This window comes from Micromonospora sp. NPDC049662, assembly GCF_040675055.1.
GTDB lineage: Bacteria > Actinomycetota > Actinomycetes > Mycobacteriales > Micromonosporaceae > Micromonospora.
This window is the reverse complement of record NZ_JBFAOC010000022.1, coordinates 37,956-95,035: the sequence shown is the minus strand read 5'-3', so window position 1 is coordinate 95,035 and position 57,080 is coordinate 37,956. Positions and strand designations below refer to the sequence as shown.

The 57,080-nt window shown below is 72.3% G+C and carries 50 protein-coding genes and 1 pseudogene (1 of these 51 only partly in view); 28 read left to right on the top strand and 23 right to left on the bottom strand.

Annotation, left to right across the window (positions count from 1 at the left end):
* Both AB0J36_RS18470 and AB0J36_RS18465 read left to right on the top strand, forming a co-directional pair.
* Positions 1-813 carry the 3' portion of a pirin family protein gene (locus tag AB0J36_RS18470; RefSeq protein ID WP_357173398.1) on the top strand. The gene continues 174 nt to the left of window position 1, outside the view, so 813 of the gene's 987 nt are visible here — the last part of the coding sequence; the start codon falls outside the window, past its left edge; its stop codon occupies positions 811-813.
* A 220-nt stretch (positions 814-1,033) separates the two neighbouring features.
* The gene (locus AB0J36_RS18465; RefSeq protein ID WP_357119819.1) at positions 1,034-1,414 is read left to right on the top strand and encodes a hypothetical protein; all 381 of its coding nucleotides are present in this window, start codon (positions 1,034-1,036) and stop codon (positions 1,412-1,414) included.
* 220 nt (positions 1,415-1,634) lie between these two features.
* Here the strand turns inward: AB0J36_RS18465 and AB0J36_RS18460 are convergent, their stop codons facing one another.
* Both AB0J36_RS18460 and AB0J36_RS18455 read right to left on the bottom strand, forming a co-directional pair.
* A complete protein-coding gene (locus AB0J36_RS18460) occupies positions 1,635-2,144 on the bottom strand; it encodes a MarR family winged helix-turn-helix transcriptional regulator (RefSeq protein WP_357173395.1) in 510 nt (169 codons plus the stop codon).
* Between the two features lie 2 nt (positions 2,145-2,146).
* Positions 2,147-3,004 (bottom strand): MBL fold metallo-hydrolase, encoded by an 858-nt coding sequence (locus AB0J36_RS18455; protein ID WP_357173392.1) that lies wholly within the window; start codon positions 3,002-3,004, stop codon positions 2,147-2,149.
* Positions 3,005-3,332: 328 nt separating this feature from the next.
* Here AB0J36_RS18455 and AB0J36_RS18450 point away from each other — a divergent pair, with 328 nt between their 5' ends.
* Positions 3,333-4,922, top strand: coding sequence for a phospholipase D-like domain-containing protein (locus AB0J36_RS18450; protein ID WP_357173861.1), 1,590 nt, complete (start codon positions 3,333-3,335; stop codon positions 4,920-4,922).
* On the opposite strand, the gene AB0J36_RS18445 is transcribed toward AB0J36_RS18450, so the two are convergent.
* Positions 4,871-5,626: a hypothetical protein gene (locus tag AB0J36_RS18445; protein ID WP_357119828.1), complete on the bottom strand. Its 756-nt coding sequence runs from the start codon at positions 5,624-5,626 to the stop codon at positions 4,871-4,873. The two genes, AB0J36_RS18450 and AB0J36_RS18445, sit on opposite strands and share 52 nt — an antisense overlap.
* Positions 5,627-6,005: 379 nt before the next feature.
* Here AB0J36_RS18445 and AB0J36_RS18440 point away from each other — a divergent pair, with 379 nt between their 5' ends.
* Both AB0J36_RS18440 and AB0J36_RS18435 read left to right on the top strand, forming a co-directional pair.
* A complete protein-coding gene (locus tag AB0J36_RS18440; RefSeq protein ID WP_357119831.1) occupies positions 6,006-6,839 on the top strand; it encodes a SigB/SigF/SigG family RNA polymerase sigma factor in 834 nt (277 codons plus the stop codon).
* A gap of 150 nt (positions 6,840-6,989) precedes the next feature.
* Positions 6,990-9,623 (top strand): ATP-dependent helicase C-terminal domain-containing protein, encoded by a 2,634-nt coding sequence (locus AB0J36_RS18435; RefSeq protein WP_357173858.1) that lies wholly within the window; start codon positions 6,990-6,992, stop codon positions 9,621-9,623.
* A gap of 7 nt (positions 9,624-9,630) precedes the next feature.
* Here AB0J36_RS18435 and AB0J36_RS18430 read toward each other — a convergent pair whose 3' ends face one another.
* Complete coding sequence (locus tag AB0J36_RS18430; RefSeq protein ID WP_357119833.1) at positions 9,631-10,356, bottom strand: protein phosphatase 2C domain-containing protein; 726 nt, start codon at positions 10,354-10,356, stop codon at positions 9,631-9,633.
* 249 nt (positions 10,357-10,605) lie between these two features.
* Between AB0J36_RS18430 and AB0J36_RS18425 the strand changes: the two genes are divergently transcribed.
* Positions 10,606-13,215, top strand: a complete 2,610-nt coding sequence (locus AB0J36_RS18425; RefSeq protein ID WP_357173389.1) for a glycoside hydrolase family 9 protein — start codon at positions 10,606-10,608, stop codon at positions 13,213-13,215.
* 61 nt (positions 13,216-13,276) lie between these two features.
* Here AB0J36_RS18425 and AB0J36_RS18420 read toward each other — a convergent pair whose 3' ends face one another.
* Together AB0J36_RS18420 and AB0J36_RS18415 are read right to left on the bottom strand one after the other, a co-directional pair.
* Positions 13,277-14,158, bottom strand: a complete 882-nt coding sequence (locus tag AB0J36_RS18420) for an aminoglycoside phosphotransferase family protein (protein WP_363660903.1) — start codon at positions 14,156-14,158, stop codon at positions 13,277-13,279.
* A 279-nt stretch (positions 14,159-14,437) separates the two neighbouring features.
* Complete coding sequence (locus tag AB0J36_RS18415; RefSeq protein ID WP_357393142.1) at positions 14,438-15,094, bottom strand: HAD family hydrolase; 657 nt, start codon at positions 15,092-15,094, stop codon at positions 14,438-14,440.
* Between the two features lie 98 nt (positions 15,095-15,192).
* On the opposite strand from AB0J36_RS18415, the gene AB0J36_RS18410 reads away from it, so the two are divergent.
* From AB0J36_RS18410 to AB0J36_RS18400, 3 genes are all read left to right on the top strand, one after another.
* Positions 15,193-15,759 (top strand): DUF222 domain-containing protein, encoded by a 567-nt coding sequence (locus tag AB0J36_RS18410; protein WP_357393144.1) that lies wholly within the window; start codon positions 15,193-15,195, stop codon positions 15,757-15,759.
* Between the two features lie 83 nt (positions 15,760-15,842).
* Positions 15,843-17,072, top strand: coding sequence for an MFS transporter (locus tag AB0J36_RS18405; protein ID WP_357393146.1), 1,230 nt, complete (start codon positions 15,843-15,845; stop codon positions 17,070-17,072).
* 13 nt (positions 17,073-17,085) lie between these two features.
* The gene (locus tag AB0J36_RS18400) at positions 17,086-17,619 is read left to right on the top strand and encodes a GNAT family N-acetyltransferase (RefSeq protein ID WP_357393148.1); all 534 of its coding nucleotides are present in this window, start codon (positions 17,086-17,088) and stop codon (positions 17,617-17,619) included.
* A 3-nt stretch (positions 17,620-17,622) separates the two neighbouring features.
* Here AB0J36_RS18400 and AB0J36_RS18395 read toward each other — a convergent pair whose 3' ends face one another.
* From AB0J36_RS18395 to AB0J36_RS18375, 5 genes are all read right to left on the bottom strand, one after another.
* Positions 17,623-17,880: a UBP-type zinc finger domain-containing protein gene (locus AB0J36_RS18395; protein WP_357119854.1), complete on the bottom strand. Its 258-nt coding sequence runs from the start codon at positions 17,878-17,880 to the stop codon at positions 17,623-17,625.
* Positions 17,877-19,451, bottom strand: coding sequence for a Na+/H+ antiporter (locus tag AB0J36_RS18390; protein ID WP_357119857.1), 1,575 nt, complete (start codon positions 19,449-19,451; stop codon positions 17,877-17,879). Before AB0J36_RS18390 ends, AB0J36_RS18395 begins: the two co-directional genes overlap by 4 nt.
* A gap of 37 nt (positions 19,452-19,488) precedes the next feature.
* The gene (locus AB0J36_RS18385; RefSeq protein ID WP_357119860.1) at positions 19,489-20,454 is read right to left on the bottom strand and encodes a TIGR03885 family FMN-dependent LLM class oxidoreductase; all 966 of its coding nucleotides are present in this window, start codon (positions 20,452-20,454) and stop codon (positions 19,489-19,491) included.
* A gap of 104 nt (positions 20,455-20,558) precedes the next feature.
* The gene (locus AB0J36_RS18380; RefSeq protein ID WP_357393150.1) at positions 20,559-21,974 is read right to left on the bottom strand and encodes an NADP-dependent succinic semialdehyde dehydrogenase; all 1,416 of its coding nucleotides are present in this window, start codon (positions 21,972-21,974) and stop codon (positions 20,559-20,561) included.
* A 13-nt stretch (positions 21,975-21,987) separates the two neighbouring features.
* Positions 21,988-22,251, bottom strand: coding sequence for a DUF6343 family protein (locus AB0J36_RS18375; protein WP_357119866.1), 264 nt, complete (start codon positions 22,249-22,251; stop codon positions 21,988-21,990).
* Positions 22,252-22,441: 190 nt separating this feature from the next.
* Between AB0J36_RS18375 and AB0J36_RS18370 the strand changes: the two genes are divergently transcribed.
* Complete coding sequence (locus tag AB0J36_RS18370; protein WP_357393152.1) at positions 22,442-23,293, top strand: GDSL-type esterase/lipase family protein; 852 nt, start codon at positions 22,442-22,444, stop codon at positions 23,291-23,293.
* A gap of 24 nt (positions 23,294-23,317) precedes the next feature.
* On the opposite strand, the gene AB0J36_RS18365 is transcribed toward AB0J36_RS18370, so the two are convergent.
* From AB0J36_RS18365 to AB0J36_RS18355, 3 genes are all read right to left on the bottom strand, one after another.
* Positions 23,318-24,073: an EcsC family protein gene (locus AB0J36_RS18365; protein ID WP_357119872.1), complete on the bottom strand. Its 756-nt coding sequence runs from the start codon at positions 24,071-24,073 to the stop codon at positions 23,318-23,320.
* Positions 24,074-24,119: 46 nt separating this feature from the next.
* Positions 24,120-24,266 carry a hypothetical protein gene (locus AB0J36_RS18360; RefSeq protein WP_355237852.1) on the bottom strand — a complete coding sequence of 49 codons (147 nt, stop codon included), beginning with the start codon at positions 24,264-24,266 and terminating at the stop codon, positions 24,120-24,122.
* 106 nt (positions 24,267-24,372) lie between these two features.
* Positions 24,373-25,221 (bottom strand): peptidase M23, encoded by an 849-nt coding sequence (locus tag AB0J36_RS18355; RefSeq protein WP_357119875.1) that lies wholly within the window; start codon positions 25,219-25,221, stop codon positions 24,373-24,375.
* Positions 25,222-25,622: 401 nt separating this feature from the next.
* On the opposite strand from AB0J36_RS18355, the gene AB0J36_RS18350 reads away from it, so the two are divergent.
* The 4 genes from AB0J36_RS18350 to AB0J36_RS18335 all read left to right on the top strand — a co-directional run bounded on the left by AB0J36_RS18350 (position 25,623) and on the right by AB0J36_RS18335 (position 28,725).
* The gene (locus tag AB0J36_RS18350) at positions 25,623-26,543 is read left to right on the top strand and encodes a PAC2 family protein (RefSeq protein ID WP_355050254.1); all 921 of its coding nucleotides are present in this window, start codon (positions 25,623-25,625) and stop codon (positions 26,541-26,543) included.
* A gap of 72 nt (positions 26,544-26,615) precedes the next feature.
* On the top strand, positions 26,616-27,413 hold the full coding sequence (locus AB0J36_RS18345) for an exodeoxyribonuclease III (RefSeq protein WP_357119878.1): 798 nt from the start codon (positions 26,616-26,618) through the stop codon (positions 27,411-27,413).
* A gap of 49 nt (positions 27,414-27,462) precedes the next feature.
* Complete coding sequence (locus AB0J36_RS18340) at positions 27,463-27,780, top strand: antibiotic biosynthesis monooxygenase (protein ID WP_355050256.1); 318 nt, start codon at positions 27,463-27,465, stop codon at positions 27,778-27,780.
* A gap of 69 nt (positions 27,781-27,849) precedes the next feature.
* A complete protein-coding gene (locus AB0J36_RS18335) occupies positions 27,850-28,725 on the top strand; it encodes an alpha/beta hydrolase (RefSeq protein WP_357119881.1) in 876 nt (291 codons plus the stop codon).
* Positions 28,726-28,927: 202 nt separating this feature from the next.
* Here AB0J36_RS18335 and AB0J36_RS18330 read toward each other — a convergent pair whose 3' ends face one another.
* Positions 28,928-29,593, bottom strand: coding sequence for a class F sortase (locus tag AB0J36_RS18330; RefSeq protein ID WP_357120771.1), 666 nt, complete (start codon positions 29,591-29,593; stop codon positions 28,928-28,930).
* A gap of 241 nt (positions 29,594-29,834) precedes the next feature.
* Entirely contained in the window at positions 29,835-30,581 is a 747-nt protein-coding gene (locus AB0J36_RS18325; RefSeq protein WP_357120774.1) for a hypothetical protein, read from the bottom strand.
* A 214-nt stretch (positions 30,582-30,795) separates the two neighbouring features.
* Here AB0J36_RS18325 and trmB point away from each other — a divergent pair, with 214 nt between their 5' ends.
* The 5 genes from trmB to AB0J36_RS18300 all read left to right on the top strand — a co-directional run bounded on the left by trmB (position 30,796) and on the right by AB0J36_RS18300 (position 35,988).
* Positions 30,796-31,416 (top strand): tRNA (guanosine(46)-N7)-methyltransferase TrmB, encoded by a 621-nt coding sequence (gene trmB / locus AB0J36_RS18320; RefSeq protein WP_357120777.1) that lies wholly within the window; start codon positions 30,796-30,798, stop codon positions 31,414-31,416.
* Positions 31,417-31,534: 118 nt separating this feature from the next.
* Complete coding sequence (locus AB0J36_RS18315; RefSeq protein ID WP_357393160.1) at positions 31,535-34,048, top strand: DUF3516 domain-containing protein; 2,514 nt, start codon at positions 31,535-31,537, stop codon at positions 34,046-34,048.
* Positions 34,049-34,188: 140 nt separating this feature from the next.
* Positions 34,189-34,833: a hypothetical protein gene (locus AB0J36_RS18310; protein ID WP_357393162.1), complete on the top strand. Its 645-nt coding sequence runs from the start codon at positions 34,189-34,191 to the stop codon at positions 34,831-34,833.
* A 262-nt stretch (positions 34,834-35,095) separates the two neighbouring features.
* Positions 35,096-35,629, top strand: coding sequence for a hypothetical protein (locus AB0J36_RS18305; RefSeq protein ID WP_357393164.1), 534 nt, complete (start codon positions 35,096-35,098; stop codon positions 35,627-35,629).
* 5 nt (positions 35,630-35,634) lie between these two features.
* Positions 35,635-35,988 (top strand): hypothetical protein, encoded by a 354-nt coding sequence (locus tag AB0J36_RS18300; protein ID WP_357393166.1) that lies wholly within the window; start codon positions 35,635-35,637, stop codon positions 35,986-35,988.
* Between the two features lie 186 nt (positions 35,989-36,174).
* On the opposite strand, the gene AB0J36_RS18295 is transcribed toward AB0J36_RS18300, so the two are convergent.
* The 5 genes and pseudogenes from AB0J36_RS18295 to AB0J36_RS18275 form a co-directional block, all read right to left on the bottom strand.
* Positions 36,175-37,122: an iron-siderophore ABC transporter substrate-binding protein gene (locus tag AB0J36_RS18295; RefSeq protein WP_357173365.1), complete on the bottom strand. Its 948-nt coding sequence runs from the start codon at positions 37,120-37,122 to the stop codon at positions 36,175-36,177.
* A 368-nt stretch (positions 37,123-37,490) separates the two neighbouring features.
* Positions 37,491-38,255, bottom strand: a pseudogene (locus AB0J36_RS18290) (ABC transporter ATP-binding protein); the annotation flags it as partial.
* Between the two features lie 20 nt (positions 38,256-38,275).
* Positions 38,276-39,625, bottom strand: a complete 1,350-nt coding sequence (locus AB0J36_RS18285) for an iron ABC transporter permease (protein WP_357119897.1) — start codon at positions 39,623-39,625, stop codon at positions 38,276-38,278.
* Positions 39,622-40,668 (bottom strand): iron ABC transporter permease, encoded by a 1,047-nt coding sequence (locus tag AB0J36_RS18280; RefSeq protein WP_355050266.1) that lies wholly within the window; start codon positions 40,666-40,668, stop codon positions 39,622-39,624. Before AB0J36_RS18280 ends, AB0J36_RS18285 begins: the two co-directional genes overlap by 4 nt.
* 60 nt (positions 40,669-40,728) lie before the next feature.
* A complete protein-coding gene (locus AB0J36_RS18275; RefSeq protein ID WP_363660902.1) occupies positions 40,729-42,672 on the bottom strand; it encodes a multicopper oxidase domain-containing protein in 1,944 nt (647 codons plus the stop codon).
* Positions 42,673-42,791: 119 nt separating this feature from the next.
* Here AB0J36_RS18275 and AB0J36_RS18270 point away from each other — a divergent pair, with 119 nt between their 5' ends.
* On the top strand, positions 42,792-43,151 hold the full coding sequence (locus AB0J36_RS18270) for a YciI family protein (protein ID WP_357119903.1): 360 nt from the start codon (positions 42,792-42,794) through the stop codon (positions 43,149-43,151).
* Between the two features lie 5 nt (positions 43,152-43,156).
* Here AB0J36_RS18270 and AB0J36_RS18265 read toward each other — a convergent pair whose 3' ends face one another.
* Complete coding sequence (locus AB0J36_RS18265) at positions 43,157-43,525, bottom strand: cytidine deaminase (protein ID WP_355050269.1); 369 nt, start codon at positions 43,523-43,525, stop codon at positions 43,157-43,159.
* Positions 43,526-43,644: 119 nt separating this feature from the next.
* Between AB0J36_RS18265 and hrpA the strand changes: the two genes are divergently transcribed.
* Positions 43,645-47,697, top strand: coding sequence for an ATP-dependent RNA helicase HrpA (hrpA, locus tag AB0J36_RS18260; RefSeq protein WP_363660901.1), 4,053 nt, complete (start codon positions 43,645-43,647; stop codon positions 47,695-47,697).
* Positions 47,698-47,749: 52 nt separating this feature from the next.
* On the opposite strand, the gene AB0J36_RS18255 is transcribed toward hrpA, so the two are convergent.
* Positions 47,750-48,682 (bottom strand): LysR family transcriptional regulator, encoded by a 933-nt coding sequence (locus AB0J36_RS18255; RefSeq protein WP_357119909.1) that lies wholly within the window; start codon positions 48,680-48,682, stop codon positions 47,750-47,752.
* 83 nt (positions 48,683-48,765) lie between these two features.
* Between AB0J36_RS18255 and AB0J36_RS18250 the strand changes: the two genes are divergently transcribed.
* The 7 genes from AB0J36_RS18250 to AB0J36_RS18220 all read left to right on the top strand — a co-directional run bounded on the left by AB0J36_RS18250 (position 48,766) and on the right by AB0J36_RS18220 (position 56,987).
* A complete protein-coding gene (locus AB0J36_RS18250) occupies positions 48,766-49,449 on the top strand; it encodes a succinate dehydrogenase cytochrome b subunit (protein WP_357119912.1) in 684 nt (227 codons plus the stop codon).
* A 1-nt stretch (position 49,450) separates the two neighbouring features.
* A complete protein-coding gene (locus tag AB0J36_RS18245) occupies positions 49,451-51,388 on the top strand; it encodes a fumarate reductase/succinate dehydrogenase flavoprotein subunit (protein WP_357119914.1) in 1,938 nt (645 codons plus the stop codon).
* Positions 51,385-52,146, top strand: a complete 762-nt coding sequence (locus AB0J36_RS18240) for a succinate dehydrogenase/fumarate reductase iron-sulfur subunit (protein WP_357119917.1) — start codon at positions 51,385-51,387, stop codon at positions 52,144-52,146. Before AB0J36_RS18245 ends, AB0J36_RS18240 begins: the two co-directional genes overlap by 4 nt.
* Positions 52,147-52,475: 329 nt before the next feature.
* A complete protein-coding gene (locus AB0J36_RS18235; protein ID WP_357119920.1) occupies positions 52,476-53,660 on the top strand; it encodes a zinc-dependent alcohol dehydrogenase in 1,185 nt (394 codons plus the stop codon).
* A complete protein-coding gene (locus tag AB0J36_RS18230; protein ID WP_363660900.1) occupies positions 53,657-54,619 on the top strand; it encodes an SDR family NAD(P)-dependent oxidoreductase in 963 nt (320 codons plus the stop codon). Before AB0J36_RS18235 ends, AB0J36_RS18230 begins: the two co-directional genes overlap by 4 nt.
* 108 nt (positions 54,620-54,727) lie before the next feature.
* Complete coding sequence (locus tag AB0J36_RS18225) at positions 54,728-55,729, top strand: serine hydrolase (RefSeq protein WP_363660899.1); 1,002 nt, start codon at positions 54,728-54,730, stop codon at positions 55,727-55,729.
* Positions 55,730-55,841: 112 nt separating this feature from the next.
* Positions 55,842-56,987 carry an MBL fold metallo-hydrolase gene (locus AB0J36_RS18220; protein WP_357119928.1) on the top strand — a complete coding sequence of 382 codons (1,146 nt, stop codon included), beginning with the start codon at positions 55,842-55,844 and terminating at the stop codon, positions 56,985-56,987.
* Positions 56,988-57,080: the final 93 nt, after the last annotated feature.

The window sequence follows — 57,080 nt, the reverse complement described above, 5'->3', positions numbered from 1 at the left end:
TTCATCCACCTCGACCAGATGGGCGAGGTCGACTACGCGCCGGGTGAGCCGAAGGGCACCCCGTGGCATCCGCACCGCGGCTTCGAGACCGTCACGTACATCATCGACGGCGTCTTCGACCACCAGGACTCGCAGGGCGGCGGCGGCACCATCACCGACGGCGACACCCAGTGGATGACGGCCGGCAGTGGCCTGCTGCACATCGAGGCCCCGCCGGAGCACCTGGTGATGAGCGGCGGCCTCTTCCACGGCACGCAGCTCTGGGTGAACCTGCCCCGCAAGGCCAAGATGAACCCGCCCCAGTACCAGGACATCCGGGGCCGCGAGTCGGCGCTGCTCACCACCGAGGACGGCGGCGCGCTCGTCCGGGTCATCGCCGGTGAGATCGCCGGGCACAAGGGGCCGGGCTCCACGTTCACGCCGATCACCATCAGCCACGTCACCGTTCAGCCCGGCGCGCAGGTCGACCTGCCCTGGAACCCCAACTTCAACGCCCTGGTGTACGTCCTCGGCGGGCGCGGCACCGTCGGCGCCGAGCGCCGGCCGGTCCACACCGGCCAGCTCGCGGTGCACGGGCCGGGCAACGCGCTGCGCTTCAGCGCGAACGCCACGCAGGACAGCAACACCCCGGCGCTCGACCTCTACATCATGGGCGGTCAGCCCATCCGCGAGCCGGTGGCGCAGTACGGCCCGTTCGTCATGAACACCCGCGACGAACTGCTCCAGGCCTTCGAGGACTTCAAGGCCGGCCGACTCGGCGTCATCCCCACCGAGCGCATCCCGCACACCAACGGCCAGGGCCCGCGTCCCTGACCCACGCGAAAGGCCCCCGGTTCGCGCCGGGGGCCTTTCGCGTTTGCTGGATGCAGCCACCAGCGAGATCTTGGACCGTTTCCTGCGGCATGATCGACTCGACTTCGCCGATCTGGGGGTATCAACCGGCCTCAGATACCCCGACTTCGGCGATCTCGTGTGGATCACCGCCCGGACATGCCTCCGCAGGACGCCGCAGCACGCCACGTAGTCTTCGACAGTGGACACAACGGCCCTCACACCCCGCGTGCTGGTGATCGGGTTGGATCCGTATCGGGTGCCGGGACCGTGGGACCCCAAGCCGGTCGCGGACGGGATCGAGGCCGGGCGGGCCCGATTTGTCGAGCACAACGTGGGGGCGGAGTTCTGCCTGTTCGGCCTCGACGGCAGCGACGATGTGAAGGCGGTCGTCACCACTGCCCTTCGCGCCCGGCCGTGGGAATGCGTCGTCATTGGTGGCGGGGTTCGCAATCAGCCGGAACTGTTCGAGCTGGTGGTCAACCTGGTGCATCGCCATGCGCCCGAGGCGGCGATCGCATTCAACGCCACCCCGACGGACACATTCGACGCGGCCGCTCGCTGGGTTGAGGTGCCCGGCTGATCGCTGAAGAAGCCAGGACTTGGCCACCGGCGCTTTGGTGGAGCCCGCCAGTGAGGTGACGCCATGCCCGGCATATCGGGGCCGGACTGCTGCCAGACGGCGGTGACCGCGCCGGCTCGCGCCGCCACCATGCTCTGGGCTTCGTCCTCCGGCCCGGCGAGGTTGCGGGCGTACCCGAGGCGGCCGGCGGTGCTGCGGCCGGCCACGTCTGGGGAAGCGTTCAGATGCACGATCCCGGGTCTTCGGCCGAGCCGATGATCAAGTAGAGGGCCCGTCGTAGCTGTGCGACCTCGGCCGCCGGGATGGGCCGGACCGCGTCGGCCTCCCCGGCCTCGGTGCCGGCGGCGATGGCCGCCCGCACCGCGTCGCCCTTCGGGGTGATGGCGACGATGCGGGCCCGCCGGTCTCGCGGGTTGACGCGTCGTGAGACGAGTTCCATGCGCTCGAGCCGGTCGATCTCAGCGGTGAGAGTCGTCTTGTCCATCCCGAGGGCTTGCCCGAGTTCGACCTGGGTGAGATCGGCGCTCTTGTGCAGAGCGCTGAGGACGATGTGGTCGCGCAGCGTCAGTCCGTGGCGTTCTGCTTCCGCGCCGACGAGTGCGTGCATCCGCTGGGCCGCCCGGTGCAGCAGCCACGTGAGCTCGGAGTCGGGCCCCGGCCCCAGAGTGGGGCGCTGCGGTGCCTCGTCGTCGATCGTCGGACCGGGGCGGCTCGCGGGTGAGGCAGGCATGGTCACAGTGTCCCGGCCGGGAACCGGGACGGCAGGAGCGGGATGGTGTCGTAGGCGGCGACATCGTGTGCCGGAACGACCTGCAACACGCGGCTGAGGGCGATGCTGCGCCGCAGGTCGACCCGGACCGTCTTGGCGTCGACGTCGGCGACGCGGCGCAGCAACCACGGGCGCTCCGCACCACGGGAGATGCCGTCCAGCTGCCAGGTGAGGTCGCCGATGAACGCATACCGCTTCCCGGCGGGCAGCGTGACGAACACGACGACGGAACCCGAGGTGTGCCCCGCGGCGAGGGCCACGATCACCGAGCCGTCTCCGTAGACGTCGAAGCTCGCCGGGAAGCCGAGATACTCCGGGCCGTCGAAGGCGTACTCCCGGATCTCCAGGCCTTGCGACACCGCGCGGAAGACCCTGCCGTGCGAGTCGTCGGCGCCGTAGCGGATCTCGGCCTCGTTGATCCACACCGGCACCCGCAGGGAGTCCAGGCCGCTGACGTGATCCCAGTGCACGTGCGTGACGAGCACGCCCAGCAGCCGGGACCGGTCATAGCCCGCCGCGTCGAGTTGCTGCGCCACGGTCCGGCCGAGCCGGTGGGGAGCACGCTCCACGCGCGCGAGCATCGTGATGTGCTCCGCCACGTGCTCGCCGAACCCGGCGTCGATGAGCAGGTCGCCCTTCGGGTGAGCGATAAGCACGGCGGTGGCCGCGAAATCCCGCTTGTCCCGGATGGACCCTCCGGTCACGGCGAACGCCGCTCGCGTCGTGTAGGTGCCGGTGGGCAGACGGTACAGCGCCAGGTCCGCTGGCGGAGTCGCCTCGGGCAGCGGGCCGGTCCAGTACGAGGAAGGTGAGATGACCACGCCCGAAACCGTACGACCCAGGAACATCCGAGTCAAGAACGTCCGAGCTAGGAGGACCCGCAGCGCCGTCCTACGAGACCGCGAAGATTCCCGCGACGCCCAGGATCACCATCACCAAGACCGCTACCAGCGCCCCCCGTTCGCTCTCCACCGCCGGCTCGCGGTACTCGTTCACGGGGTTCGTCGTTTCGCGGGGCATGGTGTGGCCTCCCTGGCTGTTGTCGCTGCTCGCGTGGCGTCATCCAGGTCACCGGTCGGGCGGCCTGGCATGCGGACCCGCGTCGGGGGTCCTACCGTGAGGACGTTGTCGACCTCCGGAGGGCTGGACGTGCCGTTGCAGGAGTGGTTCCTCACCGCGCAGGAACGCGCCAACCCGGTCTCTGGGTTACCCGTCTGGACCAGGGGAAACCTCGCCGAGCCGTTGATTCACGGCGCGGCGTACTTCGACCGGCTGGTCGAGGAGGTGGAGGCGTTGACCGCCGGTGACCACCTCTTCTTCACCGACTGGCGGGGTGACCCGGACCAGCGGCTGCGCCCGGACGGCCCCACCGTGGCGCAGCTCTTCGCCCAGGCCGCCCAGCGCGGCGTGGTGGTCAAGGGCCTGATCTGGCGCTCACACCTGGACGTGCTGGCCTACAGCGAGGCGGAGAACCGCAACCTCAGCGAGACGGTCTCGGCGGCCGGCGGTGAGGTGCTGCTGGACCAGCGGGTGCGCCGGGGCGGCTCGCACCACCAGAAGCTGGTGGTGCTGCGGCACTTCAACGCGCCGGAGCGGGACATCGCCTTCGCCGGTGGCATCGACCTGTGCCACAGCCGCCGCGACGACGCCGCGCACGGCGGCGACCCCCAGCCGGTGCAGATGTCCTCCCGGTACGGCCCGAACCCGCCCTGGCACGACGTGCAGCTCGCGGTGCGCGGGCCGGTGGTCGGCGCGCTGGACACCCTCTTCCGGGAGCGCTGGACCGACCCGATGCCGTTGGACTCGGAGAACCCGGTGGCGTACGCCCGGGACCGGCTGCGCGGCGCGGACCTGCGACCGGACCCGCTGCCCGACCAGCCCGCCGACCCGCCCGAGTGCGGGCCGCACCAGATCCAGGTGCTGCGCACCTACCCCGCCGTGCGGCCGCGCTACTCGTTCGCCCCGGACGGCGAGCGGACCGTGGCCCGGGGCTACACCAAGGCGGTACAGCGGGCCCGCCGCCTCATCTACCTGGAGGACCAGTACCTCTGGTCCACCGAGGTGGCGAACCTGTTCGCCCAGGCGCTGCGGGAGAACCCGGAGCTGCACCTGGTCGCCGTGGTGCCCCGGCACCCGGACGTGGACGGCCGGCTCGCCCTGCCGCCCAACATGGTCGGCCGCGAGCAGGCCCTGTCGCTGTGCGAGCGCGCCGCGCCCGATCGGGTGCACGTGTTCGACGTGGAGAACCACGCCGGGACCCCGGTGTACGTCCACGCGAAGGTCTGCGTGGTCGACGACGTGTGGGCCAGCGTCGGCAGCGACAACTTCAACCGCCGCTCCTGGACCCACGACAGCGAGCTGTCCTGCGCCGTACTCGACGACACGCGCGACGAGCGGACGCCCACCGACCCGGCGGGCCTCGGCGACGGGGCCCGCGCCTACGCCCGGGACCTGCGGCTGCGGCTCTGGCGCGAGCACCTGGACCGCGACCCCGACGGCGCCGACGACGCCGACCTGATCGACCCGGCCGACGCCGTCGCGGCCATCACGGCCGCGGCCGACGAACTGCAACGGTGGTACGACGGCGGCCAGGTCGGCGAGCGTCCGCCCGGCCGGCTGCGCCCGCACCGCCCGGAGCGGCTGCCCTGGTTCACGCGAGCCTGGGCGCTGCCGGTGTACCGGCTGGTCTACGACCCCGACGGCAGGCCGCTGCGCGCGAGGCTGGCCGGCACCTGGTGAGCCGGCCGGGCCGGCTCGGGCAGGCCAGCCCCGCCCGGGTGCACGCTGAGCCCTCCCGGGTAGGCGAACGACGAGCGCGGTGAGAAGTAGCCGAAGCCGATGATCAGCGGGTTGGCGGGGCGCAGCGCGTACATCGGGTGTCGGGGCTGCAGGAACTCCACCGACTCGATCTCGAACGGCGTGACCGGCTCGGCCACGTACGGGTAGACCGAGCTGAGCAGTTGACCGTCACGCTGGGTGAAGTAGCGGTGGTGCCCGCTGCTGATCACGTGCCCGGTCTGCCCGACCCGACACCGGGCGCGGATCAGCGGCACCCCGTCCGCCTCGGTCTCGGATTGCAGCGCCTCGCCGTTGAGCTTGATCGTGGTCAGGCCGGCCAGCACGGGAGCGCCGCGCGCGGTGGCGTACTCGCGGACGATTCGACTGGAGGCCACGTAGTGGGTCCACCAGCCGCCGGGGCTGAGCCCGCCGGGAGCGTCCACGCCGGCCAGCGAGACACCGATGTACGTCAGCGAGTAAGCGCCGAAGCCGGAGGTCTGCGTCTCGTCCTCGACGACGTACTGGTTGAGGAACACCTGTCGGTCGGCACGGGGGCACAGCCCGGTGGGCACCAGGGCGGCGACCGCGTCGGGGTCCGCCGGCAACCAGCTGAAGTAGAGGGTGTGGCTGTTCACGACGAGCTGGGGAGCGGTTGGATCTAGCACGGTGCCTCCGAACCGGGTGTCTACTCCGCGACGCTACGGCCGGTCCCGCCGACGGGACAACGACGGATAGTCGACACACCTGCCCGGTTGTCGGATTTCATGTTGACCGGTCGGTGGAGGCTCCTGGACCGACCGGTCGGACCCGCCGGGTTGATCGGACACCGCAGGATCGCCCCGAAAACGGGTAAGGGACTTCGCCACCTGCGCGATCGTCGCCGCTTATGGGCGTTTTGTGGGTCGACACACCTTAAGTACATCAACCTTTCGGCTAGCTTTCCGGGAGCCGATCAGGTTAAGGTGACTCCCGAACGGCCCAACTGAAGCTAAACCAAAGCGCCACCTTATTTTTGTCCGCGGACGAGGTGCAGGGAGGACCACCATGACCGCGTCAACGATCACCGAGCAGGCGAGCACCACGGTTACCGAGCAGAAGAGCACCACCAAGCTGGACCCGCGCGCACTCACCGACAGCGCCGCCGATCTCCTCAACGCGATGGCCGCGCTGCCCGCCAACCACCCGTCGCGCGCCGCTCTGCGGGACCGCGCGATCGAGGCCTGGCTGCCGCTGGCCAACCACCTGGCCCACCGCTACAGCGGGCGGGGCGAGCCGACCGACGACCTGGCGCAGACCGCCGCCGTCGGCCTGATCAAGGCCATCGACAAGTTCGACCCGTCGCGCGGCGTCGACTTCGCCGGTTACGCGATCCCCACCATCATCGGCGAGCTCAAGCGCCACTTCCGCGACCGCACCTGGGACATCCGGGTTCCCCGTCGTCTCCAGGAGCTGCGGCTCGCCATCTCCGACGCCAACAGCTCGCTGCTGCAGACCCTCGGCCGTTCGCCGACGGTCGCCGACATCGCCGCCCACCTCAAGATCACCGAGGAAGAGGTCCTGGAGGGCCTGGAAGGCGCCCGCGCGTACAACGCGGTGTCGCTGTCCACGCCGACCGGCGACGGTGACCGGGCCACCGAGCTGGGCGACATGCTCGGCGGCGAGGACAACGAGTTCGAGCTGGCCGAGCTGCGGGTCGCCCTCGGCCCGGCGCTCGCCACGCTCGACGAGCGGGAGCAGAAGATCCTGACCCTGCGGTTCTACGGCAACCTGACCCAGTCGCAGATCGCCGACCAGATCGGCGTCTCGCAGATGCACGTCTCCCGACTGCTCGCTCGGGCGCTGACCAAGCTGCGGGGCCAGCTCGACGGCACCTACTAGGGGCTTCACGATCGAGGGTCGGGTCAGCGTTGCCCCGGTCCTCGATCGTGTGAACACCGGCCGGGTCGTTTCCCTTCGGGGCGGCGACCCGGCCGTTCGCGTTGGTGGCGGGCCCGTCGAGCCCGCCGGGGCCCGGTGCGAGACTGGGCCGTGCTCTCCGACGTGACCCTGGACCTGCCGGTCCGTCCCACCCTGCCGGCGGTGCTCACCGCGCTCGACGCGGCCGGCGCGGCGGTTCTGGTCGCGCCGCCGGGCACCGGCAAGACCACCCTCGCGCCGCTGGCGGTGGCCGACCGGGTCGACGGCCGGGTGGTGATCGCCCAGCCCCGCCGGGTGGCGGCGCGCGCCGCGGCCCGGCGGATGGCCGACCTGCTGGGCGAGCGCGTCGGCGACCGGGTCGGTTACGCCGTACGCGGCGAGCGGCGGGTCTCCCCGGCCACCCGGATCGAGGTGGTCACCACCGGCCTGCTGGTCCGCCGGCTGCACCACGACCCGGAGTTGCCCGGCACGGGCGCGGTACTGCTCGACGAGTGCCACGAGCGGCAGCTCGACGCCGACCTGGCGCTCGCCTTCACGGTGGAGGCCCGGGCCACGCTCCGGCCCGACCTGTGGCTCCTCGCCATGTCCGCCACGCCGGACACCGACCGGTTCGCCGCGCTACTCGGCGGGGCCACCCCCGCCCCGGTGGTCCGGGCCGAGTCGGCGCTGCACCCGGTGCGGCGGATCTGGACGCCGCCGCCCCGGCCCGTCGCGCCGCCCGGGGCCGGCCCGGTCGACCGCGCGCTGCTCGACCAGGTGGCCGCCACCGTCCGCCGGGCGCTGCGCGAGCAGGCCGGCGACGTGCTGGTCTTCCTGCCCGGGGCCGGTGAGATCGCGTCGGTCGCCGGGCGGCTCGCCGACCTGCGGGACACCGTCGCGCTGCTGCCGTTGCACGGCCGTCAGCGCGGGGCCGAGCAGGACGCGGCGCTGCGCCCCCGGACCGACGACCGGCGTCGCGTGGTGCTGTCCACCGCGCTCGCCGAGACCAGCCTCACCGTGCCGGGCGTACGGACGGTGGTGGACGCCGGGCTGTCCCGGGTGCCCCGCATCGACCTGGCCCGGGGACTGGGCGCGTTGGTCACCGTGCCGGTCTCCCGGGCCGCCGCCACCCAGCGGGCCGGCCGGGCCGGCCGCGAGGCGCCCGGATGCGTCTACCGCTGCTGGTCGGAGGCCACCCACGAGCGGCTGCCCGCCCGGCCGGAGCCGGAGATCGCCACCGCCGACCTGACCGGGTTCGCGTTGGAGCTGGCCGCCTGGGGCAGCCCGGATGGCGTCGGACTCGCGCTGCCCGACGCGCCACCGGCCGCGGCGATGACCGTCGCCCGGGACACCCTCGAAACACTTGGCGCGGTCGACGCGACGGGTCGGATCACCGGGCGGGGACGGGCGATCGCCTCCGCCGGTGCGCACCCCCGGCTGGCCCGGGCGCTGCTCGACGCCGCCGACCGGGTCGGCGGCGACCGGGCGGCCGAGGTGGTCGCCCTCCTCGCCGAGGAGAGCGCGGCCGGCCCCGGCGACGACCTGGTGGCCGGCTGGCGTCGGTTGCGCGCCGGCGTCGACGCGGGGGCCACCGCCCGCTGGCGGGCCGAGGTACGCCGCCTGCGCGCCGCCCTGCCCGCCGGCTCCCCCGACGGCGACCATGCCGGTTCTGGACGTGTCCGGGCAACCGCCGCGCCCGGCACCGCACCGCCGACCGGTAGCGCGTCACCGACCGGTGCCGCCGCGACTTCTCGGCCCGGCGTACCCGCTGACCGCGAGCGGCTGACCGATGACCTCGCCGCCGGGCTGGTCGTCGGTCTGGCGTACCCCGAGCGGTTGGCCCGGGTGCGGCGGCCGGGCGGATCGTCGTACCTCATGACGGGCGGGACCGCCGCGGAGCTGGCGGCCGGTTCGGGCCTGGCCGGCGCCGACTGGCTGGCGGTGGCGGTCGCGGACCGCCGCCCCGGCGCGCCCTCGGCGCGGATCCGCCGCGCCACCGGCCTGGACGAGGCGACCGCCCGGGAGGCGGCGGGCCCCCTGCTGTCCACGCGCCGGGAGGTCGGCTGGTCCGACGGGGACGTGGTGGCCCGGGAGGTGACCCGACTGGGCGCGATCGAACTGGTGACGCGGCGGCTGGACCGTCCGGACCCGGCGGAGATCACGGCGGCGCTGCTCACCGGCCTGCGTCAGGAGGGCCTGGGACTGCTGCCGTGGACCCCGGCGGCGCGGGGGCTGCGCGAGCGGATGGCGTTCTGCCGGCTGCACCTCGACGCCGAGTGGCCCGACGTCGACGACGAGGCGCTGCTCGCCGCCGCCCCGACCTGGCTGGGGCCGGAGCTGGCCGCCGGCCGGCGGCGGGCCGACCTGAGCCGGGTCGACGTGACCTCGGCCCTGCGTCGGCTGCTGCCCTGGGCGCAGGCCGCGCGCCTGGACGAGTTCGCGCCCGAGCGCATCGAGGTGCCCAGCGGCTCACGTATCCGCGTCGACTACGCCGACCCGGCCGCGCCGGTGCTCGCGGTCAAGCTCCAGGAGACGTTCGGCTGGCCGGCGGCCCCACGCATCGCCGGTGGCCGGGTGCCGGTGCTGCTGCACCTGCTCTCCCCCGCCGGCCGGCCGGTGGCGGTCACCGCGGACCTCGCGTCGTTCTGGCGTACCGGCTATCCGCAGGTCCGCGCCGAGCTACGCGGTCGCTATCCGCGTCATCCGTGGCCCGAAGACCCGGACACGGCGACGCCCACCCGGCGGGCCGCGCCGCGACGACGCTGAGCAGGGGTTACTCCTCCACGACGTCGGCCACCACGACGGTGACATTGTCCGGAGCGCCCGCGTGCAGCGCCAGGTCGATCAGCTTGCCGGCGCAGGCGGACCGGTCGGGGTAGGCGGCGAGCACCTCGGCCAGGGTGTCCGGGCGGACGACGTTGGAGAGGCCGTCGCTGCACAGCAGCCACCGGTCGCCGGACCGGGGCACCATCGTCGCGTACGACGGGGAGACGTCCTCGCCCTGCAACGCCTGGGTCACGACGGCCCGGCGCGGATGGCTGCTGGCCTGGTCCGGGGTGATCACGCCCTGGTCGACGAGCATCTGCACGAAGGTGTCGTCGCGGGTGATCTGCTTGAGCACACCCTCGCGGAACAGGTAGGCCCGCGAGTCACCGACGTGGGCGAGGGCCAGGCAGCTACCGGTACGGGCGAAGAGCAGGGCGGTCAACGTGGTGCCCATGCCCTGGCGCTCGGGGTCGTCGGCGACCGCCTGCCGGATGCGGGCGGTGGCCAACGCGATGCCGTCCTGGAGGGCGGCCACCAGGGCGTCCTCGGGTGTCTCCACGTCCAGCGGGGCGACCGCGTCGATGGTGAGCGAGCTGGCGAGGTCACCGGCGGCCATTCCGCCCATGCCGTCGGCGACCGCGACGAGCCAGGTGCCGGCGTGCAGGGCGTCCTGGTTTCCGCTGCGGATCAGCCCACGGTCGCTCGTTCCCACGGAGCGCAGCTTCAGGGTCATGGGAGGCAGCCTGCCAGGCGAAGGGCGCAGTTGTCTCTAGGAGATCAGGACGACGGCGCGTGGCGCGGCCAATCTCACGTCTCGCGTTCGGCCGCGGCGCGCGTCTCCGCCCTTGTCGGACGGCAGATCCCATCCAGTCGGATCAATTGACAGGACGATCCACCACTGGAAACATCGAGCTTCGACCTGGGAGCGCTCCCAGGTCGCCACCGCCACCTGCCTCACCTCCCGTCCCGGAAGGACTACCCCGTGACGCCATCCAAACGTCGCCTCCTCCTGGCCGCGGCGACCGCCCTGGCCCTCACCGGCGCGGGCGCCGGAGCGGCCTACGCCGCCCCTCCACCGGACGCCCCCGAGCAGATCGACAACGGGGACTTCAGCGCGGGCGTGAGCCCGTGGTTCTCCTACGGCACCGACTCACTCGGGGTCACCGACGGCCAGCTCTGCGCCGCCGTCCCCGGTGGACTCGCCAACCCGTGGGACGCCGGCATCGGTCAGGACGGCGTGCCGCTGATCGCGGGCGCCGAGTACACGCTCGGCTTCGACATCACCGCCACCCCCGGCACCGCCGTCAAGGCCGTGCTCCAGCTCGGCAGCGCCCCGTACACCACGTACGCGGCCGTGGACGCCGCCGCCACCGGCACCGTCCAGCGCGTCGAGTCGACCTTCACCGTCCCGGACGACAACCAGAACGCCCAGCTCATCTTCCAGGTCGGTGGCAGCGCGCAGGCGCAGACCATCTGCCTCGACGACGTGTCGCTGCGCGGCGGCGAACCCCCCGCGCCGTACGAGCCGGACACCGGGCCCCGCGTCCGCGTCAACCAGGCCGGCTACCTGCCCGGCGGGCCGAAGAACGCCACGGTGGTCACCGAGGCGACCACGCCGCTGCCCTGGCAGCTCCACTCGGCCGCCGGGGCCGTCCTGGCCAGCGGCACCACCACCACGCGTGGTGTGGACGCCGCCTCCGGGCAGAACGTGCAGACCGTCGACTTCTCCAGCTACCGCACCCCGGGCGCGGGGCTGACGCTCACCGTCGACGGCGAGACCAGTCACCCGTTCGACATCTCCGGCACCCTCTACAACCAACTGCGCTCCGACTCGATGCAGTTCTTCTACGCCCAGCGCAGCGGCATCGCCATCGACGGTGACCTGATCGGCGACGAGTACGCCCGCCCGGCCGGCCACCTCGGCGTCGCCCCCAACCAGGGCGACACCAGCGTGCCCTGCCAGCCGGGCGTCTGCGACTACTCCCTCGACGTGCGCGGCGGCTGGTACGACGCCGGCGACCACGGCAAGTACGTGGTCAACGGCGGCATCGCCACCTACCAGCTCCTCAACACCTTCGAGCGGACCAAGACGGCCGCCACCGCCAACGGCGGCGCCGGACTGGCCGACAGCACCCTGCGGGTGCCCGAGCGCGGCAACGGCGTCCCGGACATCCTCGACGAGGCCCGCTGGGAGCTGGAGTTCCTGCTGCGCATGCAGGTGCCGGCCGGCAAGCCGCTCGCCGGCATGGTCCACCACAAGATCCACGACAAGAACTGGACCGGCCTGCCGCTCGCCCCGCAGGACGACCCGCAGCCACGCGAGCTGCACCCGCCGTCGACCGCCGCCACCCTCAACATGGCCGCGACCGCCGCCCAGTGCGCGCGACTCTTCGCCCCGTACGACGCGGCGTTCGCGTCCCGCTGCGGCACCGCCGCGAAGACGGCCTACGCCGCCGCGAAGGCACACCCCGCGGTGTACGCCAGCCCGACCGACGGCACCGGCGGCGGCGCGTACGACGACTCGAACGTCACCGACGAGTTCTACTGGGCGGCGGTCGAGCTGTACCTCACCACCGGTTCGCAGACCTACCTGACCGACCTGACCGCGTCGCCGCACCACACCGGCAACGTGTTCGAGCCGCGTGGCTTCGGCTGGCAGAGCGTCGCCGCGCTGGGTCGACTCGATCTGGCCACCGTGCCGAACGGGCTGCCCGCCGCCGACCTGACCCGGGTTCGCGCCTCGGTCACCGCCGCCGCCGACGCGTACCTCGCCGAGCTGCGCCGGCAGGCGTACGGGCTGCCGATGCCCGGGGACGCCGACAGCTACTTCTGGGGCGCGAACAGCAGCATCATCAACAACGCGATCGTCCTGGCCACCGCCTTCGACCTGACCCGCGACGCCCGTTACCGCGACGGCGCCGTGCAGGCGATGGACTACATCCTGGGCCGCAACGCCCTGAACATCTCGTACGTCACCGGCTGGGGCGAGCACGCCGCGCAGAACCAGCACAGCCGGATCTTCGGCCACCAGCTCGACGCCAACCTGCCCCGTCCGCCCGCCGGCTCCCTCGCCGGTGGCGCGAACGCGGCGTTGCAGGACCCCTTCGTGGCGCAGTTGCTCGCCGGCTGCAAGCCGATGTTCTGCTACGTCGACGACATCAACTCGTACTCCACGAACGAGGTGGCGATCAACTGGAACTCGGCGCTGGCCTGGATCTCCTCGTTCCTGGCCGACCAGGGCGAGGCGGGCGCCGTACCGGCCGTCACCTGCTCGGTGAGCTACGCCAACTACGGCGCTTGGCAGGGCAACACCGGGTTCACCGCGCAGTTGACCATCCGCAACACCGGGTCCACGGCCGTCAACGGCTGGACCACCCGGTTCGCGTTCACGGGTGACCAGCGCGTCCGGGAGGCCTGGCTGGCGAAGGTCACCCAGTCCGGCGCGACGGTCACCGCGAAGAACGAGTCGTACAACGCCAAGATCGTCCCCGGTGGCACGGTGACGTTCGGCTTCAACGCGACGACCAACGGCGGCGCCAACCCCAACCCGGGGCTGGTCACCGTCAACGGGAACGCCTGCTCGCTGTCCTGAGCGCGACCCCTGGTGGCCGCCCTTCCCCCCGGGGGCGGCCACCAGGACCACCCGTCCGCCATCACGAATCCAGCACCAGGCGGAAGGCGCGCTCGCCGATGCCGCGCATCAGCGGGTTGTCCTGCGAGTGCGTCAGGAACACCAGGGACAGGGCCAGCGCCCAGCCGCGCGCCCGCTCCCAGGTCGCGTCGTCCGCACGGCCGTACTCCCGTCGAAGAGCAGCACGCTGCTCAGCCGTGAACAGCATCCAGGCCACGGACAAGTCGGTCGCGGGATCGCCCGAGGTGATGTCGCCGAAGTCGATCACGGCGCTGAGCCGGCCCCGGTCGACGAGGATGTTGGCGGGATGCAGGTCCCCGTGCAGCCACAGCGGTGGACCACCCCACGCGGGTGCGGCGACGGCCACCTCCCAGACCCGCAGCGCGGCGGCACGATCGGCCGGATCGACATGCGCGAGCCCGTTCAGGACCCCCGGGGCGCGGCCGAGCAGGGGAATCCCACGCATCGGGTTGACGGGAGCCTCCGGCGGAGCCGGCATGTGCAGCGCGTCCAGGAAGGCGCCCAGCGTCGCCGCGGCCGCCCCGGGGTCGCCGGGCGCCGAAAGCGCCACGATCCGGCCCGGGAAGAACGGTACGACACTCCACGACCAGGGGTAGCGGGTCGTCGGCTGCCCGACGCGCACCGGCGCTGGCACCGGCAACGGCAGGCGACCGACCAGCTCCGGCAACCAGCGCTGCTCGTGCGCGGTCAACTCGGCGGCCATGGCGCGGCGCGGCAACCGGACCAGCAACTCCGCACCAAGCCGGCACACCAGGTTGTCCCAGCCGTTGGCGAGGATCTCGATCGGCAGGTCCGCCAGATCGGGGTGCTGCTGGTCGAGCAGACCGCGCACCAGTTCGACAGAGACGGGAATCTCCGCGGCGGGCATCCGCTTGACGGTCACCGCAAAACCCTACGGCCGCGCTTCGGCGGGAGTGGGCCGAGCGGCGCGAGGCGGGCGCCTGATCCGCTCGGCCTGGCATGCTCGGCTTGTTGTTCTCGGCTTGTTGTTCTCGGCCTGCTGTTCCCGGCTTGGTGTGCATGGCTCGGTGTGCGCGGCTCGGTGTGCACGGCTCGGTGTGCACGGCTCGGTGTGCACGGCTCGGTGTGCACGGCTCGGTGTGCACGGCTCGGTGTGCACGGCTCGGTGTGCCCGGCTAGTCGGCTCGGCTGTTGGGCGCGGCTAGTCGGCTCGGCTGTTGTGTGCGGCGATCAGGGCCGGCAGCTCGTGCAGCGAGTCGATGCGGAACAGGCACCGGTCGGCCACGGCTGGCATGTCGAGGATGTGCCCCCACGGGGAGCGCCGGATCAGGCACGTCTTCATACCGGCCTCCCGAGCCGGACGGGCGTCGTTGTCGGGCCGGTCGCCGACGTACAGGATCGAGGCCGGATCGCCGCCGCCTTCGGCCACCACCCGGTCGAAGAAGGCCGGCGCCGGCTTCGCCACGCCCCAGGAGTGCGACGTGCCGATCACGTCCACCTCGAGGTCGAGAGAGCGAAGGGTCGCCTCGGCATGGGCCGGCTGGTTACCGGCCAGGCCCACCAGCAGACCCTGATCGCGCAGGGCGGCGAGGCACCCTTGCGCGTCCGGATAGAGATCCCCCGCGCCGAACGTCTCCGGCTGCCCGGCGGCGGCTCGACGGGCAAGCTCGACCTCCAGGTCGAAGTCGGGCCGGAAGGTCCGGAACGTCTCCCGGTAGTCCAGGCCCCTCGCGACGACCGCGCCGAAGACGGCAGACAACGTGTGCCGCGGGACGCCGAACCAGTCCGCCCAGGCCGCGAACTCGCGGGACTCGTCGAGGATCACCCCGCCCACATCGAAGAAGACCGCCTTGATCAACCCATCTCTCCCGTCCCGCTGCGATCATCGATGATCATAGGCGCATTCGACGCACGACCCAGCCCCGAATTGTCGTACACCTGTTCTAACCTCGGCCCGTGGTGGAAGGGTTGGCGCGGGCGGAGGCGGCGGTTGCCGACTGCCTCGACGCGGCGGTGTGGGCCCTCCCCGAGCACGATCTCGTCGCGGCCGTCGACGCCGCGCACCGGCTCGCGCAACGCTTGGCGGCCGTGCAACTGGCGCTGGTGCGTGAGGTGGACGGCCGCGGCACGCCCCGGGCGCAGGGCACGTCGTCGACGGCAGTGTGGTTGCGGGACCGGCTGCGGCTCGACGGTTCCACCGCGCGCCGACTGGTCAATGTCGCTGGGGCGCTCGATGCCGGAGCGCCCGGGGTGCGCGCCGCGCTGGCCAACGGAGACATCACTGTCGAGCAGGCGCGGGTCATCGGCGAGACCGTCCTGACGGTGCACACGGCCGCTGACGCCGAGACGGCCGACAAGGCGGTCGGCGTCCTCATCGAGTGGGCCGGCAAGTTCGAGCCGACCGTGCTGCGCAAGCTGGGCACCCGGGTCCTCGACCAGGTCGCCCCGGAGCTTGCCGAAGCTGCCGCCAGGGCAGCCCTGGAGGCCGAGGCGCGCCGGGCCGACCGCGGCAGGCCGTGGTGACAAGTGCTCTCGGGCTGCTGGTGTGACCAGCCTCGCGTCGTCCGGGACTGCCGACTCCGCAGGTCCTGCCTAACGTCGCCACCATGACGGTCATCGGCGACACCGGCGTCGCGCCGTCACCACCGGCGGGGCGACTGCGCACTCTCGCGCTCGCGACCCTGGCGAACTCGGTCGGCGCGGGCCTGTGGCTGACCGGGGCGGCTCTCTATCTCACCCGGGATGTGGGGCTGTCCGCCGTCCAGGTGGGTGCCGGGCTCAGCGTCGCCGGACTGGTCGGGCTGACCGCCAGCGTGCCGCTCGGCGCCCTGGCGGATCGGCGCGACCCGCGCACGCTGCGAGCCGCGCTGCAGGTCCTCCAGGCGGCGGTGGGGGCGACGTACCTGCTGGTCGACTCGTTCACGGTCTTCCTGGCCGTCGCGGTGCTCGAACTGCTGTTGGCCTCGGGCAACCTCGCGGTCCGCGCCGCGTTGGTCGCGGCCGTCGCTGGTCCGCAGCGGCGGGTACACGCCTTCGCCACGCTGCGCGCCGTGGCGAACCTGGGCATCGCCGTCGGGGCCGGGCTGGCCGGGTTCGCGTTGGCCGTCGACACGCACCGGGCGTACCAACTGTTGGTGGTCGGCAACGCGGTCACCTACCTGGTGTCGGCGGCGCTGTTGCTGCGACTGCCGGCCTACCCGCCGATGCCACGTGTCGCGACCGGTGCTGTCCTGGGCCGGGGAGGAGCGCTGCGCGACGGCCGGTTCCTCGTGGTGAGCGGCGCGTCGGCGCTGCTCGCTATGCACCAGACAGTTCTCACGCTCGTCGTGCCACTGTGGGCGGTGACCGTGGCCGGAGCGCCGCCGCCCGTCGTGTCGGCGGTGCTGCTGACCAACACGCTGCTGACCGTCGTGCTGGCGGTGCGGCTGAGCCGGGGCGCGGACACCGCCGTCCCCGCGGCGGCGACGATGCGCCGCGCCGGCCTGGTACTGGCGGCCGCGATGCTGCTGTACGCCACCACGGTCGCCCTGCCCACCACGGCGGCGGTCGCACTCCTCCTGCTCGCCACGGCCGTCTACACCGCCGGAGACCTGTGGCACGCCGCTGCGGGAGCCGGGCTGGCCTACGATCTCGCCCCATCGGGAGCCCTCGGCGCGTACCAGGGGGTGGACGGGATGCTCGCCGGCCTGGCCCGGGCCGTCGCCCCGGCCCTGCTGACCCTGGTCATCATCGACGGCGGGGCGGCCGGCTGGCTGGCCGTCGCCGGGCTGTTCGCCGTGACGGGTCTGATCATCCCGGCGCTGACCCGGTGGGCGCTGGACACCCGCCGGGTGTAGCAGGATGCCGGGCATGACCGATCAGTCGATCATCACCATCCGCCCCGGCGGCCCCGACGACGCCCCGGCCGTGCTGCGGCTGCTCGACGTGGCCACCGCCTGGCTGGTGGAGCGCGGCCGGACCGGGCAGTGGGGCACGCGGCAGCCCTCCACCGATCCCGGCCAGATCGCCCGGGCCGATCAGTGGGCCACGAGTGGCGGCCTGCACCTGGCGATGCGGGGCAACCGTGTCGTCGGCGCGCTGGTGGTGGGTGACGCCACCGAACACGTGCCCCCGGCCACCGAGCCGGAGCTGTACGTCCGGCTGCTGGTCACCGACCGGGCGCACGCCGGGCTGAGGATCGGGGCCCGACTGCTGGAGCACGCCGCCGAGGTGGCGCGGGCACGCGGGCTGGGATTGTTGCGGGTGGACTGCTATGGCGGCGACGACCGGGCACTCGTCCGGTTCTACGAGGGCTGCGGCTTCACCCCGACCGAACCGTTCACCGTGGTCCGGTCGGGGCGTGAGCCGTGGCCGGGGCAGTTGCTCGTGCGCCGGCTCGACTGAACGTCAGCCGATCTCCTCGTCGACGAAGCACCAGCGCCACGCCTCGCCCGGCTGCGCCGAGCGGATCACCGGGTGACCGGTGGACGCGAAGTGCTTGCTCGCGTGCTGGTTCGGCGACGAGTCGCAGCAGCCGACCTGCCCGCAGCTCAGGCAGGTACGCAGGTGCACCCAGTAGGTGTTGCCGATGGCGACGCAGTCGGCGCACTCGTCGGGGGTTAGCGGCTCGGCGGTGCCGGCCTCGGTCAGATGCTGACAGCTCACTGTTCCACCTCCTGCCGCAGCAGCGACTCTTCCAGGTCCAGGTCACGGTAGGCCTGCACCAGTACCTCCTCGGGAATGCGACCGGAGTCCCGGGCAGCTCGGAAGACGTCCCGCTCGGCGTCGATCATCTCTTGTCGCAGCCGACCGTACGCCTGTGAAGGGGTTTCCCGCTCGTCGCCGCCGAGCCGTTCCCAGGCCATGTTGGTGCGGTCCTCCAGCACCCGGCGCAGCCGGTCCACCACGGGGGCGGGCGCGCTGTCGGCCAGCTCTTCCAGGCGGTCCCGCGCTGCCCGGCTGGCCTGCTGCTGTACGCCAGCGGCGGACAACGCGTCCTGCATGGGGTCGTCCTGGGGCAGTTTCAGGCGGCGGGCGACCAGCGGGAGGGTGGCCCCCTGACCGACCAGGGTGACCACGATCACCGCGAAGGCCAGCCAGATGAACAGGGCCCGCGGGTACGGCTCGTCCTCGGCCAGCGTCAACGGCAGGGCCAGGGCGGCAGCGAGCGTCACCACGCCGCGCATCCCGGCCCAGCCGATGATGATCGGGATCTTCGGGGAGGGGGCCGCGTCGCGGCGGCGGATCCGAGGGACCAGCCGGGCCAGGTAGGTGGCCGGGAAGAGCCAGACGAAGCGGGTCAGGAAGACGGTGGCCAACACCGCCACGGTGATCAGGACGAGGGAGCCGGCCGGCTCGTCGAGGTTCCGCAGCACGTCCCGCAGTTGCAGCCCGACCAGGAGGAAGACCAGCCCTTCGAGAAGAAACCGCACCAACCGCCAGAACGCCCCGGTCTGCAACCGGGACGCCGCCGACAGCAGTTGCGGCAGCTTGTGGCCGAGGGCCAGCCCGGTGACGACCACGGCGACCACACCTGAGGCGTGCACGTGCTCGGCGGTGAACACCACCGCGAACGGGATGATCAACGACAGCGCGTTGTCCAGCAGCGGGTCGCTGATCCGCCGGTGCAGGAAGCCGAAGACGACCGCCCCGAGCGCGCCGATCAGGATGCCGCCGCCGGTCGCGCGCAGCACCTCCACGGCCACGTCCGCCGTGCCGACGGTCGAACCGATGGTGGCCATGGTCGCGACCCGCAGCAGCACCAGCGCGGTCGCGTCGTTGACGAGGCTCTCCCCCTCCAGGATGGTGACCACCCGGCGGGGCAGCCCGACGCGGCGGGCGACCGCGGTGGCGGCCACCGCGTCCGGCGGCGCGACCACCGCGCCGAGGGCCAGGCAGATCGCGAACGGCACCTGCGGCAGCAGCAGATGCAGCACGACGCCCACCGCGAACGCGGTGAACAGCACCAGGCCCACGGCGAGCAGCAGGATCGGCCGGATGTTGTTCTTGAACGCCGGCACCGACGTCTCCAGCGCCGCGACGTACAGCAACGGCGGCAGGATGCCGATCAGCACCAACTCCGGCTCGAGGTGGATCTGCGGGAAGCCCGGAAGGAAGGACAGGGCCAATCCGAGTACGACAAGCAGGATCGGCGCGAGCAGGCCCAGCCGGCGGGCCAAGGCCGCGCCCAGGGTGGCGATCGCCAGGAAGACGACGACCGGAAACAGGCTTTCCATGGGGTACGAGCCTAGGGGGCGGGTGGTCGACGCCCGATCAGCCGGCCGGACGCAACTTCGGCAGCACCTCGGCGCCGAACGCGTCGATGAAACCGCGCTGCTCCTGCCCGACGTGGTGCAGGGCGATCTGGTCGAAGCCGAGCGCCACGTACTCCTCCAACCAGCCGACGTGCCGGCCCAGGTCCGCCGAGACGTTCACCACCTGGGCGACCCGCTGGGCGGGTACGTCGGCGGACACCTCGTCGAAGTGCTCCACGGTCTCCAGGTCCCAGCAGACCGGAGGGGCGAAGACGTTGCTGCGCCACTGGTCGTACGCGATCGCCTCGGCCTGTGCCTGCTCCCGCGCCCAGGAGACGTGCACCTGGAGGTGCAGCGGTCCCCGGCCACCGGCGTCCCGGTACGCGTCGATCATCGCCCGCAGGTGCTCAACGGGCGCGTTCACGGTGATCAGGCCGTCGGCCCACTCGGCGCACCAGCGGGCGGTGGCGACGCTGACGGCGGCGCCGACCAGCGCGGGCGGCTCCTCGGGACGGGTCCACAGCCGGGCCCGGTCGACCCGGACGAGGCCGTCGTGGCTGACCTCCTCACCGGCCAGCAGTGCCCGGATCACGTCCACGCACTCGCGCAGCCGGGCGGAACGGACGTCCTTGCGGGGCCACACGTCACCGGTGATGTGCTCGTTGCTGGCCTCGCCGGTGCCGAGGGCCGCCCAGAACCGGCCCGGGTACATCGCGCCGAGGGTGCCGATCGCCTGCGCGATGATCGCCGGGTGGTACCGCTGGCCGGGGGCGTTGACGACGCCGAACGGCATGCCGGTGGCCTGCAGGGCCGCGCCCAACCAGGACCAGGCGAAGCCGGACTCACCCTGCCGCTCGCTCCACGGCGAGAAGTGGTCGGAGCACATGGCGGCGTCGAAGCCGGCCCGCTCGGCGTGCATCACCGCTTCCAGCAGGGCGCGGGGGTTGATCTGCTCGTGGGAGGCGTGGAACCCGAACGTCGTCATGGGCGCATCTCCTACCCACGACGACGCCCGCTGATGCTTGAAAGGAAGGGCCCCTTATTAACGCTCCGCGTCTAATAAGGGGCCCTTCCTTTCAAGCGGAGGTGTTACTCGGCGTGCGCGCCGGCGCCGGCCGACGCCGCCCCCTCGCCCACCCACACCGTCTTGGTGTTGCAGAACTCCCGCATGCCCAGCTCGGACAGCTCCCGTCCGTAGCCGGAGTTCTTCACGCCGCCGAAGGGCAGCTCCGGGTACGAGGTGGTCATGCCGTTGACGAAGACGTTGCCGGCGTCCAGGTCGGTGGCGAAGCGCTCCTGCTCGGCCGCGTCCCTGGTCCAGGCGTTCGACCCGAGCCCGAAGCTCGTGCCGTTGGCCACCTCGATGGCCTCGTCGTAGGACGACACCCGGTACAGGCCGGCGACCGGCCCGAACACCTCCTCGGACCACATCCGCATCTGCGGCGTCAGGTCGGTGACGACGGTAGGCGGATAGAACCATCCGTCGCCGGTGGGCAGCTCACCGCCGCAGAGCACCGTCGCGCCGTTCTCCGCCGCGTCGCGCACCTGGGCGTGCACCTCGTCGCGGCCGTGTTCGCTGGCCAGCGGACCGACGTCGGTGTCGCCGTCCATCGGGTCGCCGACGCGCAGCGCGGCCATGTTCGCGGCGAACTTCTCGGCGAACGCGTCGAAGACGTCGGTGTGCACGATGAAACGCTTGGCGGCGATGCAGGACTGGCCGTTGTTCTGACAGCGGGCGGTGGTGGCGACCTCGGCGGCACGGTCCAGGTCCGCCGAGGGCATCACCACGAACGGGTCGCTGCCGCCCAGCTCCAGCACCGTCTTCTTGAGTTCCCGCCCGGCGATCTGCGCGATCGACCGCCCGGCCGCCTCACTGCCGGTGAGCGTCGCGGCGCGTACCCGGGGGTCGGCGAGGATGCGCTCGACGGCGTCCGAGCCGACCAGCAGGGTGGTGAACGCGCCCTCCGGGAAGCCGGCGCGGCGGAACACGTCCTCCAGCAGCAGCGCGGTCTGCGGCACGTTCGAGGCGTGCTTGAGCAGGCCGGTGTTGCCGGCCATCAACGCCGGGGCGGCGAAGCGCATCACCTGCCAGAGCGGGAAGTTCCACGGCATCACGGCGAGCACCACGCCGATCGGCTGGTAGCGGATGAACGCCCTGGTCGCCTTCACGGCGGCGGCGTCGGCCGGCTCGTCGGCGAGGAACGCCGGGGCCCTGTCGGCGTAGAAGCGGGCGGCCGTGGCGCACTTGGTCACCTCGGCCTGCGCGGCGGCGTACGTCTTGCCCATCTCCGTGGTCATGATCCGGGCGATCTCGTCCCGCTCGGCGTCGAGGAGGTCGGCGGCGGCGTTCATCCACCGGGCGCGCTCCTCGACGCCTGTGCCGCGCAGCTGCCGGTACGCGAGATCGGTGCGCTCGATGGCGGCGTCGATCTGTTCGGTGGACATCGCCTCGTAGGTCTTGAGCACCTGACCGGTGGCGGGGTTGGTGGTGGCGATGTGCGGCATTTCGCTTCTCCTGTCACTCGAACAGCGAGTGTCGTACGCCCGGCTCCTCGCGGCGGCGGGCGGCGCGGCGGCGTTGGATCACGACCAGATCGACCACGGCGACCACCGCGAGGATCGCGCAGAGCACGCCGAGCCAGGCGATCCCGACCCAGAACGCCAGCACCGCGAAGATCACCATGATCACCAGTCCGAAGCTGGCGAGGGTGAGCCGCAGGTTGAGGGCGCTGTACGCGTGCCCGACCGTGCCACGGGCGCGCCGGGGCTGCGATCTCGTCATACCCCACGATCTACCCGCGATCGGGGGTGTTAACCGGTGGCCGACGACTCCACGCGCGGCGGCACTTATAGCATCCCGACGGCAGGTCCGAGGCCTCTTCGCCGCATACCCGACAGCAACTTCCCGCCCAACCGGGTCCAGCGCATAGAGTTACCGCGCTGTCGCTCTGTGCTGCGAGACAGGGGATGTCATGCCTCGACGCTGGATCGCCGCCCTGGCCTGCCTCGCCGCACTGGTGGCGCTGGCCTGTGAGGGTGGCACATCGGCGGCGCCGCGCCCCACCAGGAGCGCGCCGTCGTCCGGCGGCCCCGGCGGCATCGCCGCGCTCGGCGACTCGATCAGCACCGGCTTCGCCTCCTGCCTGGTCCTCACCTCCTGCGAACGCAACTCGTGGTCCACCGGGGACGGTCTGCGGGTACACAGTCACTACCGGCGACTGCTCGACCAGGACTCCGCGATCCGTGGCCGGGCGTACAACCACGCACGGCCCGGCGCCCGCGCCGACGCCCTGGAAGGCCAGGCCCAGGCAGCGGTACGCGACCACGCCGACTACGTCACCGTGCTGATCGGCGCCAACGACATCTGCCGGGGCGGGGTGGACGCGATGACCCCGGTGACCACGTTCCGTACCGACGTCGACCGGGGCCTGCGGGCGTTGCGCACCGGTCGACCGAAGGCCCGGGTGCTGGTGGTGAGCATCCCCGACCTGTACCGACTCTGGGAGGTCGGGCACACCGACGGTCGGGCGACGCGCGCGTGGAAGCGGGGCATCTGTCCGGCGCTGCTGGCCAACGCGACGTCGAACGCGGCCGCCGACAAGGCCCGCCGGGCCGCCGTCCGGGAGCGGATCGACGCGTACAACGTGCAGTTGGTGGCGGCCTGCCGGGCGTACGGCTCGCGCTGCCGGCACGACGGCGGCGCGGCGCACCGGGTGCGCTTCACCCTGGACCTGCTCAACTCGCTGGACTGGTTCCACCCCAACGCCAGCGGTCAGGACCGCCTGGCCGACGTGACCTGGCGCGCCTCCGGACTGGCCGACTGAGTCCGCCCGCGCGAGCGGACCGGATCAGGGGTGGCGGGGCTCCGGAACGGCGGTGCCGCGGCGACCGTAGAGCGCCCGCGAGCGCTCGGCCAGGTCCTTCGTGGCGGACGAGTTGGCCCAGGTGCCGAGCACGATTGCCGCCCCGGGGACGATCTTCGCGATGACGCGTTTGGCCGCCCGCACACCGGCCATCTGGGCGAGCCGGACGCCGAGCTGCAACATGACCCGGCCCAGCGGACGCTGACCGCCCAGGCCGAAGAGCGCGTCGGCGCGTTCCCGGCCGGCGGCCACCCCGAGCGCCAGGCGGGCGCTCTCGGCGACCTTGTGCACCCGCTGGAGCACGAGCAGATCGGTGGCCCGGTCGCTGTGCAGCGGGTCGACCTCGTACGCGGCGGCGACGTGCAGGACCATCCGCGCCTGGGTCCAGGCCAGCACGCCGACGTCGAGGACCGCGCCGGGCAGCCCGGCCGCGCCGGAGACCGCCCCGGACAGGCGGGCCAGGTTGACGAACTTGCGGACCGCCTGGTCGGCCAGGACGTCGGACGAGACACCGGGGTGGTCGTTGCGGGCCCGGGCGGCCCACTGCGCGGCCTCCGGCCCGAGTCGGCGTACCGCCTCCAGCGCGAGGTGCTCCGGGGCGTACTGCGGATCGTCACGCATCCGGTCCCACAGCCGCGCAGGCGGGCCTTCGGGCGTGGCCGGCGGCGCGACCGGCAGGTCGGCCGACGGCTCGGGGGTGGGCGCGGCGGGTTGACCGCCGGTGGGCGGGGTGTCGGTCACCGGGTCTCCCCAGGGGTGGGTACGGGCAGGACGGCCGGTGGCGCGGTCAGCGACGGCGGTTGGACAGGCGGGTGGCCAACCCCTTGAGCTTCTGCTGGTTCTCCGGCTTGGCCAGCTCGCGCCGGCCCCGGTCCACCAGTTGCTGACCCTTGGGCGATCTCAGGAAAGTGCTGATCCGCTGCATCAGAGACATAACGTCCTCCTGTCGGTGATCCCTCAGTCATGTGTACCCCGAACCCGCAACGGATGTACCCGGGACGCGACAGGCTCAACCCTCACCGTCCATAGTGGTCGGTAGGCTACCGCCCCGTCGGCACGATGGCGTCGACGACCCGGGTGGCCCGCCATTCGTGCTGCTGGTAGTACTCCGGGTACGCGGAGACCTGCACCGCCTGCGCGGCATCGGTGAGGCGCATCTGCTGCCAGCCGGGCACCTGTTCGAGTGCCGTGAGGAACTGCCGGGTCGCGAACTCCGGGTCCATCAACCGACCGACCGGACCCCAGCCGCTGCTGGAGCGCTGCTGGAACAGCCCGACCGAGTCGTGGTCCCAGCCGACGCCCTGGTGCGGGTAGTCCTGCGACTCCGGCAGGACGCCGCTGGCGACGTTGTAGAGGTTGCTCTCCTGCATGGCGGTCGCCACCGCGATGACCAGGCCACGGCGCGGGATGCCCATCTTACGGCCGGCGCGGACGATCGCCTCGGCGTTCTCCATCTGGTCCTCGTCCAGACCGGCGACCGGCGCCGGGCGGGTCGGCTTCGCCGGGGCGACCTTGCGGGCGCGGGGGGTGGCGTCCGGGTCGGCGGGGGTGGTGGACGTCGACGGGGTGGCGGACGGGGCCGCCGATCGGTCGAGCCCGCGGGATGCGGTCTGCTGCTCGGCGCGCTCCGCCAGCTCGACGCCGGCGGTCTTCTCGCGCGACTGCGCGCCGGCGTCCTGGTCCCGGACCTGCACGGCGGTGGCCAGACCGAGGCAGCAGACCACGCCGGTGGCGAGCGCCACCTGGGCGCGGCGTCGGCCGCTCAGGTCGCGGGCGTACGCCCGAAGCCGACTCGCGGCGGTTGTCCGTTCGGCTGAGGTGCCTTCCGCTGTTTCGGCAGTGGGGCTACTCGGGGCGTACGGGTCGTCGAGGGTGCCGTCGTCACGCATCAGCCGAGGCTAGGCAGACCGAAGCCCCGATCACGCACGGTGATCACGTGGTCATCGCCACAGAAACGGGTGTCACCGGTGGACGACCGGGGCGGCTCGACCCGCCCGGGGAACGAACCTCGCGTACCTCAGGAAAGCGGCGGGGCGTACAGGCCGGCACGGACCGCGACAGAGATGGACATCGGTCCGCGCGACCCGACATGATCGACAAACTCGGCCTTTGGGCCGAACCGCCCATCGGCCGATCGGCGGAATCGGGTGGTTCGTCCGATCGTGCCCACCGGGCGGGCGACGGATCGCCCGACGCAGGAATGCGCCAGGATGGCGGGTACGTTGCCCGAACCGAGTGCTGTCCGTCGCGACGGCACCCGAACAGGCACATTCCAGGGAGGTCCGCACCGGTGCTCGACCCACACGAGCTCTACCAGCTCACCGACGATCTGCCCGACCTCGGGCAGCCGGTCCTGATTCAGGCCCTCACCGGGTTCGTGGACGCCGGCAACGCCAGCCGGCTGGCCCGCGAGCAACTGCTCACCTCGCTCGAGGGTCGGCCGATCGCCACCTTCGACGTGGACCAGCTCTTCGACTACCGCTCCCGGCGACCGGTGATGACCTTCAACGAGGACCACTGGGAGAGCTTCGACGCGCCGGAGCTGGAGCTGCACCTGCTGCACGACGACGACGAGACGCCCTTCCTGCTGCTCACCGGCCCCGAGCCGGACCTGCAGTGGGAGCGGTTCACCGCCGCCGTCGCGGGGCTCGCCGCCCGGCTCGACGTACGGCTCACCGTCGGGCTCAACTCGATCCCGATGGCGGTCCCGCACACCCGGCCGACCGGGGTGACGGCCCACGCCACCCGTCCCGAGCTGATCAGCGGGTACGAGCCGTGGCTGCAACGGGTTCAGGTGCCCGGCAGCGTCGGCCATCTGCTGGAGTTCCGCCTCGGCGAGCAGGGCCGCGACGCGCTCGGCTTCGCCGCCCACGTGCCGCACTACGTGGCGCAGACCGAGTACCCGGCCGCCGCCGAGGTGCTGCTGAGCGCCGTGTCCCGCAGCACCGGGCTGCTGCTGCCCGGCGACGGCCTGCGCTCGGCCGCCGAGGTGGTCCGGGTGGAGATCGACCGGCAGGTCGCCCAGACCGAGGACGCCGCCGCGCTGGTCCAAGCCCTGGAGGAGCAGTACGACGCGTTCGCCCGAGGACGCGGCGAGCGGAGCCTTCTCGCCCCGGACGCCGGCCCGCTACCCACCGCCGACGAACTCGGCGCGGAGCTGGAACGGTTCCTGGCCGAACAGACCCGCCCCGGCGACACTCCCGGGAGCTGATCCGGCGGCGTGCCGGCGACCCGGCACCTGTGTGAGGCGGCGTCGGGGCGGCGGATACGGCAGGGTGGACGTATGCGCCTGGCGACCTGGAACGTGAACTCGGTGAAGGCCCGGCTCCCCCGGCTGCTGGAATGGCTGGCCGACACCGGTCCCGACGTCGTCTGCCTGCAGGAGACGAAGTGCCCCGACGGCGCGTTCCCGGTGGCCGAGGTGGGCGAGCTGGGCTACACGGTGGCCAGCCACAGTGACGGCCGCTGGAACGGGGTCGCGATCCTGTCCCGGGTCGGCCTCGACGACGTCCGCGTCGGCTTCGCGGGCGAGCCGGGCTTTCCCGAGCCGGAGGCTCGGGCCATCTCCGCCACCTGCGACGGGGTGCGGGTCTGGTCGGTGTACGTCCCCAACGGGCGCGCGCCCGACGACCCGCACTACGCGTACAAGCTCGCCTGGTTCGCGGCGCTGCGCGACGCGCTGGAGGCGGAGCTGGCCGGCGGCCGGCCGCTGGCCGTCTGCGGTGACTTCAACGTCGCCCCGACCGACGCCGACGTCTGGGACCCGGCGGTGTTCACCCACTCCACGCACGTCACCCCGGCCGAACGGGCCGCCCTCGCCGCGCTGCGCGACCTGGGCCTCAACGACGTGGTGCCGACGCCCATGAAGGGGCCGCACCCCTTCACGTACTGGGACTACCGCGCCGGGATGTTCCACCAGAACAAGGGCATGAGAATCGACCTGGTGTACGCCTCCGCGCCGTTCAGCCGCGCGGTCCGCTCGGCGTACGTCGACCGGGAGGCCCGCAAGGGCAAGGGCCCCTCCGACCACGCGCCGATCGTGGTCGACGCGGACCTCGTTCCGGCGGTCGAGGGGCTCTGACCTCCGGCGCTCCCGCCGCACGGCCGCCGGGGCTGGCTAGGGTGGGCAGATGGCAGTCGTGAAGATCAACGCAATCGAGGTTCCCCCGAACGCCGGCCCCGAGCTGGAGAAGCGGTTCGCGGCACGGGCCGGCGCGGTGGAGGGCTCCCCCGGCTTCCTCGGCTTCGAACTGCTGCGCCCGGTGGCCGGCGAGACCCGCTACTTCGTCTATACGCGGTGGGAGAGCGAGGAGGCGTACCAGGCCTGGGCTTCGGGGTCCGCCCGCGCCGCCCACGCCACCGCCCCCGGGGAGACGCCCCGCCCGCCGGTCTCCAGCGGCGCGACCCTGCTGGAGTTCGAGGTGGCGTTGCGGGTCCCCCAGCCCTGACCACCTGCCGGCCTGCCGGGCTCGACGTAACCCCGCCCCGACGGCGATCTGCGCTGATAGCGTCCGGCCATGTTCGACGGCTTCGAAGAGTTCGACATCGCCACGTCCGGCGCGACGATCCACGGACGGCGTGGCGGTGACGGGCCGCCCGTTCTGCTGCTGCACGGCATACCCGAGACGCACCTCATGTGGCACCGGGTCGCGCCCCGGCTCGCCGAGCACTTCACCGTCGTCGCCACCGACCTGCGGGGCTGGGGAGACAGCGGCACACCGCCGAGCAGCGCCGACCACGAGCCGTACAGCATGCGCGCCATCGCCCGCGACCAGATCGAGGTGATGCGGAGCCTCGGGTACGACCGGTTCCACCTGGTCGGCCACGATCGCGGGGCGCGGTGCGCGTACCGACTCGCGCTCGACGCGCCGGACGTCGTCACCCGGTTGGCCGTCCTGGACGTCGTGCCGATCGGCGACGTGTACGACCGCGCCGACAAGGCGTTCAGCCTGTCCTACTGGGTCTGGTCCTTCCTGGCCGCGCCGGAGCCGGTGCCCGAGCGGTTCATCGCCGCCGCGCCCGAGGTGCTCGTCGACTACATGCTGGAGAACTGGCCGGAGGTGAAGGACTCCTTCCCACCCGAGGTACGGGCGGCCTACGTCGAGCAGTTCACGCACCCCGAGACCGTGCACGCGATCTGCGAGGAGTTCCGCGCGGCGGCCAGCCTGGACTACGACCAGGACCGGGCAGACCGTGGGAGCCGGAAGATCGCCTGCCCGCTGTTGTTCCTCTGGAGCCAACACGGCCAGGTCGCCAAGCTCTACGACGACCCGATGGCGATCTGGCGGCAGTGGGCCGACGACGTACGAGGCGGCCCCGTACCGGCCGGGCACTTCATCCCCGAGGAAGCGCCCGACGAGACGGCCCACCGACTTCTGGACTTCCTGCGCTGACGCCCGGCCGGGCTACCAGCTCGCCCGGGTCGGGCCGGGGCGGTGACCAGCGCCCGCCCGCACGATCCGCGCCAGGCGGGTTCCCCTGACGCCCTGACCGCCGGGCTTGATCGACTCGACTTCGGCGAAATCGGGGTGTCAGCGCCACCTGGACACCCCGACATCACCGACGTCGTGTGGATCAAGCCGAGCCCGGCCGGGCTCAGGGCTTGCGGGACGACTGGAGGGTGGCGAACGCGATCACGTTGTCGGCGTAGCCGGCGCGACCGCCGATGAACTGGCCGCCGCAGGTAATGAGCCGGAGTCCGGCGGGGCCCTCGTGCCCGTAGATGCGCTCGGCGGGCAGTTGGTCCTTCGGGAAGCGCTCGACCGTGTCGACCTTGAACACCACCGTCGACCGGTCCGCGCGGGCCACCTCGATCAGGTCACCGGGCTTCAGCTTGCCCAGGTCGTAGAAGACCGACGGGCCGCTCTTGGTGTCCACGTGCCCGACGATGACGGCGGGACCGGGCTCACCGGGTGTCGGCCCCCGGTCGTACCAGCCGGTCTCGTTGTGCTTCTCCAGCGGCGGTACGGCGATCGTGCCGTCCGACGCCTGCCCGACCGGAGCCACCGGCGCCTCCACCTTGATCGCCGGGACGGTGAGGCGCACCGGGCGGCTCGCCGACAACCCGACCGTCTCGCTGCGCGGCGGGCGTTCGCCGCCGGCCGGGGTCAGGTCGAGCGGGCCGACCGAACGACCCAGTCCCGCGCCGGTGGCGAAGACGCCCACCAGCACCAGCATCACGGCCAGCGGCACCGACCAGGGGCTACGCCCCGTCGGACGGCTGCGCCGGGGAGCGACGACGGTCGGCGGACGGGCGGCCACCGCCGGCCGCTCGCCGGAGACATGCGACGCGCGGGACACCGGCGAGGGCTTCGCGCCATCGGACGGGCGCGAACTGCCGGCCTGCTGGGCAGCAGCGGATTGCCGGGCATCGCCGGACGGGCGTGCGACAGCGGGTGGGCGGGCATCGCCGGGCAGCCACGAGCCGGCGGACGGGCGCGAACCCGTGGGCGGACGGGATCCGGCCGGCGGCGGTGTGGGGCGGAAGATTTCCATGGCGGGCTCAGCGGCGCGCGACGCTACGGGGCCGGCGCAGGGCCACCACGGCGAGGACCAGGCCGGCGACCGTGAAGGCGGCACCGCCGGGCAGCAGCAGCTTGCCGGTAACTCCCCCGGCACTGCCACCGAAGCCGGTCGCCGGGCCTCGACTGGGGTGGGGGGAGGGCACCGTCTTCACCACCTGCAACATGGTCGACGCCGTCTCGCCGTCGCGGCACTCCAGCTTGACCCGGTAGTTGCCGGGGCGGGTGCGCTCGCGCACCATCGGCGCGGCGGTGAGCACGCCGCCCTGCGGTTGCACGCCGACGGCGCCGAACGCGTCCGAGACGACGGTGGCGCCGATCGAGTTGTCCCGGCAACTGGCCCGAATGCCGACCAGGTAGCCGGGCTGCACCGTGCTGGGGCTCACCTCGACGAAGACGTCCACCACGGGAGCGGGCTGTGGCGCGCCACCCGGCACGCCTCCGGGCTGCGGCGCGGGCGCGGCAGCCGGCAGGACGTCGAGCGGCGCGGACGCGGCAACCGGCAGGACGTCGAGCGGCCGAGCGGGTGCGGCGACGGCCGACAGAGGATCGAGCGGCCAGTCGGAGGCGGTCGACAGGGCGTCGGACGGCCCGCCGGGCGCAGTGGCGAGGGCCGGCGGCGTGGCCAGCGTCGCCGGGGCGGCGAGCGCGGGAGCGGTGCTGAGCAGGGGGATGGCGAGCATGGCCGCCACCGACAGGAGCACGCCGCCGCGGGTCACTGTCACGATGCCCCCTCTCGACGCCGTCGAACCGCGCCGGGCAGCGGACCGCCCGGCCTGCCGTACCAATCGGATCCTCTCATTCCCGGTCGCACATCACATCCGATCCGCAGACGAAGTCGCGTACGCTCGGGTCGCTGTGACCATCACCGACGACCCTGACCCCGCCACCGTCCCGCCCACGGGCCGGATGATCCGCACCTTCCACCCCCGCCGGGGACGGATGAGCGGCCGGCAGACCGACGCGTTGGACCGGCTCTGGTCCTCGTACGGTCTGGACGTGTCGGGCGAGCCCGTCGACCTGGCCGCCATCTTCGGCCGCCGGGCCCCGGTGGTGCTGGAGATCGGCTCGGGCATGGGCGACAGTACGGCCGCGATGGCCGCCGCCGACCCGGACCGAGATTATCTGGCGGTCGAGGTGCACACGCCGGGAATCGCCAACCTGCTCGACCTGGTGGACCGCGCTGACCTGGGGAATGTCCGGGTTGCTCGCGGTGACGCACTGGAGTTGGTCGGCGGCCTGCCGGAGGGCGCGCTGGACGCCGTACACGTGTTCTTTCCGGATCCGTGGCCGAAGGCCCGGCACCACAAGCGGCGGATCATCCAGCCGTCGCACGTGGCCCTGCTGCGGTCCCGGTTGGCCCCCGGCGGCGTGCTGCACTGCGCGACGGACTGGGCCGAGTACGCCGAGGCGATGCGGGAGACCCTGGACGCGGATCCGGAGTTGGTCGACGCGTACGGCGGCTACGCGCCCCGTCCGGCGCACCGCCCGGTGACGAAGTTCGAGCGGCGGGCGATCACGGCGGGCCGTCCGGTCGCTGATCTCATCTACCGCCGACGGTAAGGAAGGGCCCCCTGTTAACGCCTGGCGTTGTAAAAGGGGCCCTTCCTAACGCCTTGAGCGGGTCGCGCGACAACCTGGTTGGCGCCGGAGGGCATGATCCAGGCACCATGGACACGCTATGACGCTCACCGCCGCGCTGCCGAGAAGCGCCGACCCCGACACCCTCTTCGACGCGTTCGCCGGTTGGGCGAAGGAGCGCGGCCTCGACCTCTACCCCCATCAGGAGGAGGCGGTCATCGAGATCGTCTCCGGCGCCAACCTGATCATGAACACGCCCACCGGCTCGGGTAAGAGCCTGGTGGCCGTCGCCGCGCACTTCGCGGCCCTGGCCGACAGCCGAACGACGTTCTACACCGCGCCGATCAAGGCGCTGGTGTCGGAGAAGTTCTTCGCGCTCTGCGAGGTCTTCGGCGCCGAGAACGTCGGCATGCTCACCGGCGACGCCAGCGTCAACGCCGACGCCCCGATCATCTGCTGCACGGCGGAGATCCTGGCCAACCTGGCGCTGCGCGAGGGCGCCAAGGCCGACGTCGGCCAGGTGATCATGGATGAGTTCCACTTCTACGCCGAACCCGACCGTGGTTGGGCGTGGCAGGTGCCGATCATCGAACTACCGCAGGCCCAGTTCATCCTGATGTCCGCCACCCTGGGGGACACCACCCGCTTCGTGGACGACCTGACCCGGCGTACCGGACGGCCGACCGCCGTGGTGCGCTCGGCCGAGCGGCCGGTCCCGCTGATCTTCTCGTACGCGATGACGCCGCTGCACGAGACGCTCGAGGAGCTGCTGGAGACCAAACAGGCTCCGGTGTACGTCGTGCACTTCACCCAGGCCGCCGCGCTGGAACGCGCCCAGGCGCTGATGAGCGTCAACGTCTGCACCCGCGCCGAGAAGGACATGATCGCCCAGGCGATCGGCGGCTTCCGGTTCACCTCGGGCTTCGGCAAGACGCTGTCCCGGCTGGTCCGGCACGGCATCGGCGTACACCACGCCGGCATGCTGCCCAAGTACCGCCGCCTGGTCGAGACCCTGGCCCAGGCCGGTCTGCTCAAGGTCATCTGTGGCACCGACACGCTCGGCGTCGGCATCAACGTGCCGATCCGCACGGTGCTGTTCACCGGCCTGAGCAAGTACGACGGGGTCCGTACCCGCCTGCTCAAGAACCGGGAGTTCCACCAGATCGCCGGGCGGGCCGGCCGGGCCGGGTACGACACCATCGGCCGGGTCGTCGTGCAGGCCCCCGAGCACGTCATCGACAACGAGAAGGCCCTCGCCAAGGCCGGCGACGACCCGAAGAAACGCCGCAAGGTCGTCCGCAAGAAGCCGCCGGAGGGCTCGATCGGCTGGGGGCAGCCCACCTTCGACCGCCTCGTCGAGGCCGAGCCGGAGCCGCTAACGTCGAGCTTCCAGGTCAGCCACTCGATGCTGCTGAACGTCATCGGCCGCCCCGGGGACGCGTTCGCGGCGATGCGGCACCTGCTCACCGACAACCACGAGGAGCCCGCCGCCCAGCGCCGGCACATCCGCCGGGCCATCGCCATCTACCGGGCGCTGCGGGCCGGTGGGGTCGTCGAGGAGCTGCCCGAGCCGGACGAGACCGGTCGCCGGATCCGGCTCACCGTCGACCTCCAGCTCGACTTCGCGCTCAACCAGCCACTCTCCCCCCTCGCCCTGGCCACCATCGAGCTGCTCGACGCCGAGTCCCCCTCGTACGCCCTCGACGTGTTGAGCGTGATCGAGTCGATCCTCGACGACCCCCGCCAGATCCTGTCCGCGCAGCAGTTCAAGGCGCGCGGCGAGGCGGTCGCCGCGATGAAGGCCGAGGGCATCGAGTACGAGGCCCGCCTCGAACTACTGGACGAGGTGACCCACCCGAAGCCGCTTGCCGAGCTGCTGGAGGCCGCGTACGAGATGTACCGGCAGGGTCACCCGTGGGTCGCCGACCACCAGCTCTCCCCCAAGGCCGTCGTCCGCGACATGTACGAGCGGGCCATGACCTTCACCGAGTACGTGCAGTTCTACGGGCTGACCCGCTCGGAGGGCCTGGTCCTGCGCTACCTGGCCGACGCGTACAAGACGCTGCGCCAGACCGTCCCCGAGGACGCCAAGACCGAGGAGCTGATCGACCTCATCGAGTGGCTGGGCGAGCTGGTCCGCCAGGTCGACTCCAGCCTCATCGACGAGTGGGAGCGGCTGCGCAACCCGTCCGACGTGGCCGAGGTGGCCCAGGCGCACGCCGCCCTGACCGACCGGCCACCGGCGGTGACCCGCAACGCGCGGGCGTTCCGGGTGCTGGTGCGCAACGCGCTGTTCCGTCGGGTGGAGCTGGCCGCGCTGCGCCGCTGGGACCTGCTCGCCGAGCTGGACTCCGCCGACGGCTGGGACTACGACGCGTGGGCCGACGCCCTGACGCCCTACTTCGAGGCGTACGACTCGATCGGGGTGGGTCCGGACGCCCGCGGCCCGGCGCTGCTCATGATCGAGCAGGGCCGGGAGAAGTGGACCGTCCGGCAGATCTTCGACGACCCGGACGGCGACCACGACTGGGGCATCAGCGCCGAAGTCGACCTCGCCGCCTCGGACGAGGTCGGCGCGGCGGTCGTCCGGATCACGGACGTCGGTCAGCTTTAGCGGTCGCCGCGAGGGGGTCGTCCGGGTTGCCGGACGGCCCCCTTTGTCGCGTCTTCCGCCGCCCCGTTTTCACTGGGCGATGTCAGGGGTGTCGATTAGAATGTATGTACTAATAGCGCTTCTGAACTGGGAGGACGCCCGTGACCGCGCCCACCTCCATGCCCCTGACGCCCTACACCACCCTGCTCGGCTTCACCCGCTACGTCGACCGCACCGGCCCCACCAAGGCGACCTTCGTGGGCGGTCTGCGCAAGCAGCGCGCCAGCCGCTCCGGCTTCAACCCGCACGGCCAGTTCGTCAAGGCGCTCAAGGCCGACATCGCCTTCCACACCGGCGGCACCCACCTGGCCGGTGTGGTCGACGTCGTCAAGCCGCGCTGGCGCCCGCTCTACCAGGCGCTGGTGCCCGGCGCGACGGCCTGGCTGCACTCCCTCGGCGACCCGGCCACCCTCGACCTGGCCCAGACCCGCGACGCCCTGGCCATGCTCGGCGACCTACCCGTCAAGATCAACCCCCACTTCGGCGTACGTTACCCCGACGGTCACGCCGACGCGGTCCGACTGCACTTCGACGAGGCGCCGCCGAGCGAGGAATCGATGCTCGCCACCCTGCACCTGATGGCCCGCCACATGGACGCGGTCCTCCCGCACGCCGAGCCGGTCCTGGTCGACGTCCGGCGCGGTCAGACCCACCGCATGCCCACCGACGCCAAGCCCGAACAGATCGAACGCTGGCTGGCCGGCGAAGCCGCCGCCTTCCGCGCCATCTGGTCCACCGCCGCCTAACCACACCCCTCCACCCGCACCACCCGCCCACACCCCTCCACCCGCACCACCCGCCCGCGCCCGCCCACGCACCCACGCCCGCCCACGCCCGCCCACGCTCGCCCGCTCAGCCAAGATCCGCGCAACATCAGGGATGCTGCTGCCTCCCGTGATCGGGAGGCAGCAAGAGCACTGAAGTTGCGCGGATCTTGGCGTAATTACCCCCGGCGGAAGTTATCCACAGGGGCTGCCGGCAGCCACGCCTGGCCGTCAGGGTGTCGTCATGCCTGCTTCTCCACGACGCCCGGCGAGACTGCAGGGGCGCGTCTTTCGCGGTTCCCGCGCCGTCGCCGACGGTCTGCTCACCCCTGCGGAACTACGCAGCGCGGCCTGGCGCCCGCTCTTCCGGGACGTGTATGCCGACGCCCAACTCGACGTCACTCACCGCACCCGTTGCGCCGCGGCTGCCCAACTCGTGCTGCCGCCGGGTGTGGTGATCGCCGGACGCAGCGCGGCAGCGCTCTACGGCGCGACGACGGTCGCCCACCATGAGCCCGTCGATGTGCTCGTGCCCGCCGGCCAGCGGTTCGGACCGGTGTCGGGACTCGCCGTCCATGCCGGCGCGATCGACGAATTCGACGTCATCCGACGTCAGGGCATCCCGGTGACCACGCCGACGCGCACCTGCTGGGATCTGGCCCAGTGGCTGCCGACCGAGGAGGCAGTTGCCATCGTGGATCGGCTCGCCCACAAGCATCTGGTAGCGCTCGCGCCGCTGCGGGCGAATGCCCGAGCGCGGGTCGGCGACCGAGGGTGAAGCGCATGACGCGGGTGGCCGATCTGGCCGACGCGGGCTCGGAGTCGACACCGGAGTCCCGACTTCGCGTGCGAATCGTGCTCGCCCGGATACCGCCGCCGGTCACCCAGTTCGTGGTCGAGCACGATGGGAGGTTCGTGGCCCGTCTCGATCTGGCATGGCCGCATCTCAAGGTCGCCGTCGAGTACGACGGGTTGTGGCATGACGATCCCGAGCAACTCCACCTCGACCGCCGTCGCCTCAATCGGCTGCTCGGTGAGGATTGGATCGTGCTGCACGTCACCGCAAAACGACTTCGGGAGGACTTCGACGGCTTCCTCGACGAACTCCGTCAAGCCCTGCGCTCCCGCTCCCGCTGACCCGACCCGAGACGCACCCGCACCGGAACCGGAACCAGAACCAGCACCGCCACCGGCACCGGCACCGGCACCGGCACCGGCACCGGCACCAAGATCCGCACAACTTCAGGGATGCTGCTGCTTCATTGGCTCGCGAGGCAGCAGTTTCCCCGAACTTGCGCGGATCTTGGGTGCGGCCCGGGTGGGTCAGGTGGCGGGGAGGTACTTGGCCAGGTCGTCGAGGATCTTGTTGGCGGCGCCGACGCCGATGCCGGTCATCCAGATCTCGTCGGAGACCGGGTACGCCTTGCCGGCCTTGACCGCGCCGAGGCCCTTCCAGAGGGTCCCGCCGGCCACCTTGCTCTGCTCGGCGGCGGCCTTGTCGCCGTACGCGGTCACGAAGATGACGTCGCCGTCGACCTCGTTGATCCGCTCGGGGCTGACCAGGTCGAAGCGCTTGTCCTCCTTGTTGGCGAGCAACTGCCGCTCGGGGCGGCCCAGGCCGGTGTCACCGATGACGATGCCGGAGAAGGAGTCCGGGCCGTACACCCGGATGTTGCCCGGGATGAACCGCACGATGGACACCTTGCGGGCGGCGGCGTCGCCGAGGGTCGCGCCGAAGTCCTTGGCCCGCTTCTCGTACGCGCCGAGCAGGTCCTTGGCCTGCTGTTCGCGGCCGAGCGCCTTGCCGTCGAGGAGGAAGTTCTCCTTCCAGGTGATGCCCACCTTGTCGGTGAACACGGTCGGCGCGATGGCGGCCAGCTCGTCGTAGAACTTCTCCTGGCGGAACTTGCTACCGAGGATCAGGTCCGGCTTGAGGGCGTTGATCGCCTCCAGGTCAGGCTCGGTGAGCACCCCGACCTCCTTGATGCCGGCGAGCTTGTCCGCGCCGAAGTACGTGGGCCAACTCTTGGCCTCGCCGGCGGTGGCCGCGCCGACGGGCGTGATGCCCAACGAGAGCGCCGTGTCGATCTTGTCGGTGTCGAGCACGACGACGCGCTTGGGTTCGGCCGGGACCTTGGTGGTGCCCATGGCGTGGGTGATCTCCCGGGTCTCCCCGGTAGCGGAGCCGGCGACCGGGTCGCTCTCACCGCAGGCGGTGAGGCCGACCCCGAGGGCGACGGCCGCGGCGAGAGCGGCGACGAGACGACGCATCAGTGTCCTTTCGAGGGGTACGTGCCGGCGAGCGGGGTGGCCGCGTCGCCATCGGCGGATCGGGCGTCCGGTACGGACGCCGTCGACGAATCAGCGCCGCCAGGGCCAGCGGCCGGCGCAGCGAACCCGGCAGCAGCGGCCGGCGCAGCAGGCCCAGCAGCAGCGGCCGGCGCAGCGTCAGCGGCTGGCGCAGTGTCAGCGGCCGGCGCAGCGTCAGCGGCCGGCGCAGCGTCAGCGGCCGGCGCAGCGGACCCGACAGCGGCAGGGGCCTCCGGGCCGCCCACGCCAGCAGACCCGGCGGCCGCAACAGAGCCGGCAGAGTTGCCCACGCCAGCAGAGCCGGTGGGAAGGGCCGGGCCGCCGGTGCGCGCGGGCACCACCAGGGGTGCGCCGGTCACCGGGCAGGGCACGACGACGCAGGCCAGCCCGAAGACGTCCCGGACCAGCTCGGCGGTGAGGATCTCCCGGGGTGGGCCGGCGGCCACCACCGCGCCGGCGCGCATCGCGACCAGGTGGTCGGCGTAGCGGGCGGCCTGGTTGAGGTCGTGCAGGACGGCGACCACGGTGCGGCCACGCTCGGCGCGGAGCCGGTGCAGCAGGTCCAGCACCTCCACCTGGTGGGCCAGGTCGAGGAAGGTCGTCGGCTCGTCCAGCAGCAGCGCCTCGGTGTCCTGGGCGAGCGTCATGGCGATCCACACCCGTTGCCGCTGGCCACCGGAGAGGCTGTCCACCGGCCGGTCGGCGAGGTCGGCCACGTCGGCCAGGGCCATCGCCTCGTCGACCGCCGCGGCGTCGGACGACGACCACTGCCGCCACCACCGCTGGTACGGCTGCCGGCCGCGTCCGACCAGGTCGGCCACGGTGACGCCCTCGGGCACCAGCGGGCTCTGCGGCAGGACGCCGAGCCGGCGGGCCACGTCGCGGGTGGGCAGGTCACGGATGGCGGTGCCGTCCAGCAGGACGGTGCCCTGTCGCGGAGCGAGCAGTCGGGCCATCGTGCGCAGCAGGGTGGACTTGCCGCACGCGTTGGGGCCGACGATCACCGTGAACGCGTCGGTGGGCAGGTCCAGGGTCAGCCCGTCGAGCACGGTCCGCTCGTCGTAGCCGACGACCAGGTCGCGGGTGGAGAGCATCACACGACTCCTCACAGGCGTCACGACGACCGTGGCCGTCCACGAAGCAACAGGAAGATCAGGTACGGGCCGCCGATCGCGGCGGTCAGCACGCCCGCCGGCAGTTGGGTGGGCGCGAACAGTCGACGGCCGGCCAGGTCGGCGAGGACGAGCAGGAGCGCGCCGAGCAGCGCGGCGCAGACGAGCGGGGGCCGTTCGGCGCGGACCAGCCGGCGGGCCAACTGCGGTGCGACGAGCGCCACGAAGTCGACGGCCCCGACCTGGGCGGTGACCATCGCGGCGACGAGCACGCCGGTGCCGGCGAGCCCGATCCGGCGGGCCACCGGGCGTAGCCCGACGCCGCGCGCGGTGTCGTCGTCGAGGGCGGTGCTGTTCAGGGCCCAGCCGGCCCACGCCAGCACCGGGAGCAGCACCGCGAGTGTGCCGGCGATCCAGGCCGCCTCGGTCCAGCCCTTGCCGGCGAGGGTGCCGATCAGCCAGATCTGCGCCCGCAGGCCGTCGATCGGGTCGGCGGTGAGCATGACCACCTCGGTCAGCGCCCGGAAGGCGAACGCGACCGCCACCCCGGCGAGGACGAACCGTTGCGCGGCCAGCCCGTGCCGGGCACCGAGGGCGAACAGCAGCACCGCCGCCAGCAGACCGCCGACCAGCGCGCTGGGCGCCACCAGCACCGCCGCCGCGCCGCTGGTCAACGCCACGGTCGCGGCGAGGCCGGCGCCCTGGGTGATGCCGATGACGTCCGGGCTGGCGAGCGGGTTGCGCGCCACGCTCTGGATCAGCGTGCCGGCCACGCCGAAGGCCGCGCCGGCCACCGCCGCCAGCACGACCCGGGGCAGGCGAAGATCAAGAACCACGAGGTCGTACGGGGTGCCCGCGCCGGAGAGCGCCCGGAGCACGTCGGCCGGGGCGACGTACGGGGTGCCCAGCGAGAGGCTGAGCACGACGGCCAGCAGGAGCAGCACGGTCAGCACGGCGGCGACCAGCGTCGCGCGGCGACGGATCAGCAGGCTGACCGGACCGACCCGCAGCAACGACCGGCCGGGCAGCCGGGACGTGCCGCCGGGCGCACCGGGCAGCCCGGCCGCGGCTGCGAGCCCAGCCGCGCCGGACGCATCGGCGACGCGGGCCGCACCAGCCGCGCCGGACGCATCGGCGACGCGGGCCGCACCAGCCGCGCCAGACGCATCGGCGACGCGAGCCGCGCCAGCCGCGCCAGACGCATCGGCGACGCGGGCCGGACCAGCGGCCGGGGCAGCAGCGCGGGCCGGACCAGCAGCGCCGGACGCGGCGCGGGTCGGACCAGCGACCGGGTCAGCGGCAGGGTCCGGGCCGGCGGTGCCGGACGCTTCGGCGGGACGACCGGCGGTCACGCGGTCACCACCCGGGCGCGGCGGACCAGCACGGCCAGCAGCGGCGCGCCGATCAGGGCGGTGACGATGCCGGCGGGTATCTCGCCGGGCGGGGCGACGAGTCGGCCGACGACGTCGGCCCCGAGCAGCAGCGCGGGCCCGAGCAGGGCGGAGACGGCGAGGGTCCAGCGGTGGTCCGCGCCGACCAGGGCACGGGCGAGGTGCGGCACGGCCAGCCCGACGAAGGCGACCGGACCGGCGGCGGCCACCGCGGCGCCGGTGAGCAGCACGGCGGCGATTCCACCGCCGAGGCGGACCAGGCCGATGCGGTGGCCCAGGCCACGGGCCACGTCGTCGCCGAGAGCGAGGGCGTCCAGGCCCCGGGCCACCAGCGCGGCGAGCAGCAGCCCGACGAGGACGAACGGCAGCACCTGGGCGGTGACGCCGAGGTCCCGCCCGGCCAGTCCGCCCACCACCCAGAACCGGTACTCCTCGAAGGTGCGGGCGTCGATGCTGAGCAGCGCGTACACCCCGGAGGCGAGACTGGCGTCGAGCGCCGCGCCGACCAGCGCGAGGGTGACCGGGCTCGCGCCCTCGCGGGCCCGGCTGGCGATGGCGAAGACCAGCAGGCCGGCGGCGAGCGCGCCGGCGATGCCGAACCAGACGTACCCGGCGAGCGTGCCGATGCCGAAGACGGAGATGGCGAGGACCACGCCGAACGACGCGCCGGCGCTGATGCCGAGGATGCGCGGCTCGGCGAGCGGGTTGCGGGTGAGCGCCTGGAACAGCACGCCGGCCACGGCGAGCGCCAGCCCGACGGCGAGCCCGAGCGCGGTACGCGGCATACGTAGTTCCCGGACGATGGTGCTCGCGTCGCTGCCGTCCGGCGCGACGAGGGCGTGCCAGACCGCGCCGACTCCGAGTTGCCGGCTGCCCAGCGCGAAGCTGGCCAGTACGGCGAGCAGCAACACCAGCGCGGCGCCGACGGTGACGGCGACCCGCCGACCGGTGCGGGCACCGGAGGAGTTGCGGGCCGGCGTCGGCCGGGCGGCGAGGGTGGTCACGAAACTCCTGCACGTTCGAGCTTAGGTTCGCCTAACCTTAGCCGACCTGCGGAAAGTGACCTAACTGGCGTCGGTCGATGCCGCCGACTCAGCCTGCGGCACCTGCACCGAGCCGCCGTCCCCGGCCGCCGCCGCGCCGCGCGGCAGCACGTTGAGGGGCCGCATCATCTCGTTGTCCTCGTGCTCGAGCAGGTGGCAGTGCCAGGAGAAGCGGCCCGGCAGGTCGAAGCGGGCCTTGATCCGGGTCACCTCCCACGGGTACGCGAGCACGGTGTCCATCCATCCCCGCTCCCCCGGCTCCGGCTCCGCCCGGCCCGACCGTCCACGGCCCAGCAGCTCGAACTGGGCCTGGTGCAGGTGGACGGGGTGGACGTTGCGGGTGAAGTTGCGCACCTCCCACACCTCGGTCGCGCCGACGAGGGGCTGTTCGGTCGCGGGATCGCTCCAGCGCATCGGCCGACCCCGGCCGCGCTCGTCGAGGGTGCCGAGCAGCATCACCATCGACCGGCCGGACATCCGCTCGTTGAGCGACAGCCGCCGGACCCGCTCCGCCGCACCGAGCCGGGGGTGGGCGGGCAGTTGCAGGTGCTCCGGCGGCACGCTGGGGTCCGCGCCGGTGGCCTCGGTGACCACGAACCGCATCACCTGCCCGGTGGTCCGCGGGTCGGACGGCGCGAAGTCCACCCCGGGTCGGCCGCCCCGGTACGCCCACTCGGGCCCCTCGTTGACGAGGAAGAGCTCGGTGCCGGCGGGCACGCCGGTGAAGTCGACGATCACGTCGGCCCGCTGGGCGGGGCCCAGGGTGACGCGGTCGTGCGCCACCGGCTCGGGCAGGAAGCCGCTGTCGCTGCCGATCTGCCAGACCGGCAGCACCGGACGGGCCGGCCGTGCGGTGGCGTGGGCGGCGACGCTGAGCATCAGGAAGCGGCTGTTGCAGCCGTTGAGCAACCGGAACCGGTAGCGCCGCCGCTGCACGGTAAGGCTGGGCCAGGTCCGGCCGTTGACCACGATGGTGGTGCCGGAGAACGCCGACGTCCACGCCGGACCCTCGTGGTGACCCCCGGGGTAGACCAGCTCGCCGTCGGCGCTGAAACTGCGGTCCTGGATGAGCAGCGGGATGTCGTGGTAGTCGGTGTCCGGCGGATCGTCGTGACCCGGCGTCGGGCCGGGCAGCACCCCGTCGGGCAGGTCGTCGCCGCCCAGCAGGTAGAAACCGGCCGGCCCGGCGTAGACGTTCTCCCTGGTGAGGCCCAGCGTGTGGTCGTGGTACCAGAGGGTGCAGGGCCGCTGGTCGTTGGCGTACTCGAAGGTGGCCGAACCCGCCGCCCAGCGCAGGCCGGACCCCTCGGCGAAGCGGGACCGGAACTCGCCGTACGCGCTGCCCGTGACGGCGAAGTCGGCCGGCAGGTCGCGGGCCACCGGCAGGTACCACGCCTCGGCGTGCCCGTCGCTCTCCTGCGTGCTGTGCCCGCCGTGCAGGTGGACCACCTGGGGCACCGGCCCCCGGTAGCCACGGCGGCTGCCGTCCGAGCGGCCGTGCCCGTCCCGGCCGTTCCGGCCACCGGCCGGGTTGGCCCAGTGCAGGGTCTCATCGACGGGCAGCAGGTGGGGCAGGTAGTCGCCCCGGTGGTCGACGAGTTCGTTGACCCAGGTCACCCGTACCGGGCGGTTCACCCGCGCGACGATGCTGTGCGCCGGGTAGCCGAAGCTGTCGGGGTGGGCGGTGGAGCCGTAACCCCACACGGTCGTACGCGGCCAGGACAGCGGCAGGATCTGCTGGCGGAACTGCCGCACCCCGACGACGTAGGTGTCCCGCTCGGGGTCGTTCGCCACCCGGGGCATGGCCAGGGGGATGCGCAGCGGCGCGACGTACTTCGGGATGTCGGCGGCGCGCAGCACCATCGCCGCGGCGAGCGTGCGGCCCGCGGCCGTCGAGCCGGCCGGGACCAGAACCGCGGCGCCCCCGGCGGCACCGGCCACGAGCACCTGTCGTCTGCTGACCATGCCGCACCTCCACTCGTATCGGACCTCGATAAGAGAATGAGTTTCGCGGACGGGGGCAAGTGGGGCGGATGGCGGATAACACCCGTAAGAGGGACAGCGAGCACCATAGGGTGTGGGGCATGCGATTCGACCAGCACACGGTCGTCCTGCTGACCCGACCGTCGGATCCGCCGGAGCTGCCACCGGAGGCGATCGACCGGCTACGCGACGCCCATCTGGCCCACCAGGCAGGGCTCGTGGAGCAGGGACTGGTGCTCGCGGCCGGCCCGCTCCTGCACGCCGACGACGACCGGATGCGGGGCTTCGTCGTCTTCTCCATCGCCCCGGACGAGGTACGCGGGCTCTACGCCGACGACCCGGCCGTCCGTGCCGGCCTGCTCGTCGCGCGGGTGGCGAGCTGGATGGTGCCCGAGGGCAACGTGCGGTACGAGGGCGTGCCGATCCCCGCGTCGATGCTGGAGGCGGCGGCGGGCGACTGACGCGGTCAGCCGGGCAGGTCCGCGATCGGCAGCACCCGCAGGTCGTCCGGCTCGCCCACGATGACCCGCAGCGCCGGGAAGTACGCGCTGAGCACCGGCCGGCACCTGTCGCAGGGCCCGACGACCGTACGACCCCGGTCGGCGACCGAGACGATGGTTTCCAGCTCGGTCACGCCCTGCGTGGCGGCGGTGCCGATGACGACCAACTCCGCGCAGGTGTCCCCGCTGTCGTGGTGCAGGTTCACCCCGGAGAACACCCGCCCGTCGGCGGTACGGGCGGCCGACGCGCCGGTGTGGTGGCGGCTGCGGCACCGAAGTTTGGCGACCGCCGTGGCGGCCTGCACCAGCGCTCGATCGGTGTCCCGCAGCTCCATCCCGGCCCCCCAGCGCTCGACGTCGGCCGCAACTGTAGACCGCCGTCCCCGCGCCGAAGCACCCACGCGCGGTAACCCAGGGGCGGTCCGCCGCCGGGCTGCCTATCCTTGGGCACGACATGCAGAATCCAGCCTCCTCCGCCGCGACCGATCCCGTCCGCGACCTGCACCGCCGCCTCAGTCCCCTGATGTTCCGCGACCAGCGCCGGCTCCAGCGACGCCTGGACGGCGCCCGCAAGCTGCGCGACCCGCAGCGCCGGGAGGCGGCCCTGACCGAGATCACCGCCGAGCTGGCGCGGGCCGAGCAGCGGCTGGCCGACCGGCGGGCGGCGGTGCCGACGATCGCGTACCCCGTGGGGTTGCCGGTCAGCGAGCGCAAGGACGACATCGCCGCCGCCATCCGCGATCACCAGGTGGTGATCGTGGCCGGCGAGACCGGCTCCGGTAAGACGACCCAGCTGCCGAAGATCTGTCTGGAGCTGGGGCGCGGCATCAACGGCCTGATCGGGCACACCCAGCCCCGGCGGCTGGCCGCCCGGACGGTGGCCGACCGGATCGCCGACGAGCTGGGTACCGAGCTGGGCGACGTGGTCGGCTACAAGGTGCGCTTCACCGACCAGGTGAGCGACCGCAGCCTGGTCAAGCTGATGACCGACGGCATCCTGCTGGCCGAGTTGCAGACCGACCGGATGCTGCGCCAGTACGACACGTTGATCATCGACGAGGCGCACGAGCGCAGCCTCAACATCGACTTCATCCTCGGCTACCTGCGCGAGCTGCTGCCCCGCCGGCCCGACCTCAAGGTGATCATCACCTCGGCGACCATCGAAACCGACCGCTTCGCCAAGCACTTCGCCGACGCCCAGGGCAGTCCGGCGCCGGTCGTCGAGGTCTCCGGACGCACCTATCCCGTGGAGGTCCGCTACCGGCCGCTGGTCGAGGTCGCCGAGAGCGACGAGGAGGGCGACGCCGACGAGGAGAACGTCCGCGACCAGATCCAGGCGATCGGCGACGCCGTCGAGGAGCTGGCCGCCGAGGGTCCGGGCGACATCCTGGTCTTCCTCAGCGGCGAACGGGAGATCCGCGACACCGCCGACGCGCTGGGCAAGCTGGTGCAGAAGAAGCGGTCCCTGCTGGGCACCGAGATCCTGCCGCTGTACGCCCGGCTCTCCGCCGCCGAGCAGCACCGCGTCTTCGCCGCGCACAGCTCACGACGCGTGGTGCTCGCCACCAACGTCGCGGAGACCTCGCTGACCGTGCCGGGAATCAAGTACGTGGTGGACCCGGGCACCGCCCGCATCTCCCGTTACTCCAGCCGGCTCAAGGTGCAGCGGCTGCCGATCGAGCCCGTCTCGCAGGCGTCGGCCAACCAGCGCAAGGGCCGCTGCGGTCGGACGTCGGACGGTATCTGCATCCGCCTCTACGACGAGCAGGACTTCCTGTCCCGCCCCGAGTTCACCGACCCGGAGATCCTGCGTACCAACCTGGCGTCGGTCATCCTCCAGATGACCGCGATCGGGCTGGGCGACCTGGCCGCGTTTCCGTTCATCGACCCGCCGGACAAGCGCAACATCACCGACGGCGTCAACCTGCTGCACGAGCTGGGCGCGTTGGACCCGACCGAGACCGACCCGGCGAAGCGGCTCACCGCGCTGGGCCGCCGGCTCGCCCAGCTCCCGGTCGACCCGCGGCTGGCCCGGATGGTGGTCGAGGGCGAGCGCAACGGCTGTGCCACCGAGATCCTGGTGATCGCCGCCGCGCTCTCCATTCAGGACCCCCGCGAGCGCCCGGCCGAGAAGCAGGCCCAGGCCGACCAGGCACACGCCCGGTTCGCCGACAAAGAGTCCGACTTCGTGGCGTACCTGAACCTGTGGCGGTACCTGCGTGAGCAGCAGCGGGAGCTGTCGTCCAGCGCGTTCCGCCGGATGTGCAAGGCGGAGTACCTGAACTACCTGCGGATCCGCGAGTGGCAGGACATCGTCAGCCAGTTGCGCCAGGTGCTGCGTACCCCCGCCGAGAACGACCGGCGCGGCGGGCGGGCGGCGCGGGACACCCCGGCCGAGGCGGACGCCGGCCGGGGCGCGGGCCGCCGGGGCGGCGCGGACCTGCCGGAGGAGATCGACACCCCGAAGGTGCACCAGTCGCTGCTGCCCGGCCTGCTGTCGCACATCGGCCTCAAGGACGCCCAGAAACACGAGTACCTGGGGGCGCGGGGCGCGAAGTTCGCGCTGTTTCCCGGCTCGGCGCTGTTCAGGAAGCCGCCGCGCTGGGTGATGGCCGCCGAGTTGGTGGAGACGTCCCGGCTGTGGGGGCGCATCGCCGGGCGGGTCGAGCCGGAGTGGGTCGAGCCGCTGGCGCAGCACCTGGTCAAGCGCAGCTACAGCGAGCCGCACTGGGAGAAGAAGCAGGCCGCGGTGATGGCCTACGAGAAGGTCACCCTGTACGGCATGCCGCTGGTCGCCTCCCGCAAGGTCAACTTCGGGCGGATCGACCCGACGTTGAGCCGGGAGCTGTTCATCCGGCACGCGCTCGTCGAGGGCGACTGGCAGACCCACCACCGGTTCTGGGCCGACAACAAGCGACTGCTGGGCGAGATCGAGGAGTTGGAGAGCCGGGCCCGCCGCCGGGACATCCTGGTCGACGACGAGACCATCTTCGGCTTCTACGACCAGCGGATCCCCGCCGACGTGGTCTCCGGCCGGCACTTCGACACCTGGTGGAAGAAGACCCGCCACGAGCGTCCCGACCTGCTGACCTTCACCCGCGACCTGCTGATCAACGACGGTCGCGGCGGTGTCGACGAGAGCGACTACCCCGACGAGTGGCAGACCCAGGGGGTGACCCTGCCGCTGACCTACCGGTTCGAGCCGGGCACGGCGACCGACGGCGTCACCGTGGACATCCCGCTGCCGCTGCTCAACCAGGTACCGGCGGAGGGCTTCGACTGGCAGGTGCCGGGGCTGCGCGAGGAGACGGTGATCGCGCTGATCCGCTCGCTGCCCAAGGCGATCCGGCGCAACTTCGTGCCGGTGCCGGACTACGCCCGCGCCGCCCTCGCGGCGATCACCCCCGGCGAGACGTCGCTGCTGGACGCGCTCACCCGTGATCTGCGCCGGATGACCGGTGTCACCGTGCCCCGCGACGCCTGGGAGCCCGGCAAGCTCCCCGCCCACCTGCGGGTGACGTTCCGGGTGCTCGGCGACGACGACAAGCCGGTCGCCGAGGGCAAGGACCTGCCGGCCCTGCAACGTCAACTGCGCCAGGAGGTACGCCAGGTCGTGGCGGCCGCCGCGCCGGAGGTCGCCCGGACCGGCCTGCGCGAGTGGAGCCTCGGCACGCTGCCCCGGACCATCGAGCAGGTCCGCGTCGGCTACGCGGTGACCGCGTACCCGGCCCTGGTCGACGAGGGCACGACGGTCGGGGTGAAGGTGTTCGACTCCCCCGCCGAGGCGGAGGCCGCGCACTGGGCCGGCACCCGCCGGCTGCTGCGGCTCACCGTGCCGTCCCCGGCCCGGTTCCTGCAGGGTCGGTTGAGCAACGAGGCGAAGCTGGCGTTGAGCCGCAACCCGCACGGCGGCGTGCAGGAGCTGATCGAGGACGCGGCCGGCGCGGCCATCGACCGCCTGATCGACGCCGCCGGTGGCCCGGCGTGGGACGCCGAGGGCTTCGCCGCCCTGCGCGAGAAGGTCCGCGCCGACCTGGTCGACACCGTCGTCGAGGTGATGGACCGGGTCCGCAAGGTGCTCGCCGCCGCGTACGCGGTCGAGCAGCGGCTCGGCGCGACCCGCAACCTGGCCGTGGTGGCGGCGCTGGCCGACATCCGCAAGCAGCTCGCCGGGCTGGTGCACGCCGGCTTCATCACCGAGACCGGGTACGCCCGCCTGCCCGACCTGCTGCGCTACCTCACCGCCATCGAACGTCGGCTGGACCGGCTCGGCGGCAACCCGCAGCGCGACCGCCAACAGCAGGACCGGATCGCGGCGGTGCGCAAGGAGTACGACGACCTGCTCGCCGCTCTGCCGCCCGCGCGCCGGCAGGAGGCGGCTGTCCGGCAGATCCGCTGGATGATCGAGGAGTTGCGGGTGAACGTGTTCGCCCAGGCGCTGGGCACCCCGTACCCCGTCTCGGAGCAGCGGATCTACCGCGCGATGGACGACGCCGAGGGCCGCTGAGCCCGCCGGCCCGGCCGCCGCCGGCCTCTTCGCGGCGGCGGCCCCGGCCGGGTCAGCCCAGCGGCTCGACACCCGGCGGCAGCTCGCCCCGGTCGATCGCGGACTGGACGTAGTCGAGCAGGATCCGCCGCAGCTCGCGGCCGGCGTGCGTCGGCACCACGTCACGGCGACGGGCCACCGCGATGGTCCGCGTCACCCCGGGAGACGCCAGCGGCGTGCCGCGCACCCCGGGCCGGCGGGCCAGCACGATCCCCGGCACCAGCGCGATGCCGAGTCCCGCCTCGACGAAGCTGAGGACGGCGTCCATCTCGCCGCCGTCCACCGCGAACGTGGGCTCGAAGCCCGCCTCCCGACACGCCGCGATGGTGGCATCACGCAGGTCGTAGCCCTCCCGGAACATCACCATCGGCTGGTCACGCAGATCGGTGATGCGCAGCTCGCCCGTCCCCGAGCCCGTCGGCACCTCGTCCACCGAGGCCACCACCAGGCTCTCGCGCAGGATCGGGTCGACGCGCAGGCCCGGGTCGGCGCCCTGCGACGGCATGATGATCAGCGCCAGGTCCAGGTCGCCGCGCAGCAGGTCACGGACGAGGTCCTGGGAACCGCTCTCCTCGACGCGGAGGTCGACGGTGGGGTGCGCGTCGCGGAACCGGCGCAGCACCGGCGGGGCGAGCGAGGTGGCCAGGCTCGGGGTCGCGCCCAGGCGTACGCGCCCTCGGCGCAGGCCGACCAGCTCCTGCACCTCCCGGGTCGCGGTCTCCACGTCGGCGAGGATCCGGGTCGCCAACGGCAGGAGCACCTCCCCGGCCGCGGTGAGGGCGATGTTGCCCCTTACCCGCTCGAACAGCGGGGCCCCGAGGTCGGTCTCGAGGGCGTGAATTTGCTTACTCAACGAAGGCTGGGTTATGCCAACGATGTCGGCGGCTTGGGTGAAATGTCGTACTTCTGCCACCGCGACGAAGTACCGGAGCTGATGGAGCTGCATCTACATAGCTTATGGCTATCAACGCTGCGAGTTCGATGCATTGGACGACTGATCAAAGTGCTCCTAGCGTCGATCCCGTGGTAATGACGAAAACTCGGTCGCCCATCCGCTCGAACGTCGGCCTCAAGGCCGTCATGGCGGTGACGGGCATCCTGCTGGTGCTCTTCCTGATCGCGCACATGCTCGGGAACCTGAAGGTGTTCACGGGGGAGACCTCGTTCGACCACTACGCGCACTGGCTGCGCGACATCGGCAAGCCACTGCTGCCCGGTGTCTGGTTCCTGTGGATCCTGCGCACCGTCCTCACGGTCGCCGTCGTCGCCCACATCGTGGCCGCCACCGTGCTGGCGCTGCGCGCCCGCGCCGCCCGCCCGGTGAAGTACGCCCACCGCAAGAAGGTCCGGGGCAGCTACGCGGCGCGCACCATGCGCTGGGGTGGCGTGATCATCCTGCTCTTCGTGATCTACCACCTGCTGGACCTGACCACCGGCACGCTCAACCCGGTCGGGACCGAGGGCAAGCCGTACGGCAACGTCGTCGCCGACTTCGCGCCGGAGCGCTGGTACGTCACCCTCTTCTACACCCTGGCGATCGTCACGCTCGGCTTCCACCTGCGCCACGGCGCCTTCAGCGCGTTCCGCAGCCTCGGGCAGCAGACGCCCCGGGGCGAGCGCCGGGCGCGCGCCGCCGCGCTGGTCTTCGCCGTGGCGCTCTGCGCCGGATACCTGGTGGTCCCGTTCGCCGTACTCACCGGATTGGTGTCCTGACATGGAACTCTTCACCGAGGGCGACCCGATCGCCGACACGAAGGCGCCCGCCGGCCCGGTCGAGAAGCGCTGGGAGACGCGGCGCTTCGAGGCCAAGCTGGTCAACCCGGCCAACCGCCGCAAGATGACGGTGATCGTGGTCGGCACCGGCCTGGCCGGCGGCTCAGCCGCGGCGACGCTGGCCGAGCAGGGCTACCACGTCAAGTCCTACTGCTACCAGGACAGTCCGCGCCGGGCCCACTCGATCGCGGCGCAGGGTGGCATCAACGCCGCGAAGAACTACCGCAACGACGGCGACTCCGTGCACCGGCTGTTCTACGACACCGTCAAGGGTGGCGACTTCCGCTCCCGGGAGTCGAACGTGCACCGGCTCGCCGAGGTCTCGGTCAACATCATCGACCAGTGCGTCGCCCAGGGCGTGCCGTTCGCCCGTGAGTACGGCGGCCTGCTGGACACCCGCTCCTTCGGCGGCGCGCAGGTGCAGCGCACCTTCTACGCCCGGGGCCAGACGGGCCAGCAGCTGCTGCTCGGCGCGTACCAGGCCCTGGAGCGGCAGATCGGCCTCGGCAACGTGGAGATGAACGCCCGGCACGAGATGCTGGAGCTGGTCATCGTCGACGGCAAGGCCCGGGGCATCGTGGTCCGGGACCTGGTCACCGGCGAGATCACCACCGAGATGGCCGACGCCGTCGTGCTCGCCTCCGGCGGTTACGGCAACGTCTTCTACCTCTCCACCAACGCCAAGGGCTGCAACGTCACCGCCACCTGGCGGGCGCACCGCAAGGGGGCGTACTTCGCCAACCCCTGCTACACGCAGATCCACCCGACCTGCATCCCAGTCTCCGGCGACCACCAGTCGAAGCTGACCCTGATGAGCGAGTCGCTGCGCAACGACGGCCGGGTGTGGGTGCCCAAGCGCAAGGGCGACGACCGCAGCCCGAAGGACATCCCCGAGGACGAGCGGGACTACTACCTGGAGCGGATCTACCCGTCCTTCGGCAACCTGGTCCCCCGCGACATCGCCTCCCGCGCCGCCAAGAACGTCTGCGACGAGGGCCGCGGCGTCGGTCCGACCAAGCTCGGCGTCTACCTCGACTTCGGCGACGCGATCGACCGGTTGGGCCGCAAGGCCATCGAGGCCAAGTACGGCAACCTCTTCGAGATGTACGAGCGGATCACCGGCGAGGACCCGTACGAGGTGCCGATGCGGATCTACCCCGCCGTGCACTACACGATGGGCGGGCTCTGGGTCGACTACGACCTCCAGTCCAGCATCCCGGGCCTGTTCGTGATCGGCGAGGCGAACTTCTCCGACCACGGCGCGAACCGCCTCGGCGCCTCGGCGCTGATGCAGGGCCTCGCCGACGGCTACTTCGTGCTGCCCACCACCATCGCCAACTACCTGGCCTCGGGGCCCCTCGAGAAGGTCGACGCCAGCCATCCCGCGGCGGTCGAGGCGCGTACCGACGTCGAGGACCGGATCCAGCGGCTGCTGGCGGTCGACGGCGACCGGACCGTGGACTCGTTCCACCGGGAGCTGGGCCAGATCATGTGGGAGCACTGCGGCATGGAGCGCTCCGAGGCCGGACTGCGCAAGGCGATCGGCGAGATCCGCGACCTGCGCGAGCAGTTCTGGCAGCGGGTCAAGGTGTCCGGCACCGGTGAGGAGCTGAACCAGTCGCTGGAGAAGGCCGGCCGGGTGGCCGACTTCTTCGAGCTGGCCGAGCTGATGTGCATCGACGCCCTGCACCGCGAGGAGTCCTGCGGCGGTCACTTCCGGGCCGAGCACCAGACCCCCGACGGGGAGGCGCAGCGCGACGACGAGAAGTTCGCGTACGTGGCGGCCTGGGAGTTCACCGCCACCGGTGAGCCCTCGGTGCTGCACAAGGAAGACCTGAAGTTCGAATACGTCCACCCCACGCAGCGGAGTTACAAGTGAACCTGACCCTGCGCATCTGGCGCCAGAAGGGCCCTGAGGACAAGGGTCGGATGGTGACCTACCCGGTCGACGACGTGTCCCCGGACATGTCGTTCCTGGAGATGCTCGACGTGCTCAACGAGCGGCTGATCCTCTCCGGCGAGGACCCGGTGGCGTTCGACCACGACTGCCGCGAGGGCATCTGCGGCATGTGCGGCCTCATGATCAACGGCGACGCGCACGGGCCGCAGCGCGGCACCACGGCGTGCCAGCTGCACATGCGGCAGTTCAAGGACGGCGACACGATCGACATCGAGCCGTGGCGGGCCAGCGCCTTCCCGGTCGTCAAGGACCTGGTGGTCAACCGGAGCGCCTTCGACAAGATCATCGCCGCCGGCGGCTACATCACCGCACCGACGGGAAGCGCGCCCGAGGCGCACTCCACCCCGGTCGCCAAGGCCAACGCGGACGCCGCCTTCGAGTCGGCCGCCTGCATCGGCTGCGGCGCGTGCGTGGCGGCCTGCCCGAACGGCTCCGGCATGCTCTTCACCGCCGCCAAGCTCACCCAGCTCTCGCTGCTGCCCCAGGGCCAGCCGGAGCGCTACACCCGGGTGATCGGCATGGTCGACGCGCACGACGAGGCGGGCTTCGGCGGCTGCACCAACGCCGGTGAGTGCACGGTGGCCTGCCCGAAGGGCATCCCGCTGAACACCATCGGCCGGCTCAACCGCGACTACCTGTCGGCCACCACCAAGGGCGGCAACACCCCCGGCTCCTGAACCCTCCGGCCCAGGCAACCCCCGGACCGCTGCGCCCCCGATCGTCGGGCGCGGCGGTCCGGCGTTGAGGGCGTCCACCGAACGCGCTAGTCCGGCCCGGCCCGCGACTGGCCCGGCCCGGTCCGCGACTGGCCCGGGGAAGATCAACTCGGCATACCGGAAGTCGGCTGGTCCGGGCTCCCACCACACCGCGACTTCCTGGAACCCGAGTCGATCACGGCACCACGACGGGCTCGGCGAGCCGGCAAGCAGGCACACCCCTCGGCAAGCCGGTTCAACCCCCTCTCCCGGGGTAGCAGTCAGACAGGACCGAGGGAGGGCAACCGGACATGAAGGCGTTGACCTGGCAGGGCAAGCGGGACGTACGGGTCGAGGAGGTACCCGACCCCCGGATCGAGGAGCCGACCGACGCGATCGTCAAGATCACATCGACGGCGATCTGCGGCTCGGATCTGCACCTGTACGAGGTGCTGGGGCCGTACCTGAAGCCCGGGGACATCCTGGGACACGAGCCGATGGGCATCGTCGAGGAGGTCGGCCCGGAGGTGACCGGCCTGAAGCCCGGCGACCGGGTGGTGGTGCCGTTCAACATCTCCTGCGGCGACTGCTGGATGTGCCGACGCCAGCTCTACGCCCAGTGCGAGACGACCCAGGTGACCAGCGAGGGCAAGGGCGCGGCGCTGTTCGGCTACACGTCCCTCTACGGGTCGGTGCCCGGCGGCCAGGCCGAGTACCTGCGCGTTCCCCAGGCCCACTTCGGGCCGATCAAGATCCCGCAGACCGGCGCGGACGAGCGCTACCTCTACCTCTCCGACATCCTGCCCACCGCCTGGCAGGCGGTGAAGTACGCGGACACCCCGCCCGGCGGCACGCTCGCCGTCTTCGGGCTGGGCCCGGTCGGCCAGTTCTGCGCCCGGATCGGCCGCCACCTCGGCGCGGGGCGGGTCATCGGGCTGGACCTGGTGCCCGAGCGGCTGGAGCTGGCCCGCCGGCACGGCATCGAGGTGCTCGACGTACGCGAGCTGTCCGACGTACCGGGCGCGCTGATCGACCTGGTCGACGGGCGTGGCCCGGACGCGGTCATCGACGCGGTCGGCATGGAGGCGCACGGCTCGCCGGTCGGCAAGCTCGCCCACGCGGCCGTCGGCCTGCTGCCGGACAAGCTCGCCCAGACGATGACGGACCGGGTCGCCATCGACCGGCTCGCCGTCCTGCACGCCGCGCTCAAGGCGGTCCGGCGCGGCGGCACCGTCTCGATATCCGGCGTCTACGGCGGCGAGGCCGACCCGATGCCGATGATGGAGATGTTCGACCGGGGCGTCCAACTGCGGATGGGGCAGTGTCACGTTCGCCGCTGGGTCGACGAGATCATGCCGCTGCTCTCCGGCGACGACGACCCGCTGGGCGTGGAGGATCTGCGTACCCACCGGCTGCCGCTGAGCGACGCGCCGCGCGCGTACGAGATGTTCCAGCAGAAGGAGGACGGCTGCATCAAGGTCGTGCTCGCTCCATGAGTCGGGTCGTGGTGGTCGCGGGCGCGACCAGCGGGATCGGTCGGGCGACGGCGCGGGCGTTCGCCGAGCGCGGCGACCGCCTGGTCCTCGCGGCCCGTGCGCCGCAGACCCTCGCCGAGGTACGCGAGGAGTGCGCGGACGTCGAGGTGCTGACCGTGGCGACCGACGTCACCGAGGCGGGCGCGCTGGACGCGCTGGCGCAGGCGGCGATCGAACGGTTCGGCCGCATCGACGTCTGGGTGCACACCGCGGCGGTGATGGCCTACGGGCGCTTCGACGAGCTGCCGGAGCGGGTGTTCGACCACGTGGTGCGGACGGACCTGCTGGCCGCCGCCGGCGCGGCCCGGGTGGCGCTGCGGCACTTCCGGGCCACCGGCGCCGGGACGTTGATCCTCACCGGGTCGGTGCTCGGGCACATCACCGCCCCCTACATGAGCGCGTACGTGACCAGCAAGTGGGGTTTGCAGGGGCTGGCCCGGACGCTCCAGCAGGAGCTGCGGGACAGCCCGGGAATCCGGCTGTGCCTGGTCAACCCGGGCAGTGTGGACACACCCGTCTACCAGCAGGCGGCCAACTACCTGGGTCGCGTCGGTCGCCCTCCACCGCCGGTCGCCGGGCCGCAGCGGGTGGCCCGGGCCATCGTCGACTGTGTGGACAGTCCGCGCCGGGAGGTGTCGGTGGGGCGGCTCAACGTGCTGCTGCGAGCCGGCTTCACGCTGCTGCCCGGCGTCTACGACGTCCCCGTCGGCCCGTTGATGCGGCTCGCGGGCCTCAGTGGGCGGCCGGTCGCGGCGCACGACGGCTCGGTCTTCGCCCCGAACCCGGCCGGCGAGGCGGTCCGTGGCGGTCACCTGCCCGACCTGCGGCAGCTCGCCCGGGCCGTGTCCGGGCCGGCGGCACAGCTCCGTGGGACGGCGGCCGGCGCGATCGGCGCCGCGCTGCGCCGACGGCCCGGGTAAGACTGTTCGGGACTGTTCGGGACTCTCTCCGGGGGCATCATGAATAGATCAACTCGCCTAGCGTGGGGGGCCGGCAGGCGCTCCGGCGCCCCACGACGGGAGAGACGATTGACCATCCGACTGAACCGCAGGACCGCCCTCGGACTGGGTACGGTGGCCACCGCCGGTACGGTGCTCGCCGCGACCACTCCGGCCAGCGCCGCCGAGGCGACACCCACCACCCCCGCGCAGGCGGCCCGGCGGGTCGCCACGGCCTTCGGGCGCCACAGCGCCGAGGCCGGCGGCAACTGGCAGGCATACGTCAGCGTGGCCGACCCGGCGGGCACGCCGGTCGTCGCGGTGGCGGCGGACGAGGACCGGACGATCGAGGCGTACAGCGTCAACAAGATCGCGGTGGCCACGGCGGTGTTGGACAAGGTCGACCGCGGGCTGCTGACGCTGGACCAGCGGGTCGAGGTGACCGAGACGATCGTGGTGCCGGGTGGGGACGGCATCTTCAGCCGGGACGGCGCGTACCCGAGCAGCGTGACGCTGGGACACGTGCTGGCGAACCTGCTGACCGTCTCGGACGACACCGCCGTACGACTGTGCGGTCTGGTCGCCCCGGCCGCCGAGATCAACTCGATCCTGGTCGCCAAGGGCTTCCCGAACACCCAGGTCGAGCCGGTCGCCAACCCGAATCGGTTCTTCCTCGGCACCAGCACTCCCCGGGAGACGCACGACCTGCTGCGGGCCCTGGTCGCCGGCACGCTGCTCTCGCCGGCCTCGACGGCGCACCTGCTCGGGCTGCTGCGCTCCCCGGTGGCCTTCACCGACGGGATCCGTCGCACCATGTCCTCCGACGATCGGGCCCGCATCGCCACGAAGGCCGGCTGGTTCGCCGACGCCCGGCACGAGGCCGGCGTGATCTTCGACCGGTCCGGCGCTGCGGTGCTCACCTACGCGCTGTTCGCCGACGGGCAGGCCGACCCGGACAACTTCGGTGCGACCCATCCGGCGGTGCGGGCGCGCGCCGCCATGGGTCCGAAGGTCCTCGCCGCGGTGGACCGCCTCGGGGGCGCGGGCACCGCGTACCGGACGACCTTCCAGCGGCCCAGCAACGGCGGCTGACTCCGCTGCCGGGCCGGTCGTCGGGGACGACCGGCCCGGTGCGGGCGACCGCCGGGGCGGAAGCCGCACGGGGGAACTACCGTGTAGTGCGGGACACGGCGGAGGGACGGCGATGACGCCAACGGAACGCACGGACGGGCAGAGGTCGCTCGGGCGACGGATGCGGGCGACGGCGGGACTGGCCGCGCTGGCCGGCCTGGCCTGGATGGCACGGGACGTCCCGGCGGCACTGGGCGGGCGACTCGCCGGGGCCCGGGCCGAGCGGGCGGCCCGCTCGCCGCAGTTCCGCGACGGCACGTTCCACAACCAGGCCGACGTCCGCACGATGGTCGCCGCCGAACCGGGTCGGAACCTGGTCCGGGAACTGATCTTCGGCAAGCAGAAGCGCCGCCCCACCGCGCCCGTGCCGCTGCTGCGGCCCGGCGCGTCGCCGGCCGCCGACACCGCCGACGAGCTGAACATCGTCTGGTACGGCCATGCCTCGGCGCTGATCGAGATCGAGGGGCGGCGGGTCCTGCTCGACCCGGTGTGGAGTGACCGCTGCTCGCCGTCCGGCGCGGTCGGCCCGCGTCGGCTGCACGAGCCGCCGGTGGGCATCGACGAGCTGCCTCCGCTCGACGCCATCCTGATCTCCCACGACCACTACGACCACCTGGACATGCCCACCGTGCGGGCGCTGGTCGCCGGGCAGTCGGCGCCGTTCGTGGTGCCGCTCGGGGTGGGCGCCCACCTGGATCGCTGGGGGGTGCCCGCCGAGCGGATCATCGAGCTGGACTGGTCCGAGTCGCACCGGGTCGACGGGTTGAAGATCACCGCCACCGCCGCCCAGCACTTCTCCGGTCGCGGGCTGCGCCGCGACGGCACGCTCTGGAGCTCCTGGGTGGTGGCCGGGGCACGACGCAAGGTCTTCTACACCGGTGACTCCGGCTACTTCGCCGGGTACGCGGCGATCGGCGCCGAGCACGGGCCCTTCGACGTCACGCTGATGCAGATCGGCGCGTACGACCGGGCCTGGCCGACCATCCACATGTTCCCCGAGGAGGCGGTCGACGCCCACCTCGACCTGCGCGGCGGGCTGTTCATCCCGGTGCACTGGGCGACGTTCAACCTGGCCCTGCACGACTGGTCGGAGCCGGTGAACCGACTGTGGGCCGAGGCGAAGGCCCGGGACGTGCGGCTCGCCGTACCCCGCCCCGGCGAGCGGGTGGTCGTCGACGACCCACCGGCGGTCGACGGCTGGTGGCAGTCCGTCGCCTGAGATGTAAGGAAGGGCCCCCTGTTAACGCCAGGCGGTTAAAAAATTGAACATCCATAAAAAACAAAGAAAAAAGTCGTCGGTACAGATCGCCCC

What these genes read in the sequence shown, in the direction of transcription:
- AB0J36_RS18460 (WP_357173395.1), bottom strand. Translation starts at nt 2,144, where the DNA reads ATGCCTGCCTCACCCGCGAGCCGCCCCGGTCCGACGATCGACGACGAG.
- AB0J36_RS18440 (WP_357119831.1), top strand. Translation starts at nt 6,006, where the DNA reads ATGACCGCGTCAACGATCACCGAGCAGGCGAGCACCACGGTTACCGAG.
- AB0J36_RS18430 (WP_357119833.1), bottom strand. Translation starts at nt 10,356, where the DNA reads ATGACCCTGAAGCTGCGCTCCGTGGGAACGAGCGACCGTGGGCTGATC.
- AB0J36_RS18405 (WP_357393146.1), top strand. Translation starts at nt 15,843, where the DNA reads ATGACGGTCATCGGCGACACCGGCGTCGCGCCGTCACCACCGGCGGGG.
- AB0J36_RS18400 (WP_357393148.1), top strand. Translation starts at nt 17,086, where the DNA reads ATGACCGATCAGTCGATCATCACCATCCGCCCCGGCGGCCCCGACGAC.
- AB0J36_RS18390 (WP_357119857.1), bottom strand. Translation starts at nt 19,451, where the DNA reads ATGGAAAGCCTGTTTCCGGTCGTCGTCTTCCTGGCGATCGCCACCCTG.
- AB0J36_RS18385 (WP_357119860.1), bottom strand. Translation starts at nt 20,454, where the DNA reads ATGACGACGTTCGGGTTCCACGCCTCCCACGAGCAGATCAACCCCCGC.
- AB0J36_RS18380 (WP_357393150.1), bottom strand. Translation starts at nt 21,974, where the DNA reads ATGCCGCACATCGCCACCACCAACCCCGCCACCGGTCAGGTGCTCAAG.
- AB0J36_RS18375 (WP_357119866.1), bottom strand. Translation starts at nt 22,251, where the DNA reads ATGACGAGATCGCAGCCCCGGCGCGCCCGTGGCACGGTCGGGCACGCG.
- AB0J36_RS18370 (WP_357393152.1), top strand. Translation starts at nt 22,442, where the DNA reads ATGCCTCGACGCTGGATCGCCGCCCTGGCCTGCCTCGCCGCACTGGTG.
- AB0J36_RS18360 (WP_355237852.1), bottom strand. Translation starts at nt 24,266, where the DNA reads ATGTCTCTGATGCAGCGGATCAGCACTTTCCTGAGATCGCCCAAGGGT.
- AB0J36_RS18355 (WP_357119875.1), bottom strand. Translation starts at nt 25,221, where the DNA reads ATGCGTGACGACGGCACCCTCGACGACCCGTACGCCCCGAGTAGCCCC.
- AB0J36_RS18345 (WP_357119878.1), top strand. Translation starts at nt 26,616, where the DNA reads ATGCGCCTGGCGACCTGGAACGTGAACTCGGTGAAGGCCCGGCTCCCC.
- AB0J36_RS18340 (WP_355050256.1), top strand. Translation starts at nt 27,463, where the DNA reads ATGGCAGTCGTGAAGATCAACGCAATCGAGGTTCCCCCGAACGCCGGC.
- AB0J36_RS18335 (WP_357119881.1), top strand. Translation starts at nt 27,850, where the DNA reads ATGTTCGACGGCTTCGAAGAGTTCGACATCGCCACGTCCGGCGCGACG.
- trmB (WP_357120777.1), top strand. Translation starts at nt 30,796, where the DNA reads ATGAGCGGCCGGCAGACCGACGCGTTGGACCGGCTCTGGTCCTCGTAC.
- AB0J36_RS18315 (WP_357393160.1), top strand. Translation starts at nt 31,535, where the DNA reads ATGACGCTCACCGCCGCGCTGCCGAGAAGCGCCGACCCCGACACCCTC.
- AB0J36_RS18305 (WP_357393164.1), top strand. Translation starts at nt 35,096, where the DNA reads ATGCCTGCTTCTCCACGACGCCCGGCGAGACTGCAGGGGCGCGTCTTT.
- AB0J36_RS18300 (WP_357393166.1), top strand. Translation starts at nt 35,635, where the DNA reads ATGACGCGGGTGGCCGATCTGGCCGACGCGGGCTCGGAGTCGACACCG.
- AB0J36_RS18295 (WP_357173365.1), bottom strand. Translation starts at nt 37,122, where the DNA reads ATGCGTCGTCTCGTCGCCGCTCTCGCCGCGGCCGTCGCCCTCGGGGTC.
- AB0J36_RS18275 (WP_363660902.1), bottom strand. Translation starts at nt 42,672, where the DNA reads ATGGTCAGCAGACGACAGGTGCTCGTGGCCGGTGCCGCCGGGGGCGCC.
- AB0J36_RS18270 (WP_357119903.1), top strand. Translation starts at nt 42,792, where the DNA reads ATGCGATTCGACCAGCACACGGTCGTCCTGCTGACCCGACCGTCGGAT.
- AB0J36_RS18265 (WP_355050269.1), bottom strand. Translation starts at nt 43,525, where the DNA reads ATGGAGCTGCGGGACACCGATCGAGCGCTGGTGCAGGCCGCCACGGCG.
- hrpA (WP_363660901.1), top strand. Translation starts at nt 43,645, where the DNA reads ATGCAGAATCCAGCCTCCTCCGCCGCGACCGATCCCGTCCGCGACCTG.
- AB0J36_RS18255 (WP_357119909.1), bottom strand. Translation starts at nt 48,682, where the DNA reads ATGCAGCTCCATCAGCTCCGGTACTTCGTCGCGGTGGCAGAAGTACGA.
- AB0J36_RS18250 (WP_357119912.1), top strand. Translation starts at nt 48,766, where the DNA reads ATGACGAAAACTCGGTCGCCCATCCGCTCGAACGTCGGCCTCAAGGCC.
- AB0J36_RS18245 (WP_357119914.1), top strand. Translation starts at nt 49,451, where the DNA reads ATGGAACTCTTCACCGAGGGCGACCCGATCGCCGACACGAAGGCGCCC.
- AB0J36_RS18235 (WP_357119920.1), top strand. Translation starts at nt 52,476, where the DNA reads ATGAAGGCGTTGACCTGGCAGGGCAAGCGGGACGTACGGGTCGAGGAG.
- AB0J36_RS18230 (WP_363660900.1), top strand. Translation starts at nt 53,657, where the DNA reads ATGAGTCGGGTCGTGGTGGTCGCGGGCGCGACCAGCGGGATCGGTCGG.
- AB0J36_RS18220 (WP_357119928.1), top strand. Translation starts at nt 55,842, where the DNA reads ATGACGCCAACGGAACGCACGGACGGGCAGAGGTCGCTCGGGCGACGG.